Source organism: Vibrio sp. 14N.309.X.WAT.E.F5, assembly GCF_030397615.1.
Lineage (GTDB): Bacteria > Pseudomonadota > Gammaproteobacteria > Enterobacterales > Vibrionaceae > Vibrio > Vibrio lentus.
The window spans coordinates 1-57,099 of the sequence record NZ_JAPNXR010000020.1 but is presented as its reverse complement, the minus strand read 5'-3'; the positions used below and the strand labels follow the sequence as shown (position 1 = coordinate 57,099).

The window sequence follows — 57,099 nt, the reverse complement described above, 5'->3', positions numbered from 1 at the left end:
GTCTTCATGCATCTGCTTGGTACGAATCTGAATTTCAATGGTCTTGCCTTCAGGGCCAAGAACTACGGTATGAATCGACTGATAACCATTCGGCTTAGGATTCGCCACGTAGTCATCAAATTCACTAGGTAGATGTTTATATTTGGTGTGAACCACACCTAAGCCGGCATAACAGTCTTGCAGCTGGTCCGCGATAATACGCACTGCACGCACGTCAAAAAGCTCATCAAACTCTAAGCCTTTTTTCTGCATTTTGCGCCAGATACTGTAGATGTGTTTTGGTCGACCGCTGACTTCAGCATTGATGCTTGAACGGTTCATTTCTGACGTGAGATCATCAACAAAGTCGGTGATGTATTGTTCGCGCACAATACGGCGCTCAGACAGCTGTTTAGCAATCTGCTTGTATGTATCAGGTTGTTGGTAGCGGAAAGCGTAATCTTCAATTTCCCACTTTAGCTGACCAATACCTAAACGGTTTGCAAGAGGCGCATAGATGTTGGCACACTCTTTTGCTGCCGCACGGCGCACAGCATCAGGGGCCTTTTTCACTTCTATGAGGTTACAAATTCGCTCTGCTAGTTTGATGACTACGCAGCGGAAATCATCCACCATTGCCAATAGCATTCGTCGAACATTATCGACTTGACCCGAGGCTGCACTGCCTTCAAGGGTGACATTTAGCTGGCCCAAAGCCGCCATTTCTTCCACGCCATCAATCAGCTTTACGGTTTCCTTTCCGTAACTTTCTTCAAACGCTTCACGCTCAAAAACACCGCTTGATACAACAGGGAAAAGTTGTGCCGCCACTAAAGTAGCGCGATCCATCGACAAGGTGACCAAGATTTCGATCATCTCTCGCCCACGCCAAAGCAAAAGTTCACCTTGCTCGTGATCTTTTAATAGCTCTTCACAGTGACGATAAACTTTGGTCAGTTTATTCGAGGTTTTTGCGTCTTGATTCAGTGACGCAATCCAATTATCTAGCTCAAACTGTTCGCTTGGGTTTAAATGTGCGCTTCGTACCGCAACCATCATGCCTTCCTAGTTATTATGTTTTATACCCAATTCAATATGACTAACTGGTTCCACGTTAGTTCGACTCATATTGATATCGGTGCAAGCTGCCCCGCACCTTTGTAATACATTTTTAAGCCTTATTTAAGGGCTTCTAAGCCTTGATAAAGAGAGCCATCGATTCGAGATGACTGGTATGAGGGAACATGTCCAACATGCCTAGCTTAGCCAATTGGTAGCCTTGTTTTTCTAAGCTCTCTGAATCTCTAGCTAGAGTAGCAGGATTACACGAAACATAAACCACACGCTTCGCTCCTAAGCCTGAAATTTGATCAACGATCCCACTCGCTCCAGCACGAGCAGGATCGAGCAGGATTTTATCAAATCTTTCTTTTGCCCAAGGTTGTGAAGACAGCTCTTCCTCAAGGTTCGCTTGGTAGAACTCTGTATTGCTTAATTGATTCAAAGCTGCGTTAGACGTTGCCTGCTGAACCATTTCATCGACACCTTCAACCCCCACCACAAACGCAGATTGTTGTGCGATAGGCAGACTGAAGTTGCCCAAGCCACAAAACAGGTCGAGCACTCGCTCATCGGCTTGAGGCTCTAACCATTCAATCGCTTGAGTTACCATCTGCTGATTGACCTTTTGATTCACTTGAATGAAGTGGTTTGGCTCAAAAGGTAAGGTTACGCCGGTTTCGCTATAGCTTGGCGTATCACCCATTAAACGAATCAACTTGTCAGTTTCTGGCATAGAATACAGCGTAGCGCCTTCTGCCTGAGCCAACTCAATCAAAGATTGCTCATCTTTTTCAACCAAAGGCTTAAGGTGGCGTAGCACCATGACTGGACCAGTATCCCCGATCACTAATTCAACGTGTCCTAAAGAAGTAAGGTTGCTGAAAGTATTCAGTAAACTTTTCAGCTTTGGCAGCAAGATATTGAGACGAGGGTCAAGCACCGCACAATCGGTAATATTTTCAATCTGCTTGCTTTGCTTTTTACGGAAACCAAATTGAAGCTGCTGTGTCTTTTTATCGACAAATAAGCTGATGCGCGCACGGCGACGATAACCTGTTTCATCACCAATAATCGGTTCAACAACATCGGTTTTATCCGTTTGATATTGGCTCATCAGATGGCTCAAAGACTGCGCTTTATGTTCTACCTGAGAAGAGTAGCCAAGGTGCTGGAGATGACAGCCACCGCACTGATTAAAATGTTTACAGAAAGGCTTCAAACGCAGTTCGCTTGGCTCCAGTAATTTAATCAGTTTTGCTCGCGCAAATTTACTCTTACTCTCGACGAGCTGAATAACAACCTGCTCACCCGGCAATGCACCATCAATGAAAACGGGCTTATTCTTCTGATAAGCAATCCCTGCCCCATTGTGATCCATTCGTTCAACCAAAACCGATTGGTGCTTGGTCTCGAATTGAGTTTTCTTTTTTGGTTGAAAAAAACGTGCCATTGCTTGTGCCTAATGTATCTTTTAATAAGTAATTTGTATCCAGGACTCACTATTATGCCTTGGAATCATTGTCGAACGTCACGGCTTTGATTAAGCTTACCGTTCACTTAACCGCCATTGTGCGCGTTATTTTCCCATATCCAGACCTCGATGTAATTAAAGAACATGACCAGATATGGCTTAAGAGCCCGTGTAATTACCTTAACTCTAGCTCCAACCCTAATTATTGGGCTGCTATTGAGTGCATTTTTCTCATTTAACCGCTATCAAGACCTTGAGGGTCAGGTGGTTAACACTGGTACTAGCATTATAGAACCGCTTGCGATTGCGAGCGCATCTGGCATGCAACTCGAAAGCCGAGAGTCTGTTCGCCAGCTCATCAGCTATGCGCATCGAAAAAACTCTAACCTTGTGCGCAGTATCGCGGTATTTGATGATCGCCATGAGTTGTTCGTAACCTCAAACTTCCATCCCGATTTTGAAAGCCTCACTTATCCCAAAGATAAACCGATACCGCATTTGAGCTCTTCGAACCTGCTCGATAACACGCTGATTCTCAGGACGCCCATCATCGCTGAGGGGCAATACATCAACTCAGCCAACGGGCAATCGCAAGCGAACCAAGCCATTGGCTATATCGCAATTGAGCTCGACTTATCTTCATTGCGATTACAGCAGTATCAAGAGGTGTTTTCTGCTTTCTTGGTGTTGATTCTGGGACTTGGTTTATCGGGTGTGTTTGCGTTCCGCTTAATGCACGATGTAACTCAACCGATCACGCACATGAAAAACATGGTTGACCGGATTCGACGTGGTCACCTCGATGTGCGTATCGAAGGCAAGATGCATGGTGAGCTAGATTCACTAAAAAACGGTATCAACGCGATGGCGGTGTCGCTATCAGAGTATCACGTTGAGATGCAACACAGCATCGACCAAGCCACGTCTGATCTGCGTGAGACCCTAGAGCAATTAGAGATTCAGAACGTAGAGTTAGACATTGCGAAAAAACGCGCTCAAGAAGCAGCACGTGTTAAGTCTGAGTTCTTGGCTAACATGTCTCACGAATTAAGAACGCCGCTCAACGGTGTGATTGGCTTTACTCGTCAGATGCTTAAGACCCACCTGTCGACCAGCCAAACCGATTACTTGCAGACCATTGAACGCTCTGCCAATAACTTGCTCAGCATCATCAACGATATTCTTGATTTCTCGAAACTCGAAGCTGGTAAATTAGCGCTCGAGAACATCCCATTTGAATTCCAAGCCAGCCTTGAAGAGGTAGTGAACCTTCAAGCCACCAACGCTCATGAGAAAGGCCTAGAGCTGACCCTTAAGATCGACCCGAAAGTGCCACCAGGCGTTGTTGGTGATCCGCTGCGTATTCAGCAGATCCTAACCAACCTTGTTGGTAACTCAATCAAGTTTACCGAGCGTGGCAATATCGATATCAGTGTTGAACTTCGTTCTCAGACCGAAGACAACATCGAGCTTCAATTCATGGTTCGAGACACCGGCATTGGTATCTCGGAGCGTCAACAGGCTCAGCTATTCCAAGCCTTCAGCCAAGCAGATGCGAGTATCTCTCGTCGTTATGGTGGTACAGGCCTTGGTCTCGTTATCACACAGAAATTGGTAAGCCAAATGGGCGGTGAGATCAGTCTCACTAGTCGCCTGCACCAAGGTTCAACCTTCTGGTTTACCTTAAGGCTATCAACGACTGATATGCCAATGACCGAGCTTATCGAAACTCAATGCCTACAAGACAAACAGTTACTGTTGATCGAGCCGAACATGCAAGCGGCATCGATTACTCAGCAGATCCTAACCCAAGAAGGCTTAGTGGTAACGTACCGTTCGGTTATGCCTGACGAATCTACCTCGTATGACTACGTTCTACTTAACTTAGCCGCGAACCAAGAGTACCAACTTGATACCGTCAGTGGTTGGGCGATTGGTGCGAAGAAGATTGCTCAGAACGTGATTATTGGTACGCCAAGTACCGAACTTGCATTGGGTGAACAACTGATGAAAGAGGTCGATGTTCAGTGCATTACCAAGCCTCTCTCACGTAAGAAACTGCTACAAACTCTGATCTCTAATCAAGCACCAACCTTGATTGCACCAGCGATTGAAACACACTCAGAAGAGAAGCTACCGTTAACGGTACTGGCGGTCGACGATAACCCAGCCAACCTGAAGTTGATTACTGCGTTATTGAAAGAGCGAGTAGAAACCGTGATCAGCTGTACTAACGGTCAACAAGCGATCGACAAAGCGACTAGCACACCATTTGATATCATCTTCATGGATATCCAAATGCCACAAATGGATGGAGTGACCGCTTGTAAGCACATTAAGAAACTCGCTAACAACGCCAACACACCGATTATCGCGGTGACCGCGCACGCCATGATGGGTGAGCGAGATCGACTGCTCGCTGCGGGCATGGATGATTACCTAACCAAGCCTATCGAAGAGCATGTCTTACAGCAGGTTCTGCTTCATTGGAGCCCAGCTTCAGAGGTTGAGCATATCAATAAAATAGACCCTGAACATCCTGCCGTCGCGGTTGAGATAGATAATAGCCAGCCACAAGAAACAGAAGCGAACGTGCACAAAAACATCATCATTGATTGGCAGGCCGCAATGAAGCAAGCCGCTAACAAAGAGGATCTTGCACGCGACATGCTGCGAATGTTAGTGGACTTTATTCCTGAGGTTTACGAAGCCGCAGAGAAAGCAATAGAAGACAACGACTTCCCTGTTGAAGAACTGATACATATCATCCACAAGATGCACGGCAGCAGCTCATACAGCGGCGTGCCAAGGCTAAAATCGGTATGTGCAACGATAGAGAAAGAGTTGCGTTCAGGTACTTCCATTGAGGCGATTGAGCCAGAGCTGTTTGAATTGCAGGATGAATTAGATAAGGTTCAGGCAACAGCGATTCATTACTTGCAGCCGATTAACAGTTAAAAGTTAGCGGTTGGTTGAAGGCAGTTAACAGTTAGCAGTAAATTGAACGCATTCAGATAATAAAAAAGCAGAGCCATGAGCTCTGCTTTTATTAACTTGAATATTTGGTCAGTGTTAATCAATTCGCTCGCAGTCTAAGCAGACGACTAAACACATGGTTCAGTCCAAAGCTTACGACTCAAGTAATACCGTCGCCACCGCATAGTGGCGTTCATCGGAAATCGTTAGATGAATCGACTTTGTTCCATTCGCCAGTGCGATTTCCTGAGCTTTTTTATGCAAACTCAAAACGGGCTTGCCATGCTCATCGTTCGATATTTCAAAGTCATGAAAGGTAACACCAAGCGCGATACCGGTACCGAGCGCTTTCGATGCCGCTTCTTTAGCCGCAAAACGCTTCGCAAGGTAACGCCCTTTTTGCTTAAGCTGCTGGAATACTTCAAATTCAGAATCCGTCAAAATACGTTTAGCGAAAGCCTCACCACTTCGTGATAGTGCTTTTTCTACACGCTCGATTTCTGCGATATCTGTACCTAATCCAACAACAGCCATGTTTACCTTACTATTAAACTTCGATTTATTGATTCTATTGGTTTTTGATTAACCACTTAACTACTTAACTACTTAACTACTTAACTACTTAACTACTTAAAAAGTTAAGCGTTATTACGTGCTGTTTCCATGATTGCTTTCATGTCTGCAACGGCTTTATTCAAACCATCAAACACTGCGCGTCCCATGATCGAGTGACCGATGTTCAGCTCGTAGATCTCAGGGAGTGCCGCAATGGGTGCTACGTTGTGGTAAGTCAGACCATGACCAGCATTGACTGTAATACCTAGATCATCTGCGTAGCTTGCGCCTGCTGCAATCTTTTTAAGCTCGTCTTGCTGATCTTCTTCTGTTTTCGCATCAGCGTAATGACCAGTATGAAGCTCAATAAACGGTGCACCACATGCTTTTGCTGCATCAATTTGCTCACGATCTGCATCAATAAATAGAGAGACCTTAATACCCGCAGCCGACAATTTTTCGGTCGCCGCTTTGATCTTCTCTAGTTGACCGGCAACATCTAAGCCACCTTCAGTCGTTAGCTCTTCACGCTTTTCTGGAACCAAGCAAACAAACTCAGGATTAGTATCGAGTGCTATTTGAACCATCTCGTCCGTCACGGCCATCTCAAGGTTCATGCGAGTTTGGATTGTCTCAGCAAGAATGCGTACATCACGGTCAACGATGTGACGGCGATCTTCGCGCAGGTGAATAGTGATGCCGTCAGCACCAGCACGTTCAGCAATTTCAGCTGCGTGTACTGGGTCTGGATATTTAGTACCACGTGCATTACGTAGTGTTGCAATATGATCGATATTAACGCCTAAAAGGATTGAGCTCATTTTCCAATACTCCGTGCTCTAGAGAGGGCTATTGTTGGCATAAATAGCTCTCTACTTTTTAATGGTTTGCCGCCAAGATACGGCTTTAAGGCTATGCGTGTAAAGCGTTTTGCCGCTTTTAACTGCTCTTTAGTGACAAACCTACGTTCACTGATTGCGATAAGTTCATCGCCCATAAAAGTTAGGTTATCTCGACGTACCGATGCGATAAAACCTTTCTGCTCTCGATAACGATAAGTCATGCTCGGATCAATCGGCTCACCGGTACCCGCACAGTGTAAAAAGTCGACGCCATACCCCATAGCGGAAAGTAGAGCCAATTCAAAACGACGTAGCGCTGGCTCAGGATTCTCATTATGAGCGAGTTCTGTTAAGGCATGAAGATAGTCGTGAAAAAATGCGGGCATGGCCACTTCGGCCATCAACACTCGCCCAACTAACTCGTTGACGTACATTGCTGAATACAGATTGATACCGGCAAGAGGAAGCCCCAAGCTGATAGGTTCAGCTTGGCGCAACGTTTTCATTGAACCATTGCCAGACCACTTAAGCAGCAGAGGCGTAAAAGGTTGCAATGCACCTTTCAAATTAGAACGCTTACTCCGCGCACCTTTAGACATCAACGTCACCCGACCGTACTCTTCACTGAAGACGTCCAGAATCAGGCTCGACTCACTGTATGGTCGACGGTGCAACACAAAGCATCGCTGTAACCCTTCGCTCAATAACTTACCCTTCTTACAGATACAAAAAGAGAGAGTTCGCACTCTCTCTTGTATTTATATTCAATTCAACTTTCTTAATATCAGAAAGTGACGTTCAATATATTATAGATCGTCGATGTAGCCTAACGAGCGAAGTGCACGCTCATCGTCAGCCCAACCAGACTTAACTTTAACCCAAGTCTCTAGGTAAACCTTACGACCGAATAGTTCTTCCATGTCGATACGAGCTTCACGACCTATCGTTTTGATCTTCTCGCCCGCTTTACCAATCACCATCTTCTTCTGACCAGTACGTTCAACAAGAATCAAAGCGTTGATGTGGAAACCATCGTTATCTGGGTTGTAATCAAAACGCTCGATTTCAACCGTTACTGAGTAAGGTAGCTCTTCGCCCGTGAATCGCATCAGTTTTTCACGGATGATTTCCGAGGCCATAAAGCGCTGTGAGCGATCCGTTACGTACTCTTCAGGGAAGTGGTGCGTCGCTTTTGGTAAAGAGTTACGAACGTGCTTACGCAGTACATCGATATTCTTACCTTGCTTCGCTGAGATTGGCACAACATCAAGGAAGTCCATCTTCTTAGACACTTCCATCATGTGTTGCATAACGTCAGTACGGTCTTGAACGTTGTCTACTTTGTTAATACAAAGGACTACTGGGAAATCTGTTTTTCTCAGCTTGTTCAGTACCATTTCATCGTCGTCAGTCCAGTGAGTACCGTCAACAAGGAAAAATACTAGGTTCACATCGCTCAGTGAGCTGTTCGCCGCACGGTTCATCAAACGGTTGATTGCACGCTTTTCTTCGATGTGAAGTCCAGGAGTATCAACGTAGATCGCTTGGTAATCACCTTCAGTTTCTACGCCCATAATACGGTGACGTGTCGTCTGAGGTTTACGTGATGTGATCGAGATTTTCTGACCCAAAATATGGTTCAGAAGCGTCGATTTACCTACGTTTGGTCGACCCACGATAGCGATGAAGCCACAGTGTTGGTTTTCCGGTAGGCCCGTTTTTTTGCTATCAGATGAAAAGAATGCATCGATATCGAAATCTTGATTGTTATCAGACATTGCTTAGTTGCTCTAATGCTGTTTCAGCAGCCGCTTGTTCTGCCTTGCGGCGGCTAGTGCCTTTACCGATAACAGGTTTATCCACACCTGCCACTTCACACTCAACCGTAAACTCTTGGTTGTGTGCTTCACCTTTAATATTAGTCACTGTGTAGACAGGTAGGGGATTTCTTCGACCTTGTAAAAACTCTTGTAAGCGAGTTTTCGGATCTTTTTGAGATACACCAGGCTGAATAGACTCTAGGCGAGATTGATACCAGCTTAAAATAATGCGGCGAACAACCTCGGTATCACTATCTAAATAGACAGCACCGATGATCGCTTCTACTGCATCCGCTAGAATAGAATCACGACGGAAACCGCCACTCTTCAACTCACCTGGACCTAATTTTAAGTAATCTCCTAGTTCGAATTCACGACCTAGTTCTGCCAATGTATGACCACGTACTAATGTTGCGCGCATGCGGCTCATATCACCTTCGTTTACCTTAGGGAAACGGTGGTAAAGATCATCAGCGATAACAAAACTTAAAATTGAATCGCCCAGAAACTCAAGACGTTCGTTATGTTTACCTGCGGCGCTGCGGTGAGTCAGCGCCAGATGGATAAGATCGGCATCATTAAACTGATAGCCAATCTTTCTCTCTAGTTTATCAATTGGAGAATTCATGCTCTCTCGATGTGTTATGTGATCGATTAGTGAATCCCACCGATGCGATTAAAACGCACACCAGTAGGAATCCATGTTGGAAGTACACTGTCCGAACCGCGTTCGAATTCGAAGCTGATCCAAATAGCAACGGCCTTACCAACAAGGTTTGCTTCAGGGACAAAGCCCCAGTAACGGCTATCAGCACTGTTGTCACGGTTATCACCCATCACAAAGTATTGGCCTTCTGGAACGATCCACTCGTTAACACCATTGCGGGGTTGATATGCTTGCACACGATCACGACGTAATGGGTTAACTAAAATTTGGTGCTCCACGTCACCCAGCTGTTCATTTAGCTGAATCAGAGGCACACCGTCTTGAATAAATTGGCTTTCTTCAACGTGACTTAGTTTCACTGGTTCACAGCTACTTGTACCCTTCGCTTGAATGCAGACCTCTTTGCGGCTGCTGTAGCGAATGGTGTCGCCAGGCATACCAACAACACGTTTGATGTAGTCGATATTCGGCTGAGGTGGGTACTTAAATACGATTGAGTCGCCACGCTCTGGCTTGCCTGTTTCGACCAATTGAGTGCGCCATACTGGGTCTTTTAGACCGTACGCGTACTTCTCTACTAAGATGAAATCACCAACCAAAAGGGTTGGCATCATCGAACCAGATGGGATTTGAAACGGTTCATAGATGAATGAACGCAAGATCAAAACAAATGCAATTACCGGGAAAATGGACACACTGTTCTCAACCCACCAAGGCTGAGCCGTAACTTTTGCGCTGGTTTCAGCGTCTAGGCCATTCGATTGTGCTTCAACGTCAGCCAGTTTGTGTTGGCGTTTCTTCGCCCACACAAACTTTTCCAACGCCCATACAATGCCAGTCACTAGAGTTACGATCACTAAGATAAGCGAAAATGTATTAGCCATTGATATCCCTTAAATTTCATTTCTTTAAAAATAACGAAAGTGAAAGAATAGCGAGCTACTCTTCCACTTTCAATTATTCGTTTAATGCTGGATAAAGTTAGTCTTTACCAACATGAAGAATCGCTAAGAATGCTTCTTGAGGCAGTTCAACGTTACCGATCTGCTTCATACGCTTCTTACCTTCTTTTTGTTTCTTAAGAAGTTTCTTCTTACGACTGATATCACCACCGTAACATTTTGCGATTACGTTCTTACGCAGTTGTTTCACTGTAGAACGAGCAATGATGTGGTTACCAATCGCTGCTTGAATCGCGATATCGAACATTTGACGAGGGATGAACTCTTTCATCTTCTCAACCAATAGACGACCACGAGACTGTGCAATGTCTTTGTGTGTAATAATAGCCAGTGCGTCAACCGTTTCGCCATTAAGCAATACGTCTACACGAACCATGTTCGACACTTCAAAACGTTGGAAGTTGTAATCCAGTGACGCATAGCCACGAGATGTTGATTTCAAACGGTCGAAGAAGTCTAGAACCACTTCTGCCATTGGCAGGTCGTACGTCACAGCAACTTGCTTACCGTGGTAAACCATATCAACTTGAACACCACGTTTTTCTACACATAAGGTAATTACGTTACCTAGGTAGTCAGACGGTACAAGGATATTACAACGAGCGATAGGCTCACGAATTTCTTCTAAATCATTAGTCGCAGGCAGTTTAGCCGGGCTATCAACGTAAAGAATGCTGCCATCCGTTTTTACAACTTCGTACACTACGGTTGGTGCCGTAGTGATTAGGTCTAAGTCGTATTCACGCTCTAAACGCTCTTGGATGATCTCCATGTGAAGCATTCCTAAGAAGCCACAACGGAAACCAAAGCCAAGTGCTGCTGAACTTTCTGGTTCGTAGAACAGTGATGCATCGTTCAGGCTTAGTTTGCCTAGTGCGTCACGGAAGTTTTCGTAGTCATCAGACGATACTGGGAATAGACCTGCATATACCTGAGGCTTCACTTTTTGGAAACCAGGTAGACGTTCTGTGCTGCCGCCTTTTGCAAGCGTCAACGTATCACCAACAGGTGCGCCAAGGATGTCTTTAATACCACAAACAACCCAACCAACTTCGCCAGTATTTAGCTCAGTTGTGTCGATTTGCTTAGGTGTGAAGATACCTAGACGGTCAACACCCCAAACTTGGTCTGTCGACATTACGCGAATCTTGTCGTTCTTCTTCAGCTTACCGTTCTTGATACGAACCAAAGAAACAACGCCTAAATAGTTATCGAACCAAGAGTCGATGATCAGTGCCTGTAGTGGCGCTTCTGGATCACCTTCCGGTGGTGGGATAGCTGTTACGATGTTTTCAAGAACGTCGTCAACACCAATACCGGTTTTTGCAGAACAACGAGTCGCTTCCATCGCATCGATACCAACGATCTCTTCGATTTCTTCAGCAACACGCTCAGGTTCAGCAGCAGGTAAGTCAATCTTGTTCAAGATTGGCACTACTTCCAGTTCCATTTCGATCGCGGTGTAACAGTTTGCTAGAGTTTGTGCTTCAACACCTTGACCAGCATCCACAACCAATAGCGCGCCTTCACAAGCGGCTAGAGAACGAGATACTTCGTAAGAGAAATCTACATGTCCTGGAGTGTCGATAAAGTTAAGTTGGTAAGTTTCACCATCTTTCGCTTTGTAATCTAAAGTCACACTCTGCGCTTTAATTGTAATACCACGCTCGCGTTCTATATCCATAGAATCGAGGACTTGAGCTGCCATCTCACGTTCACTTAACCCTCCACAAACTTGGATTAAGCGGTCAGAAAGGGTCGACTTACCGTGGTCGATGTGGGCGATAATCGAAAAATTACGAATGTGCTTCATAGGCTTGGTGTGACTAAACTCTTTGAATAGGGATAATAAGAAAGCCGCGACGCGTCCAATCTACAGTCAGCATTGGTGGCGGCATTTCAATCAAGTTGGCAGATTCTACCCAATTTAAGGGCAAGAAGCATCATAAATTAGACGAGAGGCTCGCCTAGGATTCGAATCAAGACGACTTCTTGCTTGGATTTGTCTTCCATAGGTTTGGCTAACCGCTTCGCTAAGGCAATACCACCAGCAGTAAACAGCGCAGCACTTAAGATAACAATGCCCTCGCCCCCTTGGAGTAAGGGTTGTAACAAGAGTTGTCCAAAACCAGCACCAATCATCAACATGAAAAGTGGAATGAGGTAAACAATCGCCGCTGACTGAAGTAGGCTTTTTTCTGGAAAGCCAATTTCTACGATTTGTCCTGCTTTAACTAAACTTTTGGTTTTAAGCTGCCAAAACAAAGATTTATTGCCGACAGCTTTAGTAACAATACCGGTTCCACAGCTCTTTTGAGAAGAACAGCTACTGCAACTGGTTTGTTGTTCGCAGCTCAGATGAACAAAAAATTGCTTACCTTTTTGTTCGACTGAGCTGACGGTAGCAAGCGCAGTCATCATTGCGCTGGAACCGAATTAGCAAACTTGATTGATTGAGCAATACGCTTAGCGGTGGCTGGCGGTATGTCACCCACTACAGAGATCTCGCGGTCTCCATTCACTAAACTGTGTAACGTTCGACGTCCTTGACGCACCAACTGACCTTTCAATGAATGTTCATCTTTATCGGCAACGTACACCGAGAAACTGAATAATCCATCACTGAACAGTTGGCTCTCAACCATTTTATTGGTTGCCGCCATAGGATAACGACTGAGTTCTTTTGACTTAAAGCCTTCCGGAATCCAAGACACTTCCCAGTTTGTTTCACTCACTAAGCCTTCAGGCAATGACAGTACTTTCGGCAGTTGAGCGCTATTTAAGCCTCCCATCGCCTCTGCAATTTTGTCATTCACCACGTAAGAAATAGTGCGGTACTGTTCTAAGACTTCACCGTCACGATCAAGAAGATCGGCACGTAAAGGAAGATTGGTTTTTTCGTCAACCCATACGACATAAGAATAGCGAAGCCCATCTTTCGGAACCACTCGCAACACTTGTGTGGTACTTCCAGCTTCACGAGCTCGACCCACTTTCACGAAATCGTAGTAATCGTTGAGCGCGTCAATATCTCGGTTAATCATAGGAATGACAGGTGCAACCATACTGCCAGACTGGATAGTGAATGGTTCTGTACCCGGTTCTATATAGCTAACTTCGTCGCCACGTCGAATGACTTCGCGAACAGGGCCGCTTAAGTAAACAAGGTGTGCGAGTTGTTGGTCGTCGTTAACTGCATGACGATAAAGCAGAGGTTCAATACTGCTCTTCTTTATCAAAATATAGGAGAGTTCGTAATTTAGATGCTGACTGGCCTCGTTCATTTGATGCAATAACGCCTTTGCAGTAATTTCCTCTGCAAAGGCCGTTGGAGACATCAAGCTGAACAGTGTCAGTGCACTGACCAGGATTTTCTTCATTCAATGTCCGATTCTAGATGTGCATCTTGCATTGGCGATGCATCACTGTTTAATCTTAGCTGTAACTCATAATCTTCTAACAATGCATGAACGCGTTTGCGCTGCTCTTGCAAGTTAGCTTCAGATGCTGGTTTCTCAACAGAGTCACGCGTTAAGCTTACTGGTTCAGCAGAACCCGCAAACGGAATCGTCTGGAGTACAGGCAGCTGTTCTGGTGCTGCTGGGTCACTACCACCATATTGTTGAACACCTAACACAACAGCTAGAGAAACACAGGCTGCAACGGCAACTTGTCCAAACTGTTGTAACCAAGCAGGAAGCTGGCGCTTCGCTTGTTGAGGTTTCGGTTGTTCTTCAATTGGAGCAACAACAGGTTCTACATTCACTTGGTGCAAGTTCGACATTGAACCGTGTGCTGGCTCGCTTTCAAGCGCAGCGGCAACACTGTTAGCAATGTTCCAACCTTGACTTTCTGGCGCATCCCCACGCATTACATCACCAATTAAATGGTAATTCTGCCAGGTATCCATGCTTTCTTGATCAGACTCCAACTCTGCAATCAGAGCTTTGTCGATCATTTCTCCATCCATGAGTGTCGAAAGCTTTTCTTTATCAGCCATTATTTTCACCATAATTATTACAAGTTCTAGCGTTGTAAAAGAGGTTTAATTTTCTTTTCCACTGCTTCACGAGCTCGGAAAATACGCGAACGTACGGTTCCTACAGGGCAATCCATTACTTCTGCAATCTCTTCGTAGCTCAAACCTTCGAGCTCACGCAGCGTCATTGCAGTTTTTAAGTCTTCTGGTAACGCTTCAATCGCACCAAAAACGACCTGTTTCAATTCTTTGGACAGCGTTAAGTTCTCAGGGTTCGATATTTCTTTTAACGCGCTGCCTGTTTCGTAATATTCTGCATCTTCTGCATCAACATCTGTTGCTGGCGGCCTGCGGCTCTGAGCAACAATATGATTTTTAGCGGTGTTCACGGCAATTCGGTACAACCATGTATAGAAGGCACTTTCGCCACGAAAATTAGGTATCGCGCGGTAAGCTTTAATAAAAGCTTCTTGTGCTACATCAGGTACATCACCAGAATTATTCACGTATCGAGAGATAAGGTTACACACTTTATTTTGGTACTTAACCACTAGTAAGTTAAATGCCTGCTTATCTCCACTCTGCACTCGCTCAATCAACACTTGATCGGTTAGCTGCTCGTTCATTCGAGCGGGTACTCCTATTGTTATAACCCTTACCTTCGCAGATATGGGTACTAATTATGCGAAATGTAGTATTGACACCACCGTCTACAAGAGCACTATTGTGACTAAGCCAAATACTGAAAGTTCCAACTTTCTTAAAATTATTTGCCATTATTGTTTCACAATGTGATGTAATAAAAATAGCTATCCCTATTAATTTGGGGAAACTTGAGCAAAAGCAATGGTATTGAGCAATTAAATATTTCTAGATAGCTGTCTATATCTTGATTTTGCATAGCGTTTTAGGATGGCACTGCGGGGATTATAACAGTCTTACCCCAACTCCTAAAACAAGACAGAGTCAATTGAGAGTGGACAACTCTACTATAGCCCGGGATTTAATAAGTTTTATGAACGCAAACCGTGAACATCAGTGTGATGTATTAGTGGTAGGAAGTGGTGCGGCAGGCTTGTCATTAGCCTTACGTGTAGCAGAACATGCAAAAGTAATTGTATTAAGCAAAGGACCACGTAGCGAAGGATCGACGTATTACGCACAAGGTGGTATCGCCGCGGTATTCGATGAATCAGACAGTATTGAGTCTCACGTAGAAGATACTCAAATTGCTGGTGCTGGGCTATGTGAAGAAGATACAGTTCAATTCATTGCTGAAAACGCAAAAGAGTGTGTGCAGTGGCTAATTGATGGCGGTGTTCCATTTGATAAAGATGAGAACAGCACCGAAGGCCAACCTAAATATCACCTCACCCGTGAAGGTGGGCACAGCCACCGTCGAATTTTGCACGCTGCCGATGCAACTGGTATGGCGATGCAAACCTCACTACAAGACAACGTCAATAATCACCCCAACATCGAGATCTTTGAGCGTCACAATGCGCTTGATTTAATCACAGAAGATAAAGTCGGTGGTTCGAAAGACAAAGTTATCGGTGCCTACATCTGGAACCGTAACCAAGAACACGTAGAAACCGTGCGTGCTAAATTTGTGGTACTTGCAACTGGCGGCGCTTCCAAGGTTTACCAATACACTTCAAACCCGGATGTCTCTTCAGGTGATGGTATTGCTATCGCTTGGCGTGCTGGTTGTCGTGTCGCAAACCTCGAATTCAACCAATTCCACCCAACATGTCTATTCCACCCAGAAGCGCGTAACTTCCTTCTGACAGAAGCATTACGTGGCGAGGGCGCTTATTTACGTCGCCCTGATGGTTCAAGATTCATGAAGGACTTCGACGAGCGTGGTGAACTGGCTCCTCGTGATGTGGTAGCTCGTGCGATTGACTTTGAAATGAAGCGCTTAGGCGCAGACTGCATGTATGTCGACATCAGCCACAAGCCTGAAGAATTCATTACCGCGCATTTCCCAATGATCCACACGCGTTTGATGGATTTGGGTATCGACATGACCAAAGAGCCAATACCTATCGTTCCGGCTGCCCACTACACTTGTGGTGGTGTGATGGTGAATAAGCAAGGTCAAACCGACTTAACTAACTTATATGCGATTGGCGAAGTGAGCTACACCGGCCTGCACGGTGCAAACCGTATGGCTTCAAACTCATTGCTTGAGTGTGTGGTATACGCATGGGCAGCAGCGAAAGATATCGTTGAGAACATCGACCAATCTCAACTGTGTGCAGAACTTCCAGCATGGGATGAAAGCCAAGTCACCAACAGTGATGAAGAGGTAATCATTCAACATAACTGGCACGAGCTAAGACTGTTCATGTGGGATTACATGGGTATTGTTCGAACGGATAAACGTCTAGAACGTGCAATGCGCCGTATTCAGATGCTGCAGCAAGAAACTCATGAGTACTACAGCTACTTTAAGGTTTCGAACAACCTGCTTGAACTGCGTAACTTATTGCAAGTAGCTGAACTGATGGTGCGTTGTGCGATGCAACGTAAAGAGAGCCGAGGCCTGCACTATACGTTGGATTACCCAGAGCTTGCAGAAGACAGCGGCCCAACCATTCTCACACCAGAGAGAAACCAATCATAACCATTGGTTAAAAGTTATTAGCGGCTTAATACGTTAACCAAAAGCAATCAAATGAAAGGGAGCCAAGTGCTCTCTTTTCTTTTGTCTAACGCTTTCTTTTATTTGATGCTCTAGCTTATCTCGCGGGCTCGTTGTAGGTTTGCCAGAAAATGTCGATACTCACGTTCATCACAACTATCTCGCCATAACAGTACTGAATGTCCACATTCAAAACTCAGCTTAACGAAAAATTGCGCCCAAACCTTATCGACGGTCTTGAGAACATAATGTTGGTCATTCAACCTAACTTCCCCATCGTGCTTGTAATCGAAACAACCTTGCGCCGCATTAACCACAACCGTATCGGTTTTGAATAAAGCGATCATGAGATACAAACAGTAGAGACTGGCAACAAGAGGGATGGAGGAGAATACGATGAAAAACAAAAGGCACCCAAAAATAGTGCCTTTTGCAAATAATGCGGAATATGAAGGGTTAAGCTGAAGCCTAACGAACCTTGCTGAGGTTATGCGCGACAATTTTATCAACCATTGATGCATGACCTAGGTTTTCACTGCGCCCGTGTCCCATCACCCAAGTAAACAAATCTGGGTCATCACACTCTAATAGAGAAACAAACTCGCGCTGTTCCTGCTCTTGCAACGAATCAAAACACTCTTCAAAAAATGGCATGATGACTACATCAAGTTCTAACATGCCGCGACGGCAACCCCATTTAATTCGTGCTTTCTGCTCTGCAGTGTACATTGGCTATCCTCACCTATAATTTTTCTTTCTCGGAGTGTAACAAGTCATACGCTCTGCAACTACTATGTGAGTCACAGTCCCTATCTAAGCTCACAAAAAAACCTAGGCTGACAAAGAAACAGAACCGGATTAACATAGAGCCAAATAAAATTCTTAGGAAAGATAAAATGGATTGGAAAAACACATTTCAGCCGCTCGCTCATACGCAAAATGAATCGCTTCCAGAACTGATGATGACACACGTGTCAGATTGGAGTGCAATTACCATGATAGGCGATGACAAAAAGTCGTACCTACAAGGTCAGGTTACGTGCGATGTCGTCACTCTTCCTAATGATGAATCTACATTAGGTGCGCATTGTGATGCGAAAGGAAAGGTATGGAGTATCTTTCGCTTGTTCCACCACAACGGTGGCTACGCACTCATGCAGCCTAAATCGGCAATTGAAGTCGAATTAGTTGAAATCAAGAAATACGCCGTATTCTCTAAGGTTGATATCGAGCAAACGTCTGACGTTGTTATCGGTGTGATGGGCGCGTCAGCTAATCAATACATTGACTCGATTTCAGAAAGCCAAGGTAAAGTGCGTGTAATCTCTGGTGGCACCGCTGTTCAAGTCTCTGACAACCGTTGGGCTCTACTTGTGACAGAAGAAGCCGCTGAAGCTTTGGTAACAAGCAGCACAGCAGAAAAAGTATCAGAAGCACTTTGGCAGTATCATGAAATTCTTGATGCTCAGCCGAACCTATCGAAAGCAGAGCAAAACGAGCACATTCCTCAAGCACTTAACCTGCAAGCGATTGGCGGTATCAGCTTTTCAAAAGGCTGCTACACAGGTCAAGAAACGGTTGCTCGCGCTAAGTATCGTGGCATGAACAAGCGTGAAATGCGCATTGTTTCAGGAACGACTTCAGATGTACTGTCTCTTGAAAATACGATTGAACTAGAACGTAGCGTGGGTGAAAACTGGCGTGGCGCAGGCCGACTATTAAACGTGTATCAATTTGCTGATAACCACGCGATGGGTTTGATGGTGTTACCAAACAACCTTGATGACGATGTTCAGCTTCGATTGACAGCACAATCTGACCAAGTGTGGAACATTCTGCCACTGCCTTACAGCCTTGACGAAGAGTAACCACGTGGAAACTCTGATTACACAATGGTTGGATCAACAGCAGGTGGATTATCGCCTGCTGATGCAAAGCAAACCAACCACCAGCATCGAAGAGACAGCGCAAGAACGAGGCATCGATGCCTCTCAAATGGTCAAGTGCATCCTGCTCAAGGATATGGGAAACCAGTATGCGTTAGCCTGTATTGCTGGTGATCGCTCTGTCGACCCTAAGAAAGTACGCTCGGTACTGAATTGCCGTCGAATGACCTGCGTATCACTGAAAGATGTTGAAGCTATCACTGGCTTTAAGGCTGGATGTGTCGGGCCGCTTGCTCTGAAGAGACACATGCCGATCATTTTTGATCCTTCTCTTCAGAATAACGCCTTCGTGACGATCAGCTCTGGTGATCGAATGGCTGGCGTCGCATTGGATCTCGATGATCTTATGGCTTTGTGTGCCCCTATCGTCGCAGAGATCTGTCGATGATCCACTCTAAGGCGTAATTGATCGCAAACCTCACTTAAAGTTTTCATTAAATACATATTTTGTGTGAAGTTCGTCATAAGAAAAACACATTAATAGTAAATATTTAATCAAATTAAAAGCATAAGTAGTCACAAGGTTAAATCTGCGTTATTGTTAATTTACTGACTAGCCTTTAGGTAAATCAGTACAAGTGAATCCACTGAGTAACATCAGTATCCACTTTTGTGTAATGCATCTGTGACTATTCGCCCGTTTTAGACGGGCTTTTTTTATGCCTAAAATTTACAATTTGATTACACAAATAAAAAAATCCCGCCTATTCTTATACTTGTAACATCTCTACTGCTTAATACCGAACAGGAAAGTTCATGGCAGTTTCCCTGCTCACTATTATTTTGAGGAGAAGCTCACGTAAAAATAGATATTTACTACAGGAAGTGCTTAGAACAGCACAAATATCTAATAAACGTCAACTCTGCTGCATATTAATCCACGCTTATCACAATTATTATCACGGATTTTTTCTATAATATGCAGGCTAGGTAAATATAAGGATAATTAAGAATGAGACTGTTTAAGCGCTATACACCGGGTATGATTGCTAAACATGTAAGTCGACTTTTCAAAGGACGAATCTACATTTACGGCGTCGGCAAATTTGAGTTTGATAATGGCAAGCTCGTACTACCGGAGCGAGCAGAGAAACGTCATTTTCAAACAGTGAAAGAGATCAACAGTGAAATCATGAAGCTGCGTTGTGCATACGCCTAATCTGATTATCTAAAGAATTCGAAATAAAAAGGGTTGGCATATTAATGCCAACCCTTTTTTAGTACTTATGATGCTGAAAACTTGTTCTGCCACGAGTCATTCGTTATTAATGTTCAACAGCTTAACCATTAAATCACTATCGGTGAGTCACAGGACGTTTTGCTAAATCAGGAAGGTTCCCTGATAGGCCGAGTGCTCTTTTCATGATTTCATCTTTCGCACCAGGCAGTTGACCCGCAAGCTTCATACCGATACCACGAATCAGCTTCTTGGCTGGATTGTCGCCTTCAAACAGATCTTTAAAGCCCTGCATAGACGCAATCATCTTCGCCGCCTCTGCTTTTCTCCAGCGCTCGTAGCCACGAAGGTTACGCTTAGTACCAATGTCCTCGCCAGCAGCCCACAGCGTTAACAGCTCTTGCGCTAAGCTTGCAGCATCTAATAGCCCTAAGTTGACACCCTGCCCCGCTAACGGGTGAATCGTATGAGCAGCATCACCAACTAAAGCTACACGCTCTACCGCGAAATCTCGTGCGTATCGCATGCGCAGCGGGAAGGCAAAACGCTCACCAACCACTTCGCACAATCCAAGCTTGGCATCAAATTCAGCCGTGAGCTGTTTATTGAAATCAGCATCCGACATGGATACAAGCTTCTCGGCACGATTTGGTTCCGTAGACCAAACGATAGAGCTCATATTCGTTGGTTGCATTGGCAGGAACGCCAACGGGCCTTGCGGTGTGAATATTTGACGAGCAACACTGTGGTGAGGCTCTGCTGTTTTGATGTTCGCGACAATCGCACTGTGGCCGTAATCCCAATGCGTTAATGGGATATCTTGTTGTTTGCGAACCCAAGAGTTTGCACCGTCAGCTCCAACAACTAATTTAGCGGTCAGCGCTTGGCCATTGTCTAGCGTTAACCATGCTTCGCTCTCACCAATCGCCATCGTTTTGCACGTAGCTGGCATGTATAGGCTGACATTGTCTTGTTTCTTAACCTGATCAAGCAGCGCTAATTGAATTACGCGGTTCTCTACAATATGGCCTAGGTTAGGCTGTGCTAAGCGTGTCGAGTCAAACTCGATGCGAGCAAAACTGTCTTGTTCCCATACTTCCATCGCTTGGTAGGGCGCAGCACGTCTTTGTTCGATACCTTGCCATGCCCCTAGGTTACGCAGAATGACTTCACTCGAACGGCTCAGTGCCGACACTCGCACATCGGGTAATTCACTAAGCCCTTCACTGGGTGCTTTGCCTTCAATCACCGCAACTCTTAAGTCACTGTCTTTCAATGCGGCCGCGAGCGCTAGGCCAACCATGCCACCGCCAACAATGGCGATATCAACACTTTGCATCATTATTTTTTACCTTATCTATCTACTAGGCCAAGCGTATGACGCAAAAGTGGACCTTTAAGAGATGGGAGGTTATCGATTACGGCTAACCCAAGATTACGCCCAATACGAGCGGTCATAAAATCATTTGAGAACAGATGAACGAGGCTTGAAGTCAACGTGATCGTAGTGTCTCTGTCTTGTTCTCTACGCTTTCTAAAGTTAACAAGACCAGTGTAACGCCCAACATCATCCAGTTGGTTACATAACTCTTCAGCCAAAGAAGCGACATCACGAATGCCGAGGTTAAAACCTTGGCCCGCAATGGGGTGAAGCGTTTGAGCAGCATTACCTACGATCGCAAAACGATGAGAAATATTCTGCTGGCGATGACGAAGAATTAATGGGTAGCTCGCACGCTTGCCCACTTTTTCCAATCGCCCCAATCGCCAACCAAAATCTTTCTGCAGCTGCTCAAGAAATTCATCATCGCTTAAAGCGACGACTTGCTGTGCTTGCTCTGGTGGCAGACACCAAACCAGCGATAAACGATTGTCACTCATCGGTAACAGAGCAACTGGCCCATGATGGGTAAAACGCTCAAAGGCTCGACCTTGATGAGGTTCACTAGCAACGATATTGGCAATCACAGCAACTTGTTCAAAGTCATGTTCACTCAATGGGATATTCAGTTGCTGACAACAGGTTGAGATAGCACCGTCAGCTGCAACCAATAACTTAGTGGCTACTGTTTGCCCACTTGTCAGCCCAATCGTCGTTAACGATTCATCACGTTCAACGGTTCTAACAGACTCAGGGCAAAGCATCGTAATTGCTGCTTCTGATTCTAATTTCTGCTGATAGATCCGACCCACATCTGCCAACTCAACCACGTAGCCAAGCGCATCGACAGCAAGATCTTCACTGTAGATGTCCGTCATTCCAGCATGACCTCGATCTGATACATGAATATCTTTGATCGGGGTTGCAACGGGAGCGATAGATTGCCACAACTGCAAAGAGTCAAGGATCTGCACTGTGCCATAAGACAAAGCGATAGAACGAGAATCGAATCCAGGATGAGCTTGATGATCAACCTGATAAGGCTCAACTACCGCAATAGACAGAGAGCCTTGACTTAAGTGATTCAGAGCAAGGGCCAAGGTTGCCCCCGCCATTGCACCACCAGCAATTACAACATCATACTGAGCCATCATAACCTCAAGCGAGCAAGCGAATTAGTGAATGGTTGGAGCTGCATCTTCAGATGGACGAGCACCAAACTCAGCATGAATCGTTAATGCACACGCTTTGACATGCTCGATAACGTGTTCTAGAAGCTGTGCTTGCTCTTCTAAGTCGTCTTCTTCATCAATACCCAGCTTCGCCATCTCTTCCAGATCAGCCAAGGCTTCTTTGGTGCCATCAGACGCTTTGTTTAACGGAGCGCCCACTAAACCCAAACCAGAGATAAAGTGGTTAATCCAATCAGACACTCCATCAGCAAGGTCAAATAGGCTTGCACTTGCGTCTTCATCAGGCAACAACATAGATAACTCCATGCCAGAACCAGTAATTTCGCTGGTCGTCACCTTTAATGCAGCTTCAGCTAACGTTAAGACGCGGTCAGGCCAACCCATGCCTTCATTGGTGTAATCAAAGATCAGTGGTTGCCAGCTTTTATCTGTAAGGTTTAAACCTCCACTTAACATACCCGTTAACAGACCATGCATTTCAGCAGGTGTTACGGCTAGGCTTGCCGATTGAAGTTCAGTCGCAACCGTTAGGTAGTCAGGTAAAGTAGTTTCGCTCATCAGTAGCTCGCTCAGTTATTCTTTATATCGATAGTATAATCGTACCACTTCACCCCAATTCTGGTAAGCATCGATCCCCAGCAATTGAAGGATGACTGACTACCAAATGTTCAATTTGCTGAATTACTGTGTGCTCAAGCTCTCATTTACAAACAGTCACTCTGAAAAGCTTGAATCTTAATAGCGGTTTACCTATAGTTTCTCCCTCAGAGGAGATTGCTTCCTCAGCGGTGTTTGCTCTTTTTCTTTTTCAAAAATGAGAAAGTGCAACAGCCTTAAAAATAGCGCGTTAAAGAGTTCATCCATCATGAGTAATCAAGCGGTAGACGTTGAAATATTAGGAAAACTGACTCGAGTTAATTGTCCTCCAGGGCAAGAGGAGTCATTAATTGCAGCGGCGGCCGATCTTGATAATCGATTGAAAGAGATGGCTGAACGTACTAAGGTAACCAATGAAGTGAAGCTGCTAACGATCGCAGCTCTGAATATTTGTTATGAGCTACAAACCAAGAAGTTTGAAGCAAACGACGAACAAAACGCACTGACCGAGCGAATGGAACAGCTCACGACATCACTTTCAGATGTCCTCAGTAAAGTTAAGCACGGACAGCAATAGCGTACACAAAATTTACCCTGGAGTGTTTGTCAGAGGATTCACGTCCCCGAGCCGATAAGCAATCCCTAAGGGTTAGTACTTGAGTGCTATTGAGCATGCTCGGTCCGCCGAGAAGCCTACGGTAATCATTGCTGATCCGCCTTGAACTCGCTGGTTCAAGGGCCATCTATTCTCAACGGCACTTTGGGGTATCCCTTCTTATGAAGACGCTCACACGCAGCGAATTTCGCAAACAGATCCGTATCAAGCGTAATGCCTTATCTGGCGAACAACAAACTCAATCCGGTTTAGATTTAGTCCAGCAGTGCGCTCAGCTTGATGAAGTTCAATCTGCTCAGCATATCGCACTCTATATATCCATCGATGGCGAACTCGATACACAGCCGTTAATTGAATGGTTATGGGCGCAAGGTAAGCAAACTTATTTACCGGTATTGCACCCCTTCTCAGCCGGACACCTGTTATTTCTTCATTATTCTCCAGACACACCGACCGTCCTTAATAAATACGGTATCGTTGAACCTCAGCTGAATCAATTGCTCGTCAAACCATGCCAACAACTCGATCTTATTCTCACACCATTGGTGGGCTTTGACTCTCAGGGACATCGCTTAGGAATGGGCGGTGGATATTACGATCGCACTTTGGCTCGATGGTTTGAGACCGGCAATGGCGCAACCCCGATTGGTTTGGCCCACGATTGCCAACATGTCGTTCGCTTACCTATTGAAGGTTGGGACATTCCGTTACCTAAAATCGTGACTCCGAGTAAAACTTGGCAATGGGAAAACAACCATTAAAGCGTTATAATCGCGCCGCAAACGTTAACCTCGATATACAAACGTTAACTTTAATACGCGAACGATTAATTCACAGCGCAAGACCTTATTCGGAGAATGGCATGACTCAAGATGAAATGAAAAAAGCAGCTGGCTGGGCAGCACTTCAATATGTTGAAGAAGGCAGCATTGTAGGTGTCGGTACTGGCTCAACAGTAAATCACTTCATCGACGCACTTGGCACAATGAAAGACAAAATCAAAGGTGCGGTTTCAAGCTCTGTTGCCTCTACTGAAAAACTAGAAGCACTAGAAATCAAAGTTTTTGAGTGCAATGACGTATTCAAGTTAGACATCTATGTTGATGGCGCGGATGAAATTAACGGTTCACGCGATATGATCAAAGGCGGTGGTGCTGCTTTGACCCGTGAAAAAATCGTTGCCGCTATCTCAGACAAGTTTATTTGTATCGTTGATGGTACGAAAGCAGTTGATGTGTTGGGTAAATTCCCACTGCCTGTTGAAGTTATCCCAATGGCACGTTCATACGTTGCTCGTGAATTAGTAAAACTTGGTGGTGACCCAGTTTACCGCGAAGGCTGCACAACCGATAACGGCAACGTGATCCTAGATGTGTACGGCATGGCGATCGAAAATCCAAAACAGCTAGAAGATATCATCAATGGTATCGCTGGTGTGGTAACGGTTGGTCTGTTCGCTCACCGTGGTGCTGATGTAGTTATCACTGGCACGCCTGAAGGTGCAAAAATCGAAGAATAAATAATAGAAGATTGAGTTTTTCTGTTACTTCATTACATACGGTGCCCAAGGGCGCCGTTTTTTTTGCTTTATACCTGTAAAATTATGTCTTATTCCGTAATTTTCTTACCCAAAACATTTTTTTTTTGTTACTTTATTGTTCAGAAGACGCACAGGGAAAACGTTTGTCTCCTGACAAAGTGGTGAATTTGTTCCCCTTTCAGCCATTTTGTAGCACGTGCGCCGCATTTGCCCAACCTTTCCATTTTAAGGACGAGAACAATGGCCAAAGTTTCACTGGAAAAAGAAAAAATAAAAATTCTACTTCTAGAAGGTCTTCACCCTTCTTCTGTAGAAGTACTGCAAGCCGCTGGTTACACAAATATTGAGTACCACAAAGGCTCGCTACCTGAAGATGAACTTCTTGAAGCAGTAAAAGATGCTCACTTCATTGGTATCCGTTCTCGCACAAACATCTCCCAAGAAGTTATTGATGCGGCTGAAAAGCTGGTTGCAGTCGGTTGTTTCTGTATTGGTACTAACCAAGTCAACCTTCAAGCAGCAGCAAAGCGCGGTATCCCTGTTTTCAATGCACCGTTCTCAAACACTCGAAGTGTTGCTGAACTCGTTCTAGGTCAGGTTCTATTACTGCTTCGCGGTATCCCAGAGAAAAATGCTCTTGCTCACCGTGGTATCTGGAAAAAGAGTGCAGACAACTCTTACGAAGCTCGTGGTAAGCGTTTAGGTATTATTGGCTACGGCCACATCGGTACTCAGCTGGGTATTATTGCTGAAAACCTTGGTATGCGTGTTTACTTCTACGATATCGAGAACAAGCTGTCTTTGGGTAACGCAACTCAAGTCCATACCATGACTGATCTTCTGAACAAGTGTGATGTTATTTCTCTGCATGTTCCAGAAACTAATGAAACTAAAAACATGATGGGCAAAGAAGAATTTGACCGCATGAAGCCTGGTTCTATCTTCATCAACGCCGCTCGTGGCACTGTTGTTGATATCCCAGCATTATGTGGCGCTCTAGATTCTGGTCACCTTGCGGGTGCAGCGATCGATGTTTTCCCAACAGAACCAAAAACTAATGCTGACCCATTTGAGTCACCATTGATGCAGTTCGATAACGTGATTCTTACCCCTCACGTTGGTGGTTCAACACAAGAAGCACAAGAGAACATCGGTGTAGAAGTTGCAGGTAAGCTTGCTAAGTACTCTGATAATGGCTCTACGCTATCAAGTGTTAACTTCCCTGAGGTTTCACTGCCATTACATACAGGCACTTCTCGTTTGCTGCACATCCACGAGAACCGTCCAGGTATTCTGACTCAAATCAACACCATCTTCGCTGAAGAAGGCATCAACATCGCAGGTCAGTATCTACAAACTGCCGCAGATATGGGTTATGTGGTTATCGATGTGGAAGCTGATCGTTCACAAGAAGCTCTGCTTAAATTGAAAGAGATCGAAGGCACAATCCGTGCTCGTCTACTTCACTAATCATCGAGCTCGATATTAGTAAAAACAAAAAGGCTCTCATTATGAGAGCCTTTTAGTATTTGGCCTATGGTAGGTAAAAAGATCATGATGATCCAAAACCTTCTTAAGGTGCGTTCACTACTCTTCTAATTGGTAGATCACGTTGACACGATCACGAATGGTGATCGTTGAATCTTCATAAGAGTTCGATTCAGTTCTTGCATCCATCGCCATTGAACGCATTAGCACGGGTTGTGAAGATTGTGCGTTATAATCCACACGCCACACATCACCTAGATCACGCTCAAAACCACTCGCCAATGACTTCGCTTTCGATCTTGCATCCTTGATTGCTTCTAAACGAGCCTGCTCTTGATACTTAGCTTGGTCGCGAACTTGCAGTTGAATGTTATCGATCTGATTAATGCCCTGACCAATAGCAATGTCCATATAATCATTTAGGTTAGCTAAATCATTAACTTGAACCGTCACATTACGTGAAGCACGGTAGCCAACCAGTTCAGGCTTACCATCTTTCGGATAATGGTATTGAGGCGATAAATACAGGTTAGAGCTGTGTACGCTAGCCTCATCAACCCCTGCTTTTTGCAGCTTGTTGAGAAAGCCTGTTACGACTTTATCGACAGTATTTTTAGCTTGTTCAGCCGTCATTGTTGATTCTACAACCCTAACAGAGAATGTTGCCATATCCGGTGTCGCGATCACTTCACCATAGCCCGTCGTTGAAATATGCGGAAAAGAGGGAGAGTTTGCCAATGATGGAAAGCTCACAGCACTCAACGCTGCAGTAAGAGTAAGAGACGTTGCTAAGATTTTTGGTACAAACTTCATTAGGAAAACCCACGCTGAACAAATGTTCTTTTATCATAGAGCAATTTGTCGCATAGCCAATCCTGATACCCAACTTCTAACAGAACTTTGACGATGAAAAAACCAACAGCTTACTGAGGTAAGTGATTGTGAGCATAACCTAATATGGCTTGAGAGATTTCCTTCAACATCCCACTCTCAAGCTGCCAATGGTGCCAATAGATACGATAAGACAGCAAGAAGCCGGGAGTGACATCAATCAGTGTCCCTGACTCCAACTCTTCAACAATCTGCAGTCGAGGGATCAAACAATAGGCGACCCCAGAGAGAGCGAGTCGAACAAAAGCTTCTGAACTTCCCACCGTATGATTGATAACGCTGTCTCTCGGAACATTAAAATGATCATGCAAAAACTTCTTATGCAGATCATCGTATTGGTCATACGAAACCGCAGGAGCTTTGGTTAATGTCGAATAATTCACTCCGTCAGAGAAGTAGCGTTGATGAAAGCTAGGACTCGCCACACACACGTAGTCCATACGACCGAGATAGTCAGCGCTGCATCCTGGAATAGGTTGAGATTCAAGGCTGATCGCCCCTGCGACTTCTCCACTCTTAATTTTTTCGATCGTTCTCGATTCACCATGAATCGCAAGGTTCAACTCAACTTGACGTGAGTTCATCACATCAGATAACGCAGGCAACAGCCATGTCGCCAAACTATCAGCATTGGTCGCTATTGATAGGGAAAGAGGTTGAGTACCCTCTTCATTCATCAATTCAGGGACAAGCTCATGCTCTAACAAACGAACACGACGATACAAACCCAACAGCTTTTTTCCTGCCGGTGTTGGTCTTGGCGGACTTTCTCTCACAAGCGCGGGTTGCGCTAACCATTTTTCCAGTTGTTTGATGCGTTGAGACACCGCCGATTGGGAGATGTACAACTGCTCAGCCGCCCTTTCAAAACTGCGTTGTTTCACGACTGCATCCAGTGCTTCTATCCATTTGTAATCCAATCCACGCATCAACTTGTTTCCTTTTTAACCTAATTACCATCAACATTAGCAACTCTAATAATAGATTAAAATCATTAATTATACTTATTTAAAAGGTCGGAGTATCTTCGCCATATAGCACGTAAATATCGTTAATTAAGTGGAGGTTAAAATGAATTTTTGGGTTTTATTACAAGGTTTTGGTCTAGGGGCAAGCATGATTATCCCTATTGGCGCTCAGAATGCGTACGTCTTAAATCAAGGGATAAAACGCAATCACCACCTAACCACAGCAACGATTTGTAGCCTACTCGATACCTTGTTCATCTCATTGGGTATTTTTGGTGGCGGAGCTATCCTGTCGCAAAATGAATTACTGCTCACTTCAGTGACATTGGGGGGTATCGCCTTTCTTACGGTTTATGGGTTGCTATCACTGCGCAGTGCGTTCAGAACACGTGCCAGTGATGAATCAAAAGGTGAGATATTAGCTCGTGGCAAGCGCACCGTTGTTTTAGGTGCATTGGCAGTAACTGTATTAAACCCGCATCTCTATTTGGATACCGTGGTGATTCTAGGATCCATTGGCGGGCAGTTTGAAGGCAACGACAGAATTGCTTTTGCTATGGGGACGATCTTGGCTTCGTTCGTGTGGTTTTACTCTTTGTCATTAGGCGCTGCAAAGCTAGGCCCAACGCTATCTAAGCCGAATGTTAAGAAAGGCATTGATATCGCAGTCGCGACCATGATGTTTGCCATTGCACTTGTGCTCGCTAATGGGTTGATTGAACAGTATTGGTAATGACATCAAGAACAGAGATCGCAAGCCAGTCATTAGAAAATTGCAACGACGCCACGAATAAACAGTGAATTATTCAATCTCGTTGGTGGTTAGAATGACTTGAATTTTATTGTTCAGTTCATTCAGCGCAGCTTCAAGGCTCGGTTCAGGTTGGCTCAAGTGTTTTATCAAAGTCATGAAATAGCTATCCATAATCAAAGGCATTTTTTCAGAAATAGATGTACTGACATTAACCGTCTGAAAGAGTGCCTGATCAAAGGTTCGGTAATAGTCGAGATCCCAAATCACCTCTTTGAGTAACGCTCGACTCAATTCAACATTATCAAAGTAATAACAGTAGTAATGTTCAATAAGCGAGAGACCAATATCCAACGTACTCTTATTTTGATCAGTCGCTAACACTTCCTGACCAATCTTTTCCAACTGCGATAGCATCCCTTCTCGAAGAATCGTCAACTTGGTTTCAAAATGACTAAACACCGTGCCATCAGCCACACTTGCGTGGCGAGCAATCTGTCGAGTTGTGGTGTTGTCATAACCATTTTCACCAAACAATTCCCAAGCGGACGCCAAGATCTTCTGTTTCGTTATGTCTCTCTTACTCACGAAAATACACCCTTTTCAAATCAAGCTTGATCATACTCTTAGTCGTCTAATTTGACAAACTGAGCACGCTCAATTATAAAAATGAGCACGCTCACTTTATTTTCAATTTGGAGAACCGATGAATTTATTAAACCGATTGGGACAAATACTGATTTTTCTACCCACCATTTTTTGTTTCTCTTACCTACTTCGTCCCTTGTTAATGATGATTCTTATCCCTGGAGGGTTATGTCTACTGGCAATTTTAGGAGGCAAAGAGGTAAGAAGGCCTTTATATGCAATGCTGAAAACATCGTTATGGCCGACGTCGAATAAAACAAAATGCAGGGTGATGAAAAGAAAACAGAGCATTAAGAGAGTCAACGCTCAGGAGGGCTAGTCTTGGAATCAAAAAAAGGCGGATAACCTAAGTTATCCGCCTTTCCTTATAAAAGCTTATAGCTATAAAAACTAATCGGAGATTAAGCTTCTACTTTATTCATGTGTACATCCATTTGCGGGAATGGAATTTCGATACCTTCGTTATCCAAGCCTTCTTTGATTGCTTGCATAAGATCAAAATACACATCCCAGTACTCTGCAGTGTTAACCCATGGGCGAACGACAAAGTTTACTGAAGAATCCGCTAGTGTATGAACACCAACTTGAACACCCGGTGTTTTAAGTACACGGTCATCAGATTCACAAATCTTAGTCAGTAGCGCTTTTGTCTTTTGAAGATCAGCGTTGTAAGAAACACCAATCATTAGATCAATACGACGTGTATCATGACGAGAGTAGTTAGTAATTGGGCTGCCAATAACGCTACCGTTCGGAACTACAACCATCTTGTTGTCTGGCGTTGTTAGAACTGTTTGGAAGATTTGAATTGAATCAACCGAACCTGCTACACCACCAATTTCCACGTAGTCACCAGACTTGAATGGACGGAATGCAACGATAAGTACGCCAGCTGCAAAGTTAGATAATGAGCCTTGTAACGCTAAGCCTACCGCTAAACCAGCCGCACCAATAACAGCAACCACAGATGCAGTTTGAACCCCTAGACGACCAAGTGCAGCAATTAAAACAATAACAAACAACAAGTAACGAACTAAACCATGGACGAACTCCACAACTGCTCGGTCCATTTTCTTCTTCTGAAGAACCTTAGACACGCTATTCGCTACTGCTTTAACAATAAGGTTACCAATAAATAGAATTATCAGTGCTGAGATAATGTTTACACCGTATTGAATAAACAGATCTGAGTTATTTGTTAACCACTGTTCTGCGTGAGACAGACCATCCACAAGTGGAGTCTCAATCGCTGTCGAACTATCAGCCATAATGTGCATCCTCTATATAATATGCTATGAGCTAAACTGCCTTAAGCCAAACTTACCCAACAACAAAATAAACCGTATATTTCACGTTAAGTCGTTGTGTTAAAAGTAAATTAAAGCCAAGTCCTTTTTATAAACTGAACCAAGTTCAATTTTTCGGCACGATATCCTATCTTTGACAGATTGCAAAGTCATATTTATGTAAGCTTTTGAATTAATAAAACTTACCAATAAACACAAATACCGATAACTAAAAGACTACGAAATTTATTCACCGCACGCTAGGTTTTTCACATATTTAGTACAAGTTTTTATCAGACATAAAAAAACCCGCTCAATGAGCGGGCTTTTAAAACTTAAAGAGCACTTAATTCAAAGAATTACAGTACGTCTACAGCGTTAAGGTCAGCGAATGCTTTCTCAAGACGAGTAACCATTGAAGACTGAGCAGCACGTAGCCATACGCGTGGATCGTAGTACTTCTTGTTTGGCGCAGCTTCGCCAGTTGGGTTACCGATTTGACCTTGTAGGAAATCGAAGTTTTCAGCAGAGTACTTACGGATACCGTCCCAAGTTGCCCACTGTGTATCAGTATCGATGTTCATTTTGATAACACCGTAGCCGATAGACTCTTGGATTTCAGCTTCAGAAGAACCAGAACCACCGTGGAATACGAAGTTTAGAGCGTTAGGTGCGATACCGAACTTCTCTGCACAGTATGCTTGAGAGTCACGTAGGATAGTTGGAGTAAGTACAACGTTACCAGCTTGGTAAACACCGTGTACGTTACCGAAAGATGCAGCGATAGTGAAACGTGGGCTAACAGCCATTAGTTTCTCGTATGCGTAAGCTACGTCTTCTGGAGAAGTGTAAAGCTCAGATGCGTCCATATCAGAGTTATCAACGCCGTCTTCTTCACCACCAGTACAACCAAGTTCGATCTCGATTGTCATGTCCATTTTAGCCATGCGAGCTAGGTAAGTAGCACATGTTTCAATGTTCTCTTCTAGAGACTCTTCAGAAAGGTCTAGCATGTGAGAAGAGAATAGAGGCTTACCAGTTTGTGCGAAGAACTCTTCACCAGCGTCTAGTAGACCGTCAATCCATGGTAGAAGTTTCTTAGCAGCGTGGTCAGTGTGAAGGATAACTGGAACACCGTAAGATTCAGCTACAGCATGTACGTATTTTGCACCAGCTACAGCACCAAGAACTTGTGCGCCTTGACCTTCAAGTTTAACGCCTTTACCTGCGAAGAATGCAGCGCCGCCGTTAGAGAACTGAACAACAACTGGAGACTTAACTTTAGCAGCTGCTTCTAGTACTGCGTTTACAGAGTCAGTACCAACAACGTTTACTGCAGGAAGAGCAAATTTGTTTGCTTTTGCTACTTCAAATACTTTCTGTACGTCATCGCCAGAAATCACACCAGGTTTTACAAAATCGAAGATCTTAGACATGGAAATAGTCCTATTTATTCTATCGTTTTAAGATTAAAAAACTTAAGTTTAAAAATTTGCAATCGTTTGCTCACAACTTATGCCATTCTAGCAAAAAAGTGTGATATGCAGCAAACGTTAAAAGGCGAGATTCACATCTCGCCTTTCTAAATCAATTACGCTTTAGCACGCTCTTCAAGCATTGCTACTGCAGGAAGTACTTTACCTTCAACAAACTCAAGGAAAGCGCCGCCGCCAGTAGAGATGTAAGAAACATCTGCTTTGATACCGAACTTATCGATAGCCGCTAGCGTGTCACCACCGCCTGCTACAGAGAAACCTTCAGAGTCAGCGATTGCTTTAGAAATACCAGCAGTACCCGCTTCGAAGTTTTTGAATTCGAATACGCCTACAGGACCGTTCCAAAGAATCGTTTTTGCGTTGCCGATGATTTCAGCTAGAGCTGCAGTTGAATCTGGGCCAAGGTCGAAGATCATGTCGTCGTCTTGAACTTCAGAAACGTGTTTAATTTCAGCTTCTGCGTTTTCGTCGAATGCTTTAGCACATGCAACGTCAGTCGCTACTGGGATAGCACACTCTTTCATTAGCTTCTGAGCTGTTTCAACTAGGTCAGCTTCGTATAGAGACTTACCTACGTTGTGGCCTTCAGCAGCGATGAACGTGTTCGCGATACCACCACCAACAACAAGTTGGTCAGCGATTTTAGAAAGAGATTCTAGAACTGTTAGTTTGGTAGAAACTTTAGAACCACCAACAATAGCCACTAGTGGGCGAGCTGGGTTGTCCATTGCTTTACCAAGAGCTTCAAGCTCAGCAGCTAGAAGAGGACCAGCACATGCTACAGGAGCGTAAGTACCAACGCCGTGTGTAGAAGCTTGAGCACGGTGAGCTGTACCGAATGCGTCCATCACGAAGATGTCACATAGTGCAGCGTATTGCTTAGAAAGTGCTTCTTCGTTCTTCTTCTCGCCTTTGTTAAAACGAACGTTTTCAAGAACAGTTAGTTCGCCAGCGTTTAGCTCTAGGCCATTTACGTAATCTTTCGCTAGCTTAACTTCGCAGTCTAGTGCGTCGTTTAGGTAGTTAACTACAGGAGCTAGAGAGAACTCTTCGTTGTATTCGCCTTCAGTAGGACGACCAAGGTGAGAAGTAACCATAACTTTTGCGCCAGCTTCTAGGCAAAGTTTGATAGTTGGTAGAGATGCTAGGATACGTGCATCTGAAGTTACTTTACCGTCTTTTACTGGTACGTTTAGGTCAGCACGGATAAATACGCGTTTACCTGCAAGTTCCAGGTCAGTCATCTTGATCACAGACATGATTTGTCCTCTCAAATTTAAATAAAAATAAAGTTTTGGAAACTCAGCAACCCTGCTAAGCCTATAAATTATTCAACTGGTAATTCTTTAACTACTAGTAATATGTGGACACTTAGCATTTAATTCAAGCTAAAAAATAAATAATCCGCACATTTGCTTCTAGGTCTTACTTCTTGCCTTCAGAAGATTCCATTGCAAGAACCGTATCCAGCATTCGGTTTGCAAAGCCCCATTCATTATCGCACCACACCAGCATTTTCACTAAGTGGCCGTTGCTCACTCGAGTTTGTGAACCATCAACAATTGCGCTATGGGGATCGTGATTAAAGTCGATGGAAACGAGCGGCGCTTCAGTATAGTCAACTATATTGTGTAATGTACACTGGGATGCATTAACAATGGTTTGATTTACGTCATTAACTTTCACATTTGCATTAATTGTGACACTTAAATCCATCGCAGTGACGTTTACCGTCGGCACACGCACGGATATCGCTTCAAATTTGTTAGAAAATTTCGGAAAGATTCTTTCAATACCTTTATGCAATTTGGTATCGACAGGAATGATTGATTGGCTTGCTGCTCGAGTTCGACGAAGGTCGCTGTGGTATGCATCGATAACTTGCTGGTCATTCATAGAAGAGTGAATGGTCGTAATCGTGCCGGACTCAATACCAAAGGCGTCATCAAGAACCTTGATGATAGGGACAATACAGTTAGTCGTGCATGAACCATTGGAAACGATTCGATGGTCAGCGGTAATAGTGTCGTGATTCACACCGTAAATAATGGTGTTATCCAGATCGTTAGCACCAGGATGTGAAAACAGAACCTTTTTCGCCCCAGCAGCAATGTGCGCTAGGCCGTCATCACGGCAACCATAAACGCCGGTACAGTCGAGAACAATATCAACTTCAAGGTCACGCCAAGGCAACAACTCAATATCAGCAAGGTGTAAGATACGAATCGTATCGAACTCTCCCTTATCTTCAGCACCAACGCCATGATGAACATAGATGTGCTCTTGATCGTTAGAGATTTTCTTGCCGAAGCGGCCGTGACTGGTGTCGTATTGCAATAGGTGAGCCATAGCGTCAGGCTGAGCAAGCTCATTGACAGCTACTACTTTGATTTGTTGGCTTTTTCCACTTTCATAGACAGCGCGTAATACATTACGCCCTATTCGTCCAAATCCGTTTATCGCGACTTTTAGCATAGTTCCGTACATCTAACCAAAATTTCGTGCAACAGATGATAACTGAATCCTACCTAAAAGGCATTACTTGAATAACTCAGTTTACTCATGACAGATTGATCTGCTGCTTGTAGGGATTAGTCTAGGAGAAAACAAATCCCAGATACAAAAAACCGAGCTCTACGCTCGGTTTTTTCTTTCATTTTACTGTTAGCACTAGGCTAGCAATCAATGATTAAGCAAGAAGCTCTTTCGCTGTGTTTACTACGTTTTCAGTAGTGAAACCGAACATCTTGAATAGCTCGCCTGCTGGCGCAGATTCGCCAAACGTTGTCATGCCGATGATCTTGCCACCGAAGCCAACGTACTTGTACCAGAAGTCAGCAATGCCAGCTTCAACAGCGATACGAGCTGTAACGTCAGATGGCAGTACAGACTCACGGTATTCAGCGTCTTGCTTGTCGAATGCGTCAGTTGCAGGCATAGAGACTACGCGTACTTTCTTGCCTTCAGCTGTTAGTTCAGCAGCAGCGCTAACCACTAGTTCAACTTCAGAACCTGTAGCGATAAGGATAAGCTCTGGTTTGCCTTCGCAATCTTTCAGGATGTAACCACCCTTAGCGATGTTTGCCACTTGCTCAGCGTCACGATCTTGTTGTGCAAGATTTTGACGAGAGAAGATAAGCGCAGAAGGGCCATCTTTGCGTTCGATTGCCAGTTTCCAAGCCACTGCAGACTCAACTTGGTCACATGGGCGCCATGTGCTCATGTTTGGAGTCAGACGTAGAGAAGCGATCTGCTCAACCGGTTGGTGAGTAGGACCATCTTCGCCAAGACCGATAGAGTCATGCGTGTAAACTTGAATGTTCTGAACTTTCATCAGAGCAGCCATACGCATCGCGTTACGAGCGTATTCCATGAACATTAGGAACGTTGCGCCGTATGGTACGAAACCACCGTGCAGAGCGATACCGTTCATGATTGCCGTCATACCGAATTCACGTACACCGTAGTGGATGTAGTTACCTGAGAAGTCGTTCGCTTCAAGCGACTTAGAACCAGACCACATAGTCAGGTTAGAAGGCGCAAGGTCAGCAGAGCCGCCCATGAATTCAGGTAGCATAGCACCGAACGCTTCTAGTGCATTTTGAGATGCTTTACGTGATGCGATGTTTGCTGGGTTAGCTTGAAGATCAGCAATGATTGCGTTTGCTTTCTCTTCCCATTCAGCTGGAAGCTCGCCGTTAGTACGACGTTTGAATTCTGCTGCTAGCTCTGGGTGAGCCGCTGCGTATGCGTCAAACTTAGCATTCCACGCTGCTTCTTTCGCTGCGCCTGCTTCTTTCGCATTCCACTCAGCTGCGATATCAGCTGGAATTTCGAAAGGACCGTGTTCCCAACCAAGTGCCGCTTTAGTTGCTGTGATTTCATCAGCACCTAGTGGAGCACCGTGACAGTCGTGCGTACCCGCTTTATTTGGTGAACCAAAGCCGATAATAGTCTTAGTACAGATAAGTGTTGGACGAGGATCCGCTTTAGCTGCTTCGATAGCCGCGTTGATAGCGTCAGCATCGTGACCATCAACTGCAGGGATTACGTGCCAGCCGTAAGCTTCAAAACGCTTAGGTGTATCGTCAGAGAACCAACCTTCAACTTCGCCATCGATAGAGATGCCGTTGTCATCCCAGAAAGCAACCAGCTTACCAAGACCTAGCGTACCGGCTAGAGAACATGCTTCGTGAGAGATACCTTCCATCAGACAGCCATCACCCATGAATGCATAAGTGAAGTGATCGACGATGTCGTGACCTTCTTTGTTGAACTGTGCAGCCAATGATTTTTCAGCCATCGCCATACCAACAGCGTTGGTGATGCCTTGACCTAAAGGACCCGTCGTTGTTTCGATACCAGGAGCGTAACCGTACTCTGGGTGACCTGGAGTCTTAGAGTGCAGTTGACGGAAGTTTTTCAGGTCTTCAATTGAAAGCTCGTAACCTGCAAGATGAAGCAGAGAGTAAATCAACATTGAACCATGGCCGTTAGACAGAATAAAACGGTCTCGGTCAGCCCACTCTGGGTTTGCTGGGTTGTGGTTCAAGTGACCACGCCAAAGAACTTCAGCGATGTCAGCCATACCCATAGGTGCGCCAGGGTGGCCTGAATTTGCTTGTTGAACGCCATCCATGCTAAGTGCGCGAATTGCATTGGCTAGATCTTTACGAGAAGGCATGTCTGCTCCTGAGTACATAAGCGATTTAAAAAAGAGATTGATGCTAAAGTTTTCATTTTTATTAGCGCGGGTATTCTCTCAAACGACTTTAGCGACTGCAAACGTTTTACTGGCATTTTAACGGTCACTTTTCGCAATTTTCGAACATTTACATCACTTAGCAATGCGTTATCTCGACCGATACGCAAACGTTTAGTTATGACATATCATAAAAAAGAGCTTGTAATTCGACCGCTGGAATTTAGAATAGCCGTCTAGATGTAGAAACACCTACAAAATATACTGTATTTAATGGCGGCGCTTCCTAGCTTGCGACGCCTAAAATTATTTGCATTTAACTATTTGCAACTAAAAACTAAACTAAAAGTGGAGCTCTCATGGCTAAGCACCTATTCACTTCTGAATCTGTTTCAGAAGGCCATCCAGATAAAATTGCAGACCAAATCTCTGATGCTGTTCTTGATGCCATCTTGGAGCAAGATCCAAAAGCACGTGTTGCTTGTGAGACTTACGTTAAAACCGGCATGGTTATGGTTGGCGGTGAAGTAACAACGTCTGCATGGGTTGATATCGAAGAAATCACTCGTGAAACAGTTCGTGAAATTGGTTACGTTCATTCTGATATGGGCTTTGACGCTGACTCTTGTGCAGTACTAAACACAATTGGTAAGCAGTCTCCAGACATCAACCAAGGTGTTGATAAAGCCGATCCTAAAGATCAAGGCGCAGGCGACCAAGGTATCATGTTTGGTTACGCGACTAACGAAACACCAATCCTAATGCCAGCTCCAATTACTTACTCTCACCTTCTTGTTAAGAAGCAAGCTGAAGTACGTAAGAGCGGCAAGCTTGACTTCCTTCGCCCAGATGCGAAATCTCAAGTTACATTCCAATACGACCAAGGTAAGATTGTTGGTATCGACGCAGTTGTTCTTTCAACTCAACACTGTGATTCAGTAACAACACCTGACCTACGTGAAGCGGTAATGGAAGAGATCATCAAGCCAGTACTTCCTGCTGAGTGGATCAACAAAGACACTAACTTCTTCATCAACCCAACCGGCCGTTTCGTAATCGGTGGCCCAATGGGTGACTGTGGTCTAACAGGTCGTAAGATCATCGTTGATACCTACGGCGGCGCAGCTCGTCACGGTGGCGGTGCATTCTCTGGTAAAGATCCATCAAAAGTTGACCGTTCTGCAGCTTACGCAGCTCGTTACGTTGCGAAAAACATCGTTGCAGCTGGTATGGCTGACCGTTGTGAGATTCAACTGTCTTACGCTATCGGTGTTGCAGATCCAACATCTATCATGGTTGAAACGTTTGGTACTGAGAAAGTAGCTCACGAAATCATCATTGAAGCCGTTCGTCAAAACTTCGACCTACGTCCATACGGTCTTCAAGAGATGCTGAACCTTCTTCAGCCTATCTACAAGAAGACTGCTGCATACGGCCACTTCGGTCGTGAAGAGTTCCCTTGGGAAGCGACTGACAAAGCAGCAATCCTTGCGGACTTCGCTGGCCTAAAATAATTTAGCCACTGCGATTTGTTTCTTTAAAGCCCTGACTGCTTAGTAAGGGCTTTATTTTTATGCACTTACCAAACCTTTCCTTACTAGACCACCCTGCCCAAGTCTTCTTTACCGTTAACCACTTAGTATAAAAACCCACCGATAATTTGTGTTTTCGAACACTACTGACAATAGTTAAGGTAACTCCTAGGCGATCAAGCTCACATTTAACTCAAAGTAATTCAGTCTGATAGCTCTCGTTAAATGCACGCTAGAACAATAACTGGGACGAAAAAGAGCATTTTAGCTCAACACCATAATCCTCATATGATCGCAATACTGAGCTTTATGGAACTATAACTAGGACGTTATTTAACTAGGGGGATATATGCCTCGTACTGTACACCCATCCGAACTGAACGATAAGAAACACAAGGTCAGCGATCAGGATTATGCTCGCACCATTCCTTGTAACCAAGTAAGCATATCCGCCCCATTCCATTGGTTGTCGCTTGCACTGCACGACTTAGTGAGAATGCCATTAATCAGCGCATTTTACGGTTTGTGCTTTATGGGTGCGGCCATCGCCATTGTTCAACTTGTCCAATGGCAAGGAACACATTTGGTCGTTATGCCAAGCTTGATTGTGTACATGCTAATAGGGCCGTTTCTTGCCCTAGGCTTGTATGACGCAGCCTGGGAAAGAGAAAAGGGGCACAACGCTAGCCTACTGCACTCGATGAAAGCCATCACACGGAACTCAACCCACCAATGGGCGTTTGCGATTGTATTAATGGTCGCGATGATATTCTGGATGCGTATCGCTGCATTATTGCACGCACTTTACCCTTCAGTACAAGGTGCACCATTGACCGAATTTGCTCCCTTCTTAATTACAGGGTCTGTGATTGGTTTTGTTATCGCTAGCCTGATATTTAGTATCTCAGCATTTTCAATTCCACTAATGATGGAGAGACGTGTAGATGTAATGAGTGCGATTTTTACTAGCTTCAACGCTGTTAAATCAAACATCCCTGCGATGGTCGTTTGGGCTGGTATCATTGGTACTGGTATCTTAGTCGGCTTCGCAACCTACGGTGTGGGGATGATTGTAACGATGCCATTACTTGGTTATGGAACATGGCATGCTTATCACGAAGTCATCAAAAAGAAACATCACGTTTAAATCGTTTAACGATCGATGAGCAATGTTATGATGAGGCCTTAGCTTAAACGCTGAGGCTTTTTTTGGAGTTAACAACGCTTGTCTTACACCCCGCAACAACATCGAGTAAATAAAAAACTGGGCGAATGCCTAGCTATTGCTAATCAACATTTTTCTCGTGAATTTCCGTGCCCAACCGTCACTTACAAGTTAAGAGGAAAGGCAGCGGGAAAAGCCTACCTCCAGTTAAACGAGATAAAACTCAACCAAGTGCTATTCAGCGAAAATGAAGATGCCTTTATTAACGAAGTCGTGCCTCATGAACTCGCACATCTGATCACACATCAGGTATTCGGACGAGTTAGGCCTCACGGTAATGAGTGGAAATACGTGATGGAAAAGGTATTCAATGTACCGGCCAAAACGACCCACAGCTTGGAGATAACCTCAGTGCGGGGCAAAACTTATGAGTATCGCTGTGATTGCACCACTTATCCCCTGTCGATAAGACGACACAACAAAGTCATCCGCAACCAATCAACGTATCGTTGCCAACAATGCCAGCAAACCTTAGCTTTTACCGGCCTTCAATTGAGCTAAGTCTTAAGCTCACAAGGTAACGCGAATAAATGTAATAGAGAGAACTAACATTTGAGTGCTAGACTGTTGTTTATCATACTTTCATCAGTCTTTCTCTATGCAAAAAAACACTCCAAAAGTATTTGGCCTATCGGTGTCCTTTTACCTATCAATAGTATTTAGCCTACTGGTAACCCAAAGCGTTTTCGCCGCTCCACCAAGTTCGTTCTCCAAAGCCAAAAAAGAAGCCGTGAAGATTTATCTCGATCACCCGACTTCATTTTATTGTGGTTGTGACATCACTTGGAAAGACAAAAAGAAAGGTATCCCCGACCTCGACGGCTGTGGTTATCAAGTAAGAAAACAGCAAAAGCGCGCTTCCCGTATTGAGTGGGAACACGTGGTTCCAGCTTGGCAATTCGGCCACCAGCGTCAGTGCTGGCAAGATGGCGGACGTAAGAACTGCACTCGCAATGACAAAATATTTAAATCGATGGAAGCCGACCTTCATAATCTAACTCCGGCAATTGGCGAGGTTAACGGTGATCGATCCAATTACAATTTCAGTCAGTGGAATGGAATGGATGGCGTGAGTTACGGTCAGTGTGAAATGCAGGTCAACTTCAAACAGCGTAAGGTTATGCCGCCAGACAGAGCAAAAGGTTCTATCGCGCGTACTTATCTTTATATGAGCCAAGAGTATGGTTTCAAACTATCTAAGCAGCAGACTAACCTGATGATGGCGTGGAACAAGCAATTCCCTGTCGATAAGTGGGAATGTACTCGTGATAAGCGAATCTATGCGATCCAAGGTAATCACAACCCATTTGTTTTCCCTGCTTGTAAATAACACGACTCAGGCAACCAACATCTCCAATTGCCTCCATCTCAAACAAGAGTTTCAGAATTGCCCCTGAAACTCTTGCTCTACCCTTGTTTTTTCAACTAAAAGCATCCATGTTAGGCAGAGACAAAATACCCAAATGACACTATTTATAGGTTTACCAGCATGAGAATCCCTCGTATCCATCACCCAGAACGCATTCATCAGTTAGGTTCACTCGCTTTAGGCGAAGATGCCGCGGGTCATGTTGGTCGAGTCCTTCGTATGAAAGAAGGCCAAGATGTTCTTCTATTTGATGGCAGTGGCGCTGAATTCCCTGCGACCATTGCTGAAGTATCAAAAAAGAACGTCACAGTTAATGTTACTGAACGTATAGAACGTAGCAGCGAATCTCCGTTAGACTTACATTTAGGCCAAGTGATTTCACGTGGCGATAAAATGGAATTCACGATTCAGAAATCGGTTGAGCTTGGTGTAAACACCATTACCCCACTGATTTCAGAGCGCTGTGGCGTTAAGCTTGATACTAAACGCTTCGAGAAAAAGCTCGCGCAGTGGCAAAAGATTGCTATCGCAGCATGTGAACAATCTGGTCGCAATACGGTTCCGGTTATTCGCCCAATCATGCAACTTGAAGAGTGGTGCAGCGAACCGAGTGAAGCGTTAAAGCTAAACCTGCATCCTCGTGCAAAATACTCAATTAACACCCTTCCAGAACCCATCAGTAAGGTGCGCCTATTGATCGGTCCTGAAGGCGGACTGTCAGCTGAAGAAATCGGTATGACAGAACAATACAAATTTGAAGAGACGCTACTCGGCCCACGTGTACTTCGTACAGAGACAGCAGCTCTAACCGCAATTACTGCCTTACAAGTCCGTTTTGGCGATCTAGGCTAGGAGAAAAAAATGATCAAACTTGGCATCGTAATGGATCCAATTTCATCCATTAACATCAAAAAAGACTCTAGCTTTGCCATGATGCTTGAAGCTCAGCGTCGTGGTTACGAAATCCATTATATGGAAATGGATGATCTACATTTAGATCAAGGCGTAGCCATTGCTGACACTAAGGTTGTTGAACTAAAAGAAGATCCAAACGGTTGGTACGAGTTCAAATCAGAACAGACTATCGCGCTATCCGATTTAGATGCGGTACTGATGCGTAAAGATCCTCCGTTTGATACAGAGTACATCTACGCAACTTACATTCTTGAGCGTGCTGAAGAGAACGGCGCACTGATCGTAAACAAGCCACAAAGCTTACGTGACTGTAACGAGAAGCTATTCACGGCTTGGTTCCCTGAACTGACACCAACCACCATCGTGACTCGTAAAGCTGAAAAAATTAAAGCGTTCCGAGAAGAACACGGTGACGTGATTCTAAAACCACTTGATGGTATGGGCGGCGCGTCTATCTTCCGAGTGAAAGAGGGCGATCCAAACGTATCAGTGATCATTGAAACACTGACTAACCACGGTCAAAACTACGCAATGGCACAAACCTTTGTTCCAGACATCAGCAATGGTGATAAGCGTATTCTTGTGGTTGACGGCGAACCAATGCCTTACTGCCTAGCGCGTATTCCGGCAAAAGGGGAAACTCGAGGTAACCTTGCTGCTGGCGGTACAGGTGAAGCTCGTCCTCTAAGTGAAACAGACTGGGCTATCGCAAGGGCAGTTGCTCCTGCACTGAAAGAGAAAGGCTTAATCTTTGTTGGGCTTGATGTTATCGGCGACAAGCTGACTGAAATCAACGTGACAAGCCCTACTTGTATCCGTGAAATTGAAGCTGCTTTTGATATTTCGGTAACGGGTAAATTAATGGATGCAATCGAGCGTCGCGTTAACGCTAAATAGCCTAAACTAAAGAAAGCCTTAGCTATTCGAAAACACAAAAATATCTAGGCAAAGAACAATGAGCGGCTTTACGCCGCTCTTTTTCCTTTACTGGGAACACACTGGCAGGAGGCTCTATGAATTTAACGAACCACTTTCTGGTCGCTATGCCCGGAATGAAAGATCCATACTTTCAGAATTCGGTGATCTATCTTTGTGAGCACAATGACGAAGGTGCGATGGGTTTGATGATCAACGCTCCTATCGATGTCACTGTCGGCAGCATGCTTAAGCAAGTTGAGGTTGATTCTGAACAGCCAAAACCCAACCAAGCAAGCCTTGATAAGCCAGTACTTAATGGTGGGCCAGTCGCAGAAGACCGTGGGTTTATTTTGCACAAACCCAAAGGCAGTTATCAATCCAGCATCAACATGACGGATCAAATCTCGGTAACAACCTCGAAAGATATTCTGATGGTGTTAGGGACAGAAGATGAACCTATGCATTATCTGGTCGCGCTTGGTTATGCAGGATGGGAACCAGGACAACTGGAAACCGAGCTGACTGAAAACTCATGGCTAACCGTTGAAGCCGATCCAAAGGTTATCTTCAACACGCCAATTTCGGATCGCTGGAAAGTTGCCGTACAAATGTTAGGTATCAATGCAGCTCAGCTTTCAGCAGACGCAGGCCACGCCTAGCCCGACTCAGCTCAATAAATAAATAAACACTCTCAAACACAGATTAATTTGGAAGCCCCATGTCACGAACAATTATGGCATTTGACTACGGTACAAAAAGTATCGGCAGTGCGATAGGACAAGAGATCACAGGTACAGCAAGCCCTTTGAAAGCCTTTAAAGCGAAAGATGGCATCCCAAACTGGGACGACATCGAGAAGCAAATTAAGGAGTGGCAGCCGAATCTTATCGTGGTTGGTCTGCCTACCGATCTTCACGGTAAAGACCTAGCAACCATTACACCCAGAGCGAAGAAATTCGCTAACCGTCTTAAGGGACGCTTTGGTGTGGATGTTGAATTGCATGATGAGAGACTTTCTACGACAGAAGCAAGGGCCGACCTTTTTGAAATGGGTGGCTATAAAGCACTAAGCAAAGGCAATGTCGATAACCAGTCTGCAGTCGTCATTTTAGAGAGCTGGTTTGAAGCACAATATTCATAACGAAAAATAAGTGAGCAAAATGTAATCTAACTTGTGATCCCACTCGAATTTCACATCGTAATGTCGATGCAATTCAAAAATAAGAACGTGGGAGTTCACATGAAAATTTTTCTAGCAATCTTCGCCGCTCTAGCAATATCAGCATGTAGTTCAATGGGTGGTGGCTCAGCGGGTTACACTGGCGAACAATATCCGACTAAAATTAAATTAGAAAAAGAACGCGGTTACTCGAACGATAACAACAGCTTTGCAAACCACTAATTTACTCGCTTCACAAAAAACCCGCTTCTAGAGCGGGTTTTTTATTGGTTTTAAGATTAAGCACTAAGCACTAAGCACTAAGCACTAAGCACTAAGCACTGAATCTACCCCATATCAATCTTAACGCCAGACAAAGCGCCAGTCCCGTAGTCATCATCGCCACGTCTGGTTTTCAACATCAAGCGCAAGTCATTGGCTGAATCTGCACTGTGGAACGCATCCTCTTCGCTAATCTTGCCAGCAACGACTAAATCATACAAAGCTTGGTCAAAGGTCTGCATCCCAATCTCTTTCGATTTCGCCATCGTTGCTTTTAGCTCATGTAACTCACCACGGCGAATCAAGTCAGACACTCGTGGGCTGTTGAGTAGAATCTCAAACACACCATGACGACCGCTGCCATTCTTATCTCGGATTAATTGCTGAGCAACTACACCACGTAGATTCATCGACAGATCAAACAAGAACTGCTCTTTCTGCTCTTTCGGCACCAAATGGAGAATACGTTCTAACGCTTGGTTAGCGTTATTGGCGTGCAGTGTAGCCATACACAAATGACCCGTTTCAGCAAAGGTCATCGCGTATTCCATGGTTTCACGGCTACGGATTTCGCCAATCAAAATCATATCAGGTGCTTGGCGCAAAGAGTTCTTAAGCGCAACTTCGTAACTCTCGGTGTCTAGCCCAACCTCACGTTGAGTCACGATGCACTTTTTATGTTCGTGAACGAATTCAATCGGGTCTTCAACCGTCAAAATATGCCCTGAGCGGTTGGTATTACGATAGCCCGTCATTGCGGCCATCGAGGTTGATTTACCAGAACCTGTTGCACCAACCACCAGCACAAGTCCACGCTTTGCAATTGACAGGTCTTGCAGTACATCAGGAAGCTTTAATTGCTCAAAGGTTGGGATGTTAGTTTCGATACGTCGAATGACCGCTCCAGGTAGTTCTCGCTGAAAAAACGCACTGACACGAAAACGACCAAAATCACGCACAATGGCAAAGTTAGCCTCACGCGTTTGCTGATATTCATCGCGTCGGTCTTGATCCATCATCGCATCAAGAAGCTGAGATACTTGAGCCGCATTCAGCTTATCTCCTTGAGGTCGCAGTTCACCATCCACACGAAACAGGATTGGAGCATCTACAGTGATATAAAGATCCGAAGCCTTTTGAGAAAGCATCCCCTCAAGGATTTGATTCAATTCCATTTTGTTCACCTTGATTAAAACATTGAGGTTTCAATTTCGATCTTTTTCTCGACCTCTTCTGAATCAACCAGGCCTTGAGCCATCAACTGCTTCGCATTTTGCTCCATGGTCTGCATACCATGTGCCGCGCCCGTTTGAATTATCGAATACATCTGCGCGACCTTGTCTTCACGGATCAAGTTTCTAATCGCAGGTGTCGCCATCATGATTTCATGACAAGCCACACGACCACCACCGACACGCTTTAACAGCTTCTGGGCGATCACCGAACGTAACGATTCAGACAACATTGAACGCACCATATCTTTGTCGCTACCCGGGAATACATCGATAATACGGTCGATAGTTTTTGCCGCAGAGCTCGTGTGCAAGGTACCAAACACTAAGTGACCAGTTTCAGCTGCGGTTAGCGCTAAGCTGATCGTCTCTTGGTCACGAAGCTCACCAACAAGGATAACGTCTGGATCTTCACGTAACGCACTGCGCAGCGCAGCTTTGAAGCTGTGAGTGTCGCGGTGCACTTCTCGTTGGTTGATTAAGCATTTGTTGTTGGTATGAACAAATTCGATCGGGTCTTCAATCGTCAAGATATGCTTATTATGGTTTCGGTTAACGTAATCCACCATCGCAGCCAAAGTTGTCGACTTACCCGAACCCGTCGGCCCTGTCACCAAGACTAAACCTTTCTCGTAATTAGATATTCTTTCAAAGATCTCTGGTGCCCCTAGCTGTTCAAGGGTAGGAATCTCTACTGGAATGGTGCGAAACACAGCAGAGCAGCCACGAGATTGGTTAAAAGCATTAACACGGAATCGACCAACGTTGGGTAATTCAAAAGAGAAGTCGACTTCCAGTTTTTCTTCAAACTCACCGCGTTGTGAATCACTCATGATCTCAAAAACCAAACGATGCACATCAGCATGACTCAAAGCTGGTATTCCAAGCTTCCTTACTTCACCATCTATACGTACCATTGGAGATACACCCGCAGAAAGATGTAGATCTGACGCGTTATGCTTTACACTAAAATCTAGTAACTCAGTGATATCCATTTATTTTCCCTTAAGTAAAGTCAGCTATGAGTAGTATTCAACAAAATATCGAACAAATCACCTCACAGATTCGTAGTGCTGAGCAAAAGTGCGGACGAGCTCCAGAGTCCGTGCAACTTTTAGCCGTCAGTAAAACTAAACCTATTGATGCGATTCTAGAAGCCGCACTCGGAGGCCAAGTTGCCTTTGGTGAAAACTATGTTCAAGAAGGTGTCGATAAAGTAAAACACTTTTCAGAACAACATTCTAACCTAAATTTAGAATGGCATTTTATTGGCCCAATTCAATCCAATAAAACCCGCCCTATCGCTGAAAGCTTCCAATGGGTGCATTCTGTCGATCGCGATAAAATCGCGCAAAGGCTTAATGATCAACGACCAAACGAGCTTCCACCTCTACAAGTACTCATTCAAGTGAACACGAGTGGTGAAGATTCGAAATCAGGAACGTCAGAAGAGACAGTTTTTGCACTTGCAGAGTTGATTTCGTCGCTCCCTAACCTCACCTTAAGAGGATTGATGTCGATTCCTGCAAACGTATCTGACTATCAATCTCAGCTTAATGCATTTTCTCAACTGGCGGATCTTAAAGGCAAGCTAGCTGTGAAGTATCCAAACATAGATACCCTTTCGATGGGTATGAGTGGTGATATGGATGCAGCAGTTGAGGCCGGTAGCACAATGGTTCGTATTGGAACGGCTATCTTCGGTGCTCGTGATTACGCGAAATAACGACGGCAAGCAGCAAAAAATAGCTACAGCAAGCAACGAAAAATACAGTATTGATACCGCTTCGCTTTAACCGCGCAGCGACACGCTCAGGATTTTATATATGGAACATAAGAACATCGCCTTTATTGGGGCGGGAAATATGGTTCGCTCGATTGTAGCGGGCTTAGTGGCGAGTGGTTACCCAGCGCAAAAGATTACTGCAACAGCGCCTTCAGACACCAGAAGGCTACCGTTAGAGCAAGAGTACGGCATCAATACCACCAGCGATAATATTGCCGCAGCAGAACAAGCTGACGTTGTAGTGCTATCCGTGAAGCCACAAATGATGGCTGATGTATGCAAACCCTTACAAAACATCGATTTTAGCAACAAACTGGTTATCTCGATTGCAGCGGGTATTAATGCGAATCGACTCAATGAGATGTTAAACTGCCAGCTAAACCTTGTACGTGTTATGCCAAACACGCCATCACTGCTTGGTAAGGGGATGAGCGGTCTTTATGCTGACTCAACGGTTAGTCAGGGCGATAAAGAGTTCGCTTCTCAGCTAATGCAAGCCGTAGGTGAAGTAAGCTGGGTTGAACAAGAGTCTGGCATCAACAACATCATTGCAGCTGCAGGTAGCGCTCCGGCATACTTCTTCCTGTTTATGGAAGCGATGCAAGCTGAAGCTATCAACCAAGGTTTTGACCAAGAAACCGCTCGTAAACTAGTGCAGCAGTCTGCATTAGGTGCGGCAGAAATGGTGGTTGCGAATCCAAATACTGAGTTATCTACTCTACGTGAACAGGTGACTTCAAAAGGCGGTACAACCGCGGAAGCACTGCGCACGTTTAACGAACATCAACTGTCAGATATCGTAGCAAAAGCCATGCAAGCGGCGGTTGCTCGAGCTGAAGAGATGGAAAAACTGTTTTAATACTAGTTACAGTACAAAAGCATTGTGTCGTTCGGGTTATACCTAAGCGGCAAGTAAATCCGAAAAAGGAAACAATATGAATTCGATGAGCTTTCTGATCTCGACCGTTTTTGATCTTTACATCATGGTTGTGATCTTGCGTATCTGGCTACAAGCATCACGTGCAGATTTCTACAACCCATTCTCACAATTTATCGTAAAAGCGACACAACCGGTTGTTGCCCCACTACGCCGAGTAATTCCATCAATAGGCAGCCTTGACCTTGCGACGGTTGTATTCGCTTATGTGCTGTGTGTACTTAAGTTCGTCGCTCTAAACTTGATTATCTCTGGCGGTGCAGCTGTATTTGATATTAGCTTCCTGATCTTTGGCGCACTATCTCTACTCAAAGCGGCCGGTGGCTTGATTTTCTGGGTTCTACTAATCCGTGCAATCCTGAGCTGGGTTAGCCAAGGCCGTAGCCCAATCGAATACGTATTCCACCAGTTAACAGAACCAATGCTAATTCCAATTCGTCGTATCCTTCCTGATATGGGTGGCTTCGATCTAAGTGTGCTGGTTCTGTTCATTGTTCTGCAATTTGCGAACTTCCTAATGGGCGACATGATCGGTCCTATTTGGTATCAGCTATAATTCAAGTACGAACCTCAGGTACTTTGACGATGCCAAAAGCAGTTTGGGCCGAAGAAGACGATATTCTTCTTCGGCTCTATATCCAACCCAAGGCAAGCCGCGATAAAATCGTTGGCTTACACGGAGAGGAACTGAAAATTGCCATTACTGCACCACCGGTTGATGGCAAAGCAAATGCTCACTTAGCGAAATACCTTGCGAAACAATTTAAGGTCGCGAAAGGGCAAATTAATATAGAAAAGGGAGAGCTCGGTCGGCATAAGCAAGTTCGAATATGCTCACCAAGCCAGATCCCAACTGAAGTCAAAGCCATCCTATGATGGCTTTTTGCTATTTATTGGAGTCATTATGCGTCTATGGATAACAGCACTACTCACCGCTCTGATTGCCCTACCAAGCTCGGCAGGACAGTTTAAAAGTATCAAGGATGTCGAGGTTCATTACTCGGCTTTCAATTCCACGTTTTTAACTGCGCAGGTCGCTAAGCAATATAAGCTGAAACGAAACGGATACTCAGCGATTCTAAATATCAGCGTGCTAGACAACGCTTCTCTAGGCAAGCCTGCAACAACGGCTAAAATTACGGGAACAGCACGAAACCTAGTAGGCAATACTCGTACGCTTAACTTCCGTGAAATAAAGGAAGGTGATGCGATTTATTACCTTGCTGAGTTCCCTATCACTCACGAAGAGAACATCACTTTTGATATTGATGTTAACGCAGGTTTGAAAGGCACTGGACCACTGCGTTTCACACAAAAATTCTATATAGAAGAGTAGCTTCAAAGATCACATTTCTAGTCATTAACTTATTAGAGCCACATCCCCATGAGTAAGATTGTTTTAGCAACAGGCAACCAAGGCAAAGTTCGCGAGATGGCAGATATTCTGTCTGAGTTTGGTTTCGACGTTGTCGCGCAAAGTGAATTTAACGTTTCAGAAGTCGCTGAAACGGGAACGACTTTCATTGAAAATGCCATCATCAAAGCTCGCCACGCTGCGAAAGAAACAGGGCTGCCAGCCATTGCTGACGATTCTGGCTTAGAAGTTGATTACCTTAATGGTGCACCCGGTATCTACTCAGCGCGTTACTCAGGTGAAGGGGCGACTGATAAGCAAAACATCGAAAAGCTGTTAGATGCTATGCAAGGTGTCGACGTTGAAAAACGCACAGCTCGTTTTCACTGTGTATTGGTACTAATGCGTCACGAAAACGATCCGACTCCATTAGTATGTCACGGTAAATGGGAAGGTCGCATTCTGACTGAAGAACACGGTGAGAATGGCTTTGGCTATGATCCTGTATTCTTTGTACCAGAAGATAACTGCGCCTCAGCAGAGCTTGAATCGTCACGTAAGAAGCAACTGTCACACCGTGGTAAAGCCCTCGCGTCATTATTCAAGACTCTCAAGGAGCAAGCTCTGTAATGCACAATGCAGCGCTAATACCACCCGCACTCAGCCTCTATGTTCACATTCCATGGTGTGTACAAAAGTGTCCGTATTGTGATTTTAACTCTCATGCTCTAAAAGCCGAGATTCCTGAAAAAGAGTATATAGATGCTCTGCTTGAGGATCTCGATACCGATATCGAAAAATACCAACTCAATGGCGCACCTCGCCCATTGCATTCGATCTTTATTGGTGGCGGCACACCGAGTCTATTTTCTCCAGAAGGAATAGGTCGATTGCTGCAAGGCATTGAACAACGCATCCCGTTCAAGCCTGAAATAGAAATCACCATGGAAGCTAATCCGGGAACTATCGAAGCTGAGCGTTTTGCTGGTTACCAAAAAGCAGGTATAACTCGAATCTCGGTGGGTGTACAAAGTTTTGAGCAAGAGAAACTGGAAAGGCTTGGGCGTATTCATGGTCAAGATGAAGCGGTCAACGCAGCTCACTTAGCACATAAAATTGGATTAAATAGCTTCAACCTAGATCTAATGCACGGCTTACCCGATCAAAGCATTGATCAGGCCTTGGCTGATTTGGACAAAGCAATCGAGCTTAATCCTCCACATTTATCTTGGTATCAGCTAACAATAGAACCTAACACCATGTTCTATTACAAAACGCCAAAGCTGCCTGACGATGATGACCTTTGGGATATCTTCGACTTAGGCCATAAGAAGCTCGCAGACGCAGGTTATGTACAGTACGAAATTTCAGGCTACAGCAAGCCGGGATATCAGTGTCAGCATAATCTCAACTACTGGCGCTTTGGTGACTACCTAGGTATTGGCTGTGGCTCTCATGGCAAGCTGAGCTTTGCAGATGGACGAATTGTTCGCACCACTAAGGTTAAACACCCTAGAGGCTACCTAGCCGCGTATCAGAATCTGGTGAAACCCTATCTGTCGGATGAACTTGAAGTACCTAATGACGACCGCCCTTTCGAGTTCTTCATGAACCGCTTCAGGCTAATGGAAGCGTGTCCAAAACAAGACTTCATTGATACGACTGGGTTAGAGTTTAATTCGATTCAGCCAACGATAGAATGGGCTAAAGAGCTCGGTTATCTTAATGAAACTGACAGCCATTGGCAGATCACTGAAAAAGGAAAACTCTTCTTAAACGATTTGCTTGAAGCCTTTATGGCAGAAGAAGACGAATAGTTCGAACGCTAGAATACAAAAAGCCTCTCATCACGAGAGGCTTTTTGTCGAACTTAGAACTTAGAACTTAGAACTTAGAACTTAGAAAATAGAACGACCAATACGCTCAGAGAGCAATTCTAAAGCCTGAGTTCCCGCTAGTGAATTACCCGACGCGTCCAGTTCCGGAGACCACACCGCGATCGTCATTTCGCCAGGAACAATCGCAATAATCCCACCGCCAACACCCGATTTACCCGGCATACCAACACGATAGGCAAACTCTCCCGCCCCATCGTACAAACCACATGTCGCAAGCAAAGCATTCAGCTGTTTGGTTTGAACTGGCGTGATGATCTCTTTCTTGGTTTGAACCGACACGCCTTTGTTCGCCAAATAGCTAAAGGTTTTCGCCAAGTCCACACAGGTCATTTTAAGCGCACAAGCATGAAAGTAATTGTTGAGTACGGGAATAACATCGTTCTCAAAATTACCAAATGAACGCATCAAATAAGCGATAGCCGCATTACGATCGCTGTGCATCATCTCAGAAGCCGCCACAACCTTGTCATACACGATATGTGTATCACCTGATAGCTGACGGACAAATTCTAATAGACGGTGTCTTGGTGCTGATAGACGGCTTTGTAATAAGTCGGCAACTACAATAGCGCCAGCATTAATAAACGGATTACGAGGAATGCCGTGTTCCATCTCAAGCTGAATCATCGAGTTAAAGGCTTGTCCTGAAGGCTCCTTCCCAACGCGTTGCCAAATTTCTTCCGGCTTATACAACACCATTGCTAGCGTCAGGCTCAGAGCTTTCGAAATAGATTGCACTGAGAATGCTTCATCAGCATCGCCAGCTTGAATAACTTCACCTTCATTGGTGTATACCGCAATCGCCAGTTTCTGGTTCGATACGCGAGCCAATGCAGGAATATAGTCAGCGACCTTTCCCTGACCAATTAAGGGACGAACTTCGTCTAAAATCTCGGCTAAAATAGCTTGAGTTGGTTTCATGTGAGCTTACTTCTTATTGTTATTTTTGTAGGGGTGTGACATTCAGTTTTGTCCTTAAACTTCTAATTTGATAAAAGCCTAAGGACAAAAAAGCCAACACTACAATAATGTTGGCTTTTATCAATCCCATAAAATGTAAGGTTAAGATCTTAATCCGATCTCACCTTCATTTTTTATTCAGAATTACTTAGTACGCTTGAACTTAATGTCCCAAACACCGTGACCTAAACGGTGGCCACGAGCTTCAAACTTAGTCAGTGGACGCTCGTCTGGACGAGGAATGTAATCACCATCTTCAGCGATATTCTCGAAACCTGGAGCGACGTTCATCACTTCAATCATATGTTCTGCGTAGTTTTCCCAATCTGTTGCCATATGGAAAATACCAGTATCAAGTTGCAGCTTACCGCGAACCATCTCAGCAAACTCAGCCTTAACAATACGACGTTTGTGGTGACGAGCTTTATGCCATGGGTCAGGGAAGAACAGTTGCAGTGTATGCAGGCTGCTGTCTGGGATCATGTGTTCAAATACTTCTACTGCATCGTGACACATTACACGCAGGTTAGTTACGCCAGCATCGCGAGCTGTACCTAAACACGCACCAACACCTGGGCTATGAACTTCAATACCTAAGAAGTTTTTCTCAGGCGCATTCTTTGCCATTTCAACCAGTGATGCACCCATACCGAAGCCAATTTCTAGTACAACAGGGTTGTCGTTGCCAAACACTTCTTTCCAATTAAGAAGTTCTGGGTTGTAGTCGATACCCATTGTTGGCCAACATTCGTTCATCGCGTTTTCTTGGCCTTTTGTTAAGCGGCCTTCGCGGCGAACAAAACTACGGATCTTACGAACCAGTTTGCCGTCTTCAGTATATTCGTTAGTGGTCACTTCACTCATTGATTTTTGCCTGCACATTGATTAATCAAAGCGGGGATTATCCAAAGAATTGCCTCCGGTGCAAGTCTTTCCGTGGATAAATTCCCACACAATTTGTCTGTTTTACATCCAACCGTAAGTGTGGTGCAATTTCACTCCTAATAATAGCAAAGCATAGAGCATGTCGTGACTCCTTTCGCAACCGCCATATTAAAGTGGTATGACGCCTTTGGGCGTAAAGAATTACCTTGGCAACAAAACAAAACCGCCTACACCGTTTGGCTATCTGAAATCATGCTTCAGCAGACTCAAGTCGCCACGGTGATTCCATACTACCAGCGCTTCTTAGAACGCTTTCCAACGGTTATTGACCTAGCGAACGCCGAGCAAGACGAGGTACTTCACTTATGGACAGGGCTTGGCTATTACGCGCGAGCTCGTAACTTGCATAAGGCAGCCAAAATTGTTGCCGAGCAATACGGTGGTGAATTTCCGCTTTCTATCGAAGAAATGAACGCGCTACCGGGTATTGGACGCTCTACTGCCGCTGCAGTGCTGTCCTCCGTGCATAAACTCCCTCATGCGATTCTTGATGGCAACGTCAAGCGTACCTTAGCGAGAAGCTTCGCAGTAGAAGGTTGGCCGGGGCAAAAGAAAGTCGAGAACCAGCTTTGGGAGCACGCAGAAGCACACACTCCCAATCAAGATGTCGATAAGTACAATCAAGCCATGATGGATATGGGTGCGATGGTTTGTACCCGTAGCAAGCCTAAATGTACCTTATGCCCGATTGAAAGCATGTGTGAAGCTAAGAAGCTCGATAAACAGCTCGATTTCCCTGGCAAGAAGCCAAAGAAAGAAAAGCCAATAAAAGAAACATGGTTTGTGATTCTATACCACGATAATCAAGTATGGCTCGAACAACGCCCTCAGTCTGGTATCTGGGGAGGACTGTTCTGTTTCCCTCAAAATGAAAACGCAGAGATCGAACATCAATTAGATCTTCGTTCGATCAAAGACAATGAAACCGATTCGATCAAGACCATGATTGCGTTTCGACATACTTTCAGCCACTACCACTTAGATATCACACCTGTATTAGTAAAATTAGATAAACAACCAGATTTGATAATGGAAGGGACTAAAGGTCTCTGGTATAACTTATCAAAACCGGAAGAAATTGGCTTAGCTGCTCCTGTAAAGCAGCTTATTGAGAGCCTACCCTTTGAACTGAACGACGACGTTTGAATCAACGAACGCGATAAGAGGAACCACTATGAGCCGCACTGTATTTTGTGCTCGCCTTCAAAAAGATGCTGAAGGCCTAGATTTTCAACTTTACCCAGGTGACTTAGGTAAGCGTATCTTTGACAACATCTCTAAAGAAGCTTGGGGACAATGGCAAAGCAAGCAAACCATGCTTATCAATGAGAAAAAGCTAAACATGATGGATCCTGAACATCGTAAACTTCTTGAAACTGAGATGGTTAACTTCCTTTTTGAAGGTAAAGATGTCGTTATTGATGGCTACACTCCACCAAGCGAATAAGACATTTATTTAAGCAAATTTTAATGACATCATGGTTAACGCTGCGATGTCATTTTTGTATGAGGAACTATGAAAAAGCTAAGTTACTTCCTAACAGCCATGTTGTTAACTGGGTGCAGTCGTGAATTTGTCGAAAGCATTTATGATGTTAATTACGAACCAACCAACCGATTTGTAAGTAATTTAGCGGAGCTACCCGGTCAATTTGAAAAAGACACAGGGGCGTTAGATTCTTTAATTAATAGCTTTTCTGGCAACATCCAAAAACGTTGGGGCAGCAGTGAAGTAAAGATGGCGGGCAAGAGTAAGTATGTGAAATACATAGATAATTACTTGAGTCGTTCAGAAGTAAACTTTAGCCAAGGTCTAATTACAGTTGAAACCGTATCCTCAACTGATCCTAAAAAACACCTCAAAAATGCAATAATGACGACACTTTTAACGCCAGATGATCCTGCAAATGTCGATCTATTCTCTTCCAAAAGCATCAAGTTAGAAGGTCAACCTTTCCTATATAACCAAGTCGTTGATCAGGATAAGAAGCCAATCCAATGGACATGGCGTGCTAACAAATTTGCTGATTACCTGATCGCCAATAACCTAAAAACCAAGGAAGTCGACTTTAAAAAAGCGTATTACGTCGAAATTCCAATGGTGGCCGATCACGCCAGCAAACGAAGCTATAAGTACGCAGATATCGTTCGTCGCGCATCTCAACGTTATGACATTCCTGAAGACTTGATTTACGCAATCATCAAAACAGAAAGCAGTTTCAATCCATACGCCGTGAGCTGGGCGAATGCTTATGGTCTTATGCAGGTGGTCCCAAAAACGGCAGGCCGAGATGTCTTTAAGCTCGTCAAAAAGAAACCTGGAGAACCAAGTCCTGAGTACTTATTCAATCCAGAAAACAACATAGATGCTGGTACTGCGTACTTTTACATCCTTAAAAATCGTTATTTGAAGGACGTGCAGCACCCAACCACACTCGAATACAGCATGATATCAGCATACAACGGTGGCACTGGTGGGGTACTCAATACCTTCAGTAAGGACAGAAAGCGGGCAATGCGTGACTTAAACTCATTGCAACCTAGTCAAGCTTACTGGGCACTTACAAAGAAACACCCAAACAAAGAGTCGCGTCGATACTTAGAAAAAGTAACAAAATTCAAGAAAGATTTTAACCAAGGTAAAACGTAAGCCTCACTTTTGAATAAAAAAACAACTAACGAACGTTTTTTTTAATTATTTTCAAAAAAGGTGTTGACGGTTATGCAGAAAATCCGTTTAATAGCGCTCCGTTGCCCGGATAGCTCAGTCGGTAGAGCAGAGGATTGAAAATCCTCGTGTCGGTGGTTCGATTCCGCCTCCGGGCACCACAATTTGATTTGTTGGTGTCATTACTCTTTAACAGGGAGTAGCAACACGAACAAAAGCATAAAGAATTTAGTGTGCCGACTTAGCTCAGTAGGTAGAGCAACTGACTTGTAATCA

Annotated in this window: 60 protein-coding genes, 1 tRNA gene and 1 other RNA gene (1 of these 62 only partly in view); 32 read left to right on the top strand and 30 right to left on the bottom strand. The window is 44.5% G+C overall.

Going from position 1 to position 57,099, the window contains the following annotated elements; all coding sequences use genetic code 11:
- Positions 1 to 1,035: the start of a GTP diphosphokinase gene (gene relA / locus OW495_RS18535; protein WP_029223233.1), read on the bottom strand. 1,191 nt of this gene lie to the left of the window's left edge; 1,035 of the gene's 2,226 nt are visible here — the first part of the coding sequence; it begins with the start codon at positions 1,033 to 1,035; its stop codon lies off the left edge, out of view.
- 136 nt (positions 1,036 to 1,171) lie between these two features.
- On the bottom strand, positions 1,172 to 2,491 hold the full coding sequence (gene rlmD, locus OW495_RS18530; RefSeq protein WP_289887704.1) for a 23S rRNA (uracil(1939)-C(5))-methyltransferase RlmD: 1,320 nt from the start codon (positions 2,489 to 2,491) through the stop codon (positions 1,172 to 1,174).
- A 165-nt stretch (positions 2,492 to 2,656) separates the two neighbouring features.
- On the opposite strand from rlmD, the gene barA reads away from it, so the two are divergent.
- Complete coding sequence (gene barA / locus OW495_RS18525; RefSeq protein ID WP_102314711.1) at positions 2,657 to 5,470, top strand: two-component sensor histidine kinase BarA; 2,814 nt, start codon at positions 2,657 to 2,659, stop codon at positions 5,468 to 5,470.
- A 171-nt stretch (positions 5,471 to 5,641) separates the two neighbouring features.
- Here barA and acpS read toward each other — a convergent pair whose 3' ends face one another.
- The 11 genes from acpS to rpoE form a co-directional block, all read right to left on the bottom strand.
- Positions 5,642 to 6,022, bottom strand: a complete 381-nt coding sequence (gene acpS / locus OW495_RS18520) for a holo-ACP synthase (protein WP_017108146.1) — start codon at positions 6,020 to 6,022, stop codon at positions 5,642 to 5,644.
- 104 nt (positions 6,023 to 6,126) lie between these two features.
- A complete protein-coding gene (pdxJ, locus tag OW495_RS18515) occupies positions 6,127 to 6,864 on the bottom strand; it encodes a pyridoxine 5'-phosphate synthase (protein WP_289887701.1) in 738 nt (245 codons plus the stop codon).
- Positions 6,861 to 7,589: a DNA repair protein RecO gene (gene recO, locus OW495_RS18510; RefSeq protein WP_102554974.1), complete on the bottom strand. Its 729-nt coding sequence runs from the start codon at positions 7,587 to 7,589 to the stop codon at positions 6,861 to 6,863. The genes pdxJ and recO overlap by 4 nt, the downstream gene beginning before the upstream one ends.
- Positions 7,590 to 7,691: 102 nt before the next feature.
- Positions 7,692 to 8,663: a GTPase Era gene (gene era, locus OW495_RS18505; RefSeq protein ID WP_004735384.1), complete on the bottom strand. Its 972-nt coding sequence runs from the start codon at positions 8,661 to 8,663 to the stop codon at positions 7,692 to 7,694.
- Positions 8,656 to 9,333: a ribonuclease III gene (gene rnc / locus OW495_RS18500; protein WP_004735383.1), complete on the bottom strand. Its 678-nt coding sequence runs from the start codon at positions 9,331 to 9,333 to the stop codon at positions 8,656 to 8,658. The genes era and rnc overlap by 8 nt, the downstream gene beginning before the upstream one ends.
- 26 nt (positions 9,334 to 9,359) lie before the next feature.
- The gene (gene lepB, locus OW495_RS18495; RefSeq protein ID WP_289887700.1) at positions 9,360 to 10,256 is read right to left on the bottom strand and encodes a signal peptidase I; all 897 of its coding nucleotides are present in this window, start codon (positions 10,254 to 10,256) and stop codon (positions 9,360 to 9,362) included.
- 97 nt (positions 10,257 to 10,353) lie between these two features.
- Entirely contained in the window at positions 10,354 to 12,147 is a 1,794-nt protein-coding gene (gene lepA / locus OW495_RS18490; protein ID WP_102554975.1) for a translation elongation factor 4, read from the bottom strand.
- A gap of 137 nt (positions 12,148 to 12,284) precedes the next feature.
- The gene (locus OW495_RS18485; RefSeq protein WP_017108684.1) at positions 12,285 to 12,755 is read right to left on the bottom strand and encodes a SoxR reducing system RseC family protein; all 471 of its coding nucleotides are present in this window, start codon (positions 12,753 to 12,755) and stop codon (positions 12,285 to 12,287) included.
- Positions 12,752 to 13,714, bottom strand: a complete 963-nt coding sequence (gene rseB / locus OW495_RS18480) for a sigma-E factor regulatory protein RseB (RefSeq protein WP_017108141.1) — start codon at positions 13,712 to 13,714, stop codon at positions 12,752 to 12,754. Before rseB ends, OW495_RS18485 begins: the two co-directional genes overlap by 4 nt.
- Positions 13,711 to 14,334, bottom strand: a complete 624-nt coding sequence (locus OW495_RS18475) for a sigma-E factor negative regulatory protein (RefSeq protein WP_029223232.1) — start codon at positions 14,332 to 14,334, stop codon at positions 13,711 to 13,713. The genes rseB and OW495_RS18475 overlap by 4 nt, the downstream gene beginning before the upstream one ends.
- Before the next feature lie 26 nt (positions 14,335 to 14,360).
- A complete protein-coding gene (gene rpoE / locus OW495_RS18470; RefSeq protein WP_008223963.1) occupies positions 14,361 to 14,939 on the bottom strand; it encodes an RNA polymerase sigma factor RpoE in 579 nt (192 codons plus the stop codon).
- 389 nt (positions 14,940 to 15,328) lie between these two features.
- Between rpoE and nadB the strand changes: the two genes are divergently transcribed.
- A complete protein-coding gene (gene nadB / locus OW495_RS18465) occupies positions 15,329 to 16,945 on the top strand; it encodes an L-aspartate oxidase (RefSeq protein ID WP_017108682.1) in 1,617 nt (538 codons plus the stop codon).
- Between the two features lie 110 nt (positions 16,946 to 17,055).
- Here nadB and OW495_RS23890 read toward each other — a convergent pair whose 3' ends face one another.
- Together OW495_RS23890 and OW495_RS18455 are read right to left on the bottom strand one after the other, a co-directional pair.
- A complete protein-coding gene (locus OW495_RS23890) occupies positions 17,056 to 17,484 on the bottom strand; it encodes a protein YgfX (RefSeq protein ID WP_354669433.1) in 429 nt (142 codons plus the stop codon).
- The gene (locus OW495_RS18455; protein ID WP_004735374.1) at positions 17,432 to 17,692 is read right to left on the bottom strand and encodes a succinate dehydrogenase assembly factor 2; all 261 of its coding nucleotides are present in this window, start codon (positions 17,690 to 17,692) and stop codon (positions 17,432 to 17,434) included. Before OW495_RS18455 ends, OW495_RS23890 begins: the two co-directional genes overlap by 53 nt.
- Positions 17,693 to 17,859: 167 nt before the next feature.
- Here OW495_RS18455 and ygfZ point away from each other — a divergent pair, with 167 nt between their 5' ends.
- The 3 genes from ygfZ to OW495_RS18440 all read left to right on the top strand — a co-directional run bounded on the left by ygfZ (position 17,860) and on the right by OW495_RS18440 (position 20,068).
- On the top strand, positions 17,860 to 18,831 hold the full coding sequence (gene ygfZ / locus OW495_RS18450; protein WP_289887698.1) for a tRNA-modifying protein YgfZ: 972 nt from the start codon (positions 17,860 to 17,862) through the stop codon (positions 18,829 to 18,831).
- 4 nt (positions 18,832 to 18,835) lie between these two features.
- The gene (locus OW495_RS18445) at positions 18,836 to 19,297 is read left to right on the top strand and encodes a YbaK/EbsC family protein (RefSeq protein ID WP_017108135.1); all 462 of its coding nucleotides are present in this window, start codon (positions 18,836 to 18,838) and stop codon (positions 19,295 to 19,297) included.
- A gap of 564 nt (positions 19,298 to 19,861) precedes the next feature.
- Complete coding sequence (locus OW495_RS18440) at positions 19,862 to 20,068, top strand: DUF1107 domain-containing protein (protein WP_017108134.1); 207 nt, start codon at positions 19,862 to 19,864, stop codon at positions 20,066 to 20,068.
- A gap of 136 nt (positions 20,069 to 20,204) precedes the next feature.
- Here the strand turns inward: OW495_RS18440 and OW495_RS18435 are convergent, their stop codons facing one another.
- From OW495_RS18435 to OW495_RS18425, 3 genes are read right to left on the bottom strand one after another with little or no spacing between them, the layout of a single operon-like run.
- Positions 20,205 to 21,428 carry an FAD-dependent 2-octaprenylphenol hydroxylase gene (locus tag OW495_RS18435; RefSeq protein ID WP_289887697.1) on the bottom strand — a complete coding sequence of 408 codons (1,224 nt, stop codon included), beginning with the start codon at positions 21,426 to 21,428 and terminating at the stop codon, positions 20,205 to 20,207.
- A gap of 11 nt (positions 21,429 to 21,439) precedes the next feature.
- Entirely contained in the window at positions 21,440 to 22,618 is a 1,179-nt protein-coding gene (ubiH, locus tag OW495_RS18430; protein ID WP_289887739.1) for a 2-octaprenyl-6-methoxyphenyl hydroxylase, read from the bottom strand.
- Between the two features lie 24 nt (positions 22,619 to 22,642).
- Positions 22,643 to 23,218, bottom strand: a complete 576-nt coding sequence (locus OW495_RS18425; RefSeq protein WP_065110777.1) for a YecA family protein — start codon at positions 23,216 to 23,218, stop codon at positions 22,643 to 22,645.
- A 307-nt stretch (positions 23,219 to 23,525) separates the two neighbouring features.
- On the opposite strand from OW495_RS18425, the gene zapA reads away from it, so the two are divergent.
- The 5 genes from zapA (at position 23,526) to serA (ending at position 26,883) form a co-directional block, all read left to right on the top strand.
- Entirely contained in the window at positions 23,526 to 23,834 is a 309-nt protein-coding gene (zapA, locus tag OW495_RS18420) for a cell division protein ZapA (RefSeq protein ID WP_004735366.1), read from the top strand.
- An 11-nt stretch (positions 23,835 to 23,845) separates the two neighbouring features.
- A non-coding RNA gene (ssrS, locus tag OW495_RS18415) (6S RNA) lies at positions 23,846 to 24,028 on the top strand.
- Between the two features lie 6 nt (positions 24,029 to 24,034).
- Positions 24,035 to 24,634 carry a 5-formyltetrahydrofolate cyclo-ligase gene (locus OW495_RS18410; protein ID WP_289887696.1) on the top strand — a complete coding sequence of 200 codons (600 nt, stop codon included), beginning with the start codon at positions 24,035 to 24,037 and terminating at the stop codon, positions 24,632 to 24,634.
- A 101-nt stretch (positions 24,635 to 24,735) separates the two neighbouring features.
- Positions 24,736 to 25,392: a ribose-5-phosphate isomerase RpiA gene (rpiA, locus tag OW495_RS18405; protein WP_009847664.1), complete on the top strand. Its 657-nt coding sequence runs from the start codon at positions 24,736 to 24,738 to the stop codon at positions 25,390 to 25,392.
- A 261-nt stretch (positions 25,393 to 25,653) separates the two neighbouring features.
- Positions 25,654 to 26,883, top strand: a complete 1,230-nt coding sequence (gene serA, locus OW495_RS18400; protein ID WP_017108127.1) for a phosphoglycerate dehydrogenase — start codon at positions 25,654 to 25,656, stop codon at positions 26,881 to 26,883.
- A 117-nt stretch (positions 26,884 to 27,000) separates the two neighbouring features.
- Here serA and OW495_RS18395 read toward each other — a convergent pair whose 3' ends face one another.
- A complete protein-coding gene (locus tag OW495_RS18395) occupies positions 27,001 to 27,714 on the bottom strand; it encodes an oxidative stress defense protein (protein ID WP_065110775.1) in 714 nt (237 codons plus the stop codon).
- Positions 27,715 to 27,824: 110 nt separating this feature from the next.
- A complete protein-coding gene (locus OW495_RS18390) occupies positions 27,825 to 28,721 on the bottom strand; it encodes a LysR family transcriptional regulator ArgP (RefSeq protein ID WP_102353379.1) in 897 nt (298 codons plus the stop codon).
- Positions 28,722 to 28,863: 142 nt separating this feature from the next.
- Between OW495_RS18390 and OW495_RS18385 the strand changes: the two genes are divergently transcribed.
- Positions 28,864 to 29,493, top strand: coding sequence for a LysE/ArgO family amino acid transporter (locus OW495_RS18385; RefSeq protein WP_102485696.1), 630 nt, complete (start codon positions 28,864 to 28,866; stop codon positions 29,491 to 29,493).
- 69 nt (positions 29,494 to 29,562) lie between these two features.
- Here OW495_RS18385 and OW495_RS18380 read toward each other — a convergent pair whose 3' ends face one another.
- On the bottom strand, positions 29,563 to 30,099 hold the full coding sequence (locus OW495_RS18380) for a TetR/AcrR family transcriptional regulator (protein ID WP_289887695.1): 537 nt from the start codon (positions 30,097 to 30,099) through the stop codon (positions 29,563 to 29,565).
- 118 nt (positions 30,100 to 30,217) lie between these two features.
- Here OW495_RS18380 and OW495_RS18375 point away from each other — a divergent pair, with 118 nt between their 5' ends.
- Entirely contained in the window at positions 30,218 to 30,478 is a 261-nt protein-coding gene (locus tag OW495_RS18375) for a hypothetical protein (RefSeq protein ID WP_065102944.1), read from the top strand.
- 82 nt (positions 30,479 to 30,560) lie between these two features.
- On the opposite strand, the gene mscS is transcribed toward OW495_RS18375, so the two are convergent.
- From mscS to tkt, 5 genes are all read right to left on the bottom strand, one after another.
- Positions 30,561 to 31,427 carry a small-conductance mechanosensitive channel MscS gene (gene mscS / locus OW495_RS18370; RefSeq protein ID WP_289887693.1) on the bottom strand — a complete coding sequence of 289 codons (867 nt, stop codon included), beginning with the start codon at positions 31,425 to 31,427 and terminating at the stop codon, positions 30,561 to 30,563.
- A gap of 377 nt (positions 31,428 to 31,804) precedes the next feature.
- On the bottom strand, positions 31,805 to 32,881 hold the full coding sequence (fbaA, locus tag OW495_RS18365) for a class II fructose-bisphosphate aldolase (protein WP_102513480.1): 1,077 nt from the start codon (positions 32,879 to 32,881) through the stop codon (positions 31,805 to 31,807).
- A 155-nt stretch (positions 32,882 to 33,036) separates the two neighbouring features.
- Positions 33,037 to 34,200, bottom strand: coding sequence for a phosphoglycerate kinase (locus OW495_RS18360; protein ID WP_065102942.1), 1,164 nt, complete (start codon positions 34,198 to 34,200; stop codon positions 33,037 to 33,039).
- Between the two features lie 166 nt (positions 34,201 to 34,366).
- On the bottom strand, positions 34,367 to 35,416 hold the full coding sequence (epd, locus tag OW495_RS18355; RefSeq protein WP_289887692.1) for an erythrose-4-phosphate dehydrogenase: 1,050 nt from the start codon (positions 35,414 to 35,416) through the stop codon (positions 34,367 to 34,369).
- Between the two features lie 214 nt (positions 35,417 to 35,630).
- Positions 35,631 to 37,625: a transketolase gene (tkt, locus tag OW495_RS18350; RefSeq protein WP_289887689.1), complete on the bottom strand. Its 1,995-nt coding sequence runs from the start codon at positions 37,623 to 37,625 to the stop codon at positions 35,631 to 35,633.
- Positions 37,626 to 38,002: 377 nt separating this feature from the next.
- On the opposite strand from tkt, the gene metK reads away from it, so the two are divergent.
- The 9 genes from metK to OW495_RS18305 all read left to right on the top strand — a co-directional run bounded on the left by metK (position 38,003) and on the right by OW495_RS18305 (position 45,004).
- Positions 38,003 to 39,157 carry a methionine adenosyltransferase gene (gene metK / locus OW495_RS18345; RefSeq protein ID WP_004735487.1) on the top strand — a complete coding sequence of 385 codons (1,155 nt, stop codon included), beginning with the start codon at positions 38,003 to 38,005 and terminating at the stop codon, positions 39,155 to 39,157.
- Between the two features lie 367 nt (positions 39,158 to 39,524).
- The gene (locus OW495_RS18340) at positions 39,525 to 40,322 is read left to right on the top strand and encodes a DUF2189 domain-containing protein (RefSeq protein WP_017105107.1); all 798 of its coding nucleotides are present in this window, start codon (positions 39,525 to 39,527) and stop codon (positions 40,320 to 40,322) included.
- 78 nt (positions 40,323 to 40,400) lie between these two features.
- A complete protein-coding gene (locus OW495_RS18335; RefSeq protein ID WP_289887685.1) occupies positions 40,401 to 40,901 on the top strand; it encodes a SprT family zinc-dependent metalloprotease in 501 nt (166 codons plus the stop codon).
- Positions 40,902 to 40,998: 97 nt separating this feature from the next.
- Positions 40,999 to 41,730, top strand: a complete 732-nt coding sequence (locus tag OW495_RS18330) for an endonuclease (protein WP_289887684.1) — start codon at positions 40,999 to 41,001, stop codon at positions 41,728 to 41,730.
- Positions 41,731 to 41,889: 159 nt separating this feature from the next.
- Positions 41,890 to 42,621, top strand: a complete 732-nt coding sequence (gene rsmE, locus OW495_RS18325) for a 16S rRNA (uracil(1498)-N(3))-methyltransferase (RefSeq protein WP_017077778.1) — start codon at positions 41,890 to 41,892, stop codon at positions 42,619 to 42,621.
- Positions 42,622 to 42,630: 9 nt separating this feature from the next.
- Positions 42,631 to 43,581: a glutathione synthase gene (gene gshB / locus OW495_RS18320; protein WP_004735482.1), complete on the top strand. Its 951-nt coding sequence runs from the start codon at positions 42,631 to 42,633 to the stop codon at positions 43,579 to 43,581.
- A 116-nt stretch (positions 43,582 to 43,697) separates the two neighbouring features.
- Complete coding sequence (locus OW495_RS18315; protein ID WP_017105103.1) at positions 43,698 to 44,261, top strand: YqgE/AlgH family protein; 564 nt, start codon at positions 43,698 to 43,700, stop codon at positions 44,259 to 44,261.
- Positions 44,262 to 44,320: 59 nt separating this feature from the next.
- Positions 44,321 to 44,743 carry a Holliday junction resolvase RuvX gene (gene ruvX, locus OW495_RS18310; protein ID WP_017062240.1) on the top strand — a complete coding sequence of 141 codons (423 nt, stop codon included), beginning with the start codon at positions 44,321 to 44,323 and terminating at the stop codon, positions 44,741 to 44,743.
- A 99-nt stretch (positions 44,744 to 44,842) separates the two neighbouring features.
- Positions 44,843 to 45,004, top strand: a complete 162-nt coding sequence (locus OW495_RS18305; RefSeq protein WP_170960663.1) for a hypothetical protein — start codon at positions 44,843 to 44,845, stop codon at positions 45,002 to 45,004.
- 104 nt (positions 45,005 to 45,108) lie between these two features.
- Here the strand turns inward: OW495_RS18305 and OW495_RS18300 are convergent, their stop codons facing one another.
- Together OW495_RS18300 and OW495_RS18295 are read right to left on the bottom strand one after the other, a co-directional pair.
- Positions 45,109 to 46,218, bottom strand: a complete 1,110-nt coding sequence (locus OW495_RS18300; RefSeq protein WP_102286228.1) for a PilT/PilU family type 4a pilus ATPase — start codon at positions 46,216 to 46,218, stop codon at positions 45,109 to 45,111.
- 14 nt (positions 46,219 to 46,232) lie between these two features.
- Positions 46,233 to 47,270, bottom strand: a complete 1,038-nt coding sequence (locus OW495_RS18295) for a type IV pilus twitching motility protein PilT (RefSeq protein WP_004735478.1) — start codon at positions 47,268 to 47,270, stop codon at positions 46,233 to 46,235.
- Positions 47,271 to 47,296: 26 nt separating this feature from the next.
- Between OW495_RS18295 and OW495_RS18290 the strand changes: the two genes are divergently transcribed.
- The 7 genes from OW495_RS18290 to hemW all read left to right on the top strand — a co-directional run bounded on the left by OW495_RS18290 (position 47,297) and on the right by hemW (position 52,169).
- Complete coding sequence (locus tag OW495_RS18290; RefSeq protein ID WP_065110764.1) at positions 47,297 to 48,001, top strand: YggS family pyridoxal phosphate-dependent enzyme; 705 nt, start codon at positions 47,297 to 47,299, stop codon at positions 47,999 to 48,001.
- 100 nt (positions 48,002 to 48,101) lie between these two features.
- Positions 48,102 to 48,920, top strand: a complete 819-nt coding sequence (gene proC, locus OW495_RS18285; RefSeq protein ID WP_289887683.1) for a pyrroline-5-carboxylate reductase — start codon at positions 48,102 to 48,104, stop codon at positions 48,918 to 48,920.
- 76 nt (positions 48,921 to 48,996) lie between these two features.
- Positions 48,997 to 49,554 carry a YggT family protein gene (locus OW495_RS18280; protein ID WP_017085771.1) on the top strand — a complete coding sequence of 186 codons (558 nt, stop codon included), beginning with the start codon at positions 48,997 to 48,999 and terminating at the stop codon, positions 49,552 to 49,554.
- Positions 49,555 to 49,583: 29 nt separating this feature from the next.
- Positions 49,584 to 49,874, top strand: a complete 291-nt coding sequence (gene yggU / locus OW495_RS18275) for a DUF167 family protein YggU (RefSeq protein ID WP_289887682.1) — start codon at positions 49,584 to 49,586, stop codon at positions 49,872 to 49,874.
- 28 nt (positions 49,875 to 49,902) lie between these two features.
- The gene (locus tag OW495_RS18270) at positions 49,903 to 50,334 is read left to right on the top strand and encodes a DUF4426 domain-containing protein (protein WP_017103296.1); all 432 of its coding nucleotides are present in this window, start codon (positions 49,903 to 49,905) and stop codon (positions 50,332 to 50,334) included.
- Between the two features lie 48 nt (positions 50,335 to 50,382).
- Positions 50,383 to 50,982, top strand: a complete 600-nt coding sequence (locus OW495_RS18265; RefSeq protein WP_017080776.1) for an XTP/dITP diphosphatase — start codon at positions 50,383 to 50,385, stop codon at positions 50,980 to 50,982.
- Positions 50,982 to 52,169, top strand: coding sequence for a radical SAM family heme chaperone HemW (hemW, locus tag OW495_RS18260; protein WP_289887681.1), 1,188 nt, complete (start codon positions 50,982 to 50,984; stop codon positions 52,167 to 52,169). Before OW495_RS18265 ends, hemW begins: the two co-directional genes overlap by 1 nt.
- 81 nt (positions 52,170 to 52,250) lie before the next feature.
- Here hemW and glsB read toward each other — a convergent pair whose 3' ends face one another.
- Together glsB and trmB are read right to left on the bottom strand one after the other, a co-directional pair.
- Positions 52,251 to 53,171: a glutaminase B gene (gene glsB / locus OW495_RS18255; RefSeq protein WP_009847707.1), complete on the bottom strand. Its 921-nt coding sequence runs from the start codon at positions 53,169 to 53,171 to the stop codon at positions 52,251 to 52,253.
- A gap of 183 nt (positions 53,172 to 53,354) precedes the next feature.
- Positions 53,355 to 54,074, bottom strand: a complete 720-nt coding sequence (gene trmB, locus OW495_RS18250) for a tRNA (guanosine(46)-N7)-methyltransferase TrmB (RefSeq protein WP_004735468.1) — start codon at positions 54,072 to 54,074, stop codon at positions 53,355 to 53,357.
- 165 nt (positions 54,075 to 54,239) lie between these two features.
- On the opposite strand from trmB, the gene mutY reads away from it, so the two are divergent.
- The 4 genes from mutY (at position 54,240) to OW495_RS18230 (ending at position 56,984) form a co-directional block, all read left to right on the top strand.
- Positions 54,240 to 55,301 (top strand): A/G-specific adenine glycosylase, encoded by a 1,062-nt coding sequence (mutY, locus tag OW495_RS18245; RefSeq protein WP_017084370.1) that lies wholly within the window; start codon positions 54,240 to 54,242, stop codon positions 55,299 to 55,301.
- Positions 55,302 to 55,329: 28 nt separating this feature from the next.
- Positions 55,330 to 55,602, top strand: a complete 273-nt coding sequence (locus OW495_RS18240) for an oxidative damage protection protein (RefSeq protein WP_004735465.1) — start codon at positions 55,330 to 55,332, stop codon at positions 55,600 to 55,602.
- Positions 55,603 to 55,671: 69 nt separating this feature from the next.
- Complete coding sequence (gene mltC / locus OW495_RS18235; protein WP_289887680.1) at positions 55,672 to 56,805, top strand: membrane-bound lytic murein transglycosylase MltC; 1,134 nt, start codon at positions 55,672 to 55,674, stop codon at positions 56,803 to 56,805.
- A gap of 103 nt (positions 56,806 to 56,908) precedes the next feature.
- Positions 56,909 to 56,984 (top strand) — tRNA-Phe (locus OW495_RS18230).
- Positions 56,985 to 57,099 lie beyond the last annotated feature (115 nt).

Coding starts and splice junctions, on each gene's coding strand:
- rlmD (WP_289887704.1), bottom strand. CDS start 2,491: ATGGCACGTTTTTTTCAACCAAAAAAGAAAACTCAATTCGAGACCAAG.
- barA (WP_102314711.1), top strand. CDS start 2,657: ATGACCAGATATGGCTTAAGAGCCCGTGTAATTACCTTAACTCTAGCT.
- acpS (WP_017108146.1), bottom strand. CDS start 6,022: ATGGCTGTTGTTGGATTAGGTACAGATATCGCAGAAATCGAGCGTGTA.
- pdxJ (WP_289887701.1), bottom strand. CDS start 6,864: ATGAGCTCAATCCTTTTAGGCGTTAATATCGATCATATTGCAACACTA.
- era (WP_004735384.1), bottom strand. CDS start 8,663: ATGTCTGATAACAATCAAGATTTCGATATCGATGCATTCTTTTCATCT.
- rnc (WP_004735383.1), bottom strand. CDS start 9,333: ATGAATTCTCCAATTGATAAACTAGAGAGAAAGATTGGCTATCAGTTT.
- lepB (WP_289887700.1), bottom strand. CDS start 10,256: ATGGCTAATACATTTTCGCTTATCTTAGTGATCGTAACTCTAGTGACT.
- lepA (WP_102554975.1), bottom strand. CDS start 12,147: ATGAAGCACATTCGTAATTTTTCGATTATCGCCCACATCGACCACGGT.
- OW495_RS18485 (WP_017108684.1), bottom strand. CDS start 12,755: ATGATGACTGCGCTTGCTACCGTCAGCTCAGTCGAACAAAAAGGTAAG.
- rseB (WP_017108141.1), bottom strand. CDS start 13,714: ATGAAGAAAATCCTGGTCAGTGCACTGACACTGTTCAGCTTGATGTCT.
- OW495_RS18475 (WP_029223232.1), bottom strand. CDS start 14,334: ATGGCTGATAAAGAAAAGCTTTCGACACTCATGGATGGAGAAATGATC.
- rpoE (WP_008223963.1), bottom strand. CDS start 14,939: ATGAACGAGCAGCTAACCGATCAAGTGTTGATTGAGCGAGTGCAGAGT.
- nadB (WP_017108682.1), top strand. CDS start 15,329: ATGAACGCAAACCGTGAACATCAGTGTGATGTATTAGTGGTAGGAAGT.
- OW495_RS23890 (WP_354669433.1), bottom strand. CDS start 17,484: ATGCATCAATGGTTGATAAAATTGTCGCGCATAACCTCAGCAAGGTTC.
- OW495_RS18455 (WP_004735374.1), bottom strand. CDS start 17,692: ATGTACACTGCAGAGCAGAAAGCACGAATTAAATGGGGTTGCCGTCGC.
- ygfZ (WP_289887698.1), top strand. CDS start 17,860: ATGGATTGGAAAAACACATTTCAGCCGCTCGCTCATACGCAAAATGAA.
- OW495_RS18440 (WP_017108134.1), top strand. CDS start 19,862: ATGAGACTGTTTAAGCGCTATACACCGGGTATGATTGCTAAACATGTA.
- OW495_RS18435 (WP_289887697.1), bottom strand. CDS start 21,428: ATGATGCAAAGTGTTGATATCGCCATTGTTGGCGGTGGCATGGTTGGC.
- ubiH (WP_289887739.1), bottom strand. CDS start 22,618: ATGGCTCAGTATGATGTTGTAATTGCTGGTGGTGCAATGGCGGGGGCA.
- OW495_RS18425 (WP_065110777.1), bottom strand. CDS start 23,218: ATGAGCGAAACTACTTTACCTGACTACCTAACGGTTGCGACTGAACTT.
- zapA (WP_004735366.1), top strand. CDS start 23,526: ATGAGTAATCAAGCGGTAGACGTTGAAATATTAGGAAAACTGACTCGA.
- OW495_RS18410 (WP_289887696.1), top strand. CDS start 24,035: ATGAAGACGCTCACACGCAGCGAATTTCGCAAACAGATCCGTATCAAG.
- rpiA (WP_009847664.1), top strand. CDS start 24,736: ATGACTCAAGATGAAATGAAAAAAGCAGCTGGCTGGGCAGCACTTCAA.
- serA (WP_017108127.1), top strand. CDS start 25,654: ATGGCCAAAGTTTCACTGGAAAAAGAAAAAATAAAAATTCTACTTCTA.
- OW495_RS18395 (WP_065110775.1), bottom strand. CDS start 27,714: ATGAAGTTTGTACCAAAAATCTTAGCAACGTCTCTTACTCTTACTGCA.
- OW495_RS18390 (WP_102353379.1), bottom strand. CDS start 28,721: ATGCGTGGATTGGATTACAAATGGATAGAAGCACTGGATGCAGTCGTG.
- OW495_RS18385 (WP_102485696.1), top strand. CDS start 28,864: ATGAATTTTTGGGTTTTATTACAAGGTTTTGGTCTAGGGGCAAGCATG.
- OW495_RS18375 (WP_065102944.1), top strand. CDS start 30,218: ATGAATTTATTAAACCGATTGGGACAAATACTGATTTTTCTACCCACC.
- mscS (WP_289887693.1), bottom strand. CDS start 31,427: ATGGCTGATAGTTCGACAGCGATTGAGACTCCACTTGTGGATGGTCTG.
- fbaA (WP_102513480.1), bottom strand. CDS start 32,881: ATGTCTAAGATCTTCGATTTTGTAAAACCTGGTGTGATTTCTGGCGAT.
- OW495_RS18360 (WP_065102942.1), bottom strand. CDS start 34,200: ATGTCTGTGATCAAGATGACTGACCTGGAACTTGCAGGTAAACGCGTA.
- epd (WP_289887692.1), bottom strand. CDS start 35,416: ATGCTAAAAGTCGCGATAAACGGATTTGGACGAATAGGGCGTAATGTA.
- tkt (WP_289887689.1), bottom strand. CDS start 37,625: ATGCCTTCTCGTAAAGATCTAGCCAATGCAATTCGCGCACTTAGCATG.
- metK (WP_004735487.1), top strand. CDS start 38,003: ATGGCTAAGCACCTATTCACTTCTGAATCTGTTTCAGAAGGCCATCCA.
- OW495_RS18340 (WP_017105107.1), top strand. CDS start 39,525: ATGCCTCGTACTGTACACCCATCCGAACTGAACGATAAGAAACACAAG.
- OW495_RS18330 (WP_289887684.1), top strand. CDS start 40,999: ATGCAAAAAAACACTCCAAAAGTATTTGGCCTATCGGTGTCCTTTTAC.
- rsmE (WP_017077778.1), top strand. CDS start 41,890: ATGAGAATCCCTCGTATCCATCACCCAGAACGCATTCATCAGTTAGGT.
- gshB (WP_004735482.1), top strand. CDS start 42,631: ATGATCAAACTTGGCATCGTAATGGATCCAATTTCATCCATTAACATC.
- OW495_RS18315 (WP_017105103.1), top strand. CDS start 43,698: ATGAATTTAACGAACCACTTTCTGGTCGCTATGCCCGGAATGAAAGAT.
- ruvX (WP_017062240.1), top strand. CDS start 44,321: ATGTCACGAACAATTATGGCATTTGACTACGGTACAAAAAGTATCGGC.
- OW495_RS18305 (WP_170960663.1), top strand. CDS start 44,843: ATGAAAATTTTTCTAGCAATCTTCGCCGCTCTAGCAATATCAGCATGT.
- OW495_RS18300 (WP_102286228.1), bottom strand. CDS start 46,218: ATGGAATTGAATCAAATCCTTGAGGGGATGCTTTCTCAAAAGGCTTCG.
- OW495_RS18295 (WP_004735478.1), bottom strand. CDS start 47,270: ATGGATATCACTGAGTTACTAGATTTTAGTGTAAAGCATAACGCGTCA.
- OW495_RS18290 (WP_065110764.1), top strand. CDS start 47,297: ATGAGTAGTATTCAACAAAATATCGAACAAATCACCTCACAGATTCGT.
- proC (WP_289887683.1), top strand. CDS start 48,102: ATGGAACATAAGAACATCGCCTTTATTGGGGCGGGAAATATGGTTCGC.
- OW495_RS18280 (WP_017085771.1), top strand. CDS start 48,997: ATGAATTCGATGAGCTTTCTGATCTCGACCGTTTTTGATCTTTACATC.
- yggU (WP_289887682.1), top strand. CDS start 49,584: ATGCCAAAAGCAGTTTGGGCCGAAGAAGACGATATTCTTCTTCGGCTC.
- OW495_RS18270 (WP_017103296.1), top strand. CDS start 49,903: ATGCGTCTATGGATAACAGCACTACTCACCGCTCTGATTGCCCTACCA.
- OW495_RS18265 (WP_017080776.1), top strand. CDS start 50,383: ATGAGTAAGATTGTTTTAGCAACAGGCAACCAAGGCAAAGTTCGCGAG.
- hemW (WP_289887681.1), top strand. CDS start 50,982: ATGCACAATGCAGCGCTAATACCACCCGCACTCAGCCTCTATGTTCAC.
- glsB (WP_009847707.1), bottom strand. CDS start 53,171: ATGAAACCAACTCAAGCTATTTTAGCCGAGATTTTAGACGAAGTTCGT.
- trmB (WP_004735468.1), bottom strand. CDS start 54,074: ATGAGTGAAGTGACCACTAACGAATATACTGAAGACGGCAAACTGGTT.
- OW495_RS18240 (WP_004735465.1), top strand. CDS start 55,330: ATGAGCCGCACTGTATTTTGTGCTCGCCTTCAAAAAGATGCTGAAGGC.
- mltC (WP_289887680.1), top strand. CDS start 55,672: ATGAAAAAGCTAAGTTACTTCCTAACAGCCATGTTGTTAACTGGGTGC.